38 protein-coding genes and 1 riboswitch are annotated in these 46,905 nt (G+C 51.8%); of the genes, 23 read left to right on the forward strand and 15 right to left on the reverse strand.

Going from position 1 to position 46,905, the window contains the following annotated elements; translation table 11 throughout:
- Window positions 1-58: 58 nt before the first annotated feature.
- Entirely contained in the window at window positions 59-1,444 is a 1,386-nt protein-coding gene (gene pgtP / locus C7B16_RS11995) for a phosphoglycerate transporter PgtP (RefSeq protein WP_000949936.1), read from the forward strand.
- Window positions 1,445-1,477: 33 nt separating this feature from the next.
- On the opposite strand, the gene C7B16_RS12000 is transcribed toward pgtP, so the two are convergent.
- Window positions 1,478-2,086: a YiiX family permuted papain-like enzyme gene (locus C7B16_RS12000; protein ID WP_016249369.1), complete on the reverse strand. Its 609-nt coding sequence runs from the start codon at window positions 2,084-2,086 to the stop codon at window positions 1,478-1,480.
- 209 nt (window positions 2,087-2,295) lie between these two features.
- Window positions 2,296-2,613 carry a met regulon transcriptional regulator MetJ gene (gene metJ / locus C7B16_RS12005; protein WP_000852812.1) on the reverse strand — a complete coding sequence of 106 codons (318 nt, stop codon included), beginning with the start codon at window positions 2,611-2,613 and terminating at the stop codon, window positions 2,296-2,298.
- 276 nt (window positions 2,614-2,889) lie between these two features.
- Here metJ and metB point away from each other — a divergent pair, with 276 nt between their 5' ends.
- From metB to yijE, 5 genes are all read left to right on the forward strand, one after another.
- The gene (gene metB, locus C7B16_RS12010) at window positions 2,890-4,050 is read left to right on the forward strand and encodes a cystathionine gamma-synthase (RefSeq protein WP_038354996.1); all 1,161 of its coding nucleotides are present in this window, start codon (window positions 2,890-2,892) and stop codon (window positions 4,048-4,050) included.
- A gap of 2 nt (window positions 4,051-4,052) precedes the next feature.
- The gene (gene metL, locus C7B16_RS12015; protein ID WP_107179745.1) at window positions 4,053-6,485 is read left to right on the forward strand and encodes a bifunctional aspartate kinase/homoserine dehydrogenase II; all 2,433 of its coding nucleotides are present in this window, start codon (window positions 4,053-4,055) and stop codon (window positions 6,483-6,485) included.
- A gap of 350 nt (window positions 6,486-6,835) precedes the next feature.
- Window positions 6,836-7,726 carry a methylenetetrahydrofolate reductase gene (gene metF, locus C7B16_RS12020; RefSeq protein WP_107179746.1) on the forward strand — a complete coding sequence of 297 codons (891 nt, stop codon included), beginning with the start codon at window positions 6,836-6,838 and terminating at the stop codon, window positions 7,724-7,726.
- Window positions 7,727-8,066: 340 nt separating this feature from the next.
- Window positions 8,067-10,247 (forward strand): catalase/peroxidase HPI, encoded by a 2,181-nt coding sequence (katG, locus tag C7B16_RS12025; protein WP_000107702.1) that lies wholly within the window; start codon window positions 8,067-8,069, stop codon window positions 10,245-10,247.
- A gap of 93 nt (window positions 10,248-10,340) precedes the next feature.
- Window positions 10,341-11,246 carry a cystine transporter YijE gene (gene yijE / locus C7B16_RS12030; protein ID WP_001271260.1) on the forward strand — a complete coding sequence of 302 codons (906 nt, stop codon included), beginning with the start codon at window positions 10,341-10,343 and terminating at the stop codon, window positions 11,244-11,246.
- 26 nt (window positions 11,247-11,272) lie between these two features.
- Here the strand turns inward: yijE and C7B16_RS12035 are convergent, their stop codons facing one another.
- The 4 genes from C7B16_RS12035 to ptsP all read right to left on the reverse strand — a co-directional run bounded on the left by C7B16_RS12035 (window position 11,273) and on the right by ptsP (window position 16,300).
- A complete protein-coding gene (locus C7B16_RS12035; RefSeq protein ID WP_107179747.1) occupies window positions 11,273-11,890 on the reverse strand; it encodes a DUF1287 domain-containing protein in 618 nt (205 codons plus the stop codon).
- Window positions 11,891-12,010: 120 nt separating this feature from the next.
- A complete protein-coding gene (gene gldA, locus C7B16_RS12040) occupies window positions 12,011-13,114 on the reverse strand; it encodes a bifunctional L-1,2-propanediol dehydrogenase/glycerol dehydrogenase (protein WP_000373979.1) in 1,104 nt (367 codons plus the stop codon).
- 10 nt (window positions 13,115-13,124) lie between these two features.
- Window positions 13,125-13,787: a fructose-6-phosphate aldolase gene (gene fsa, locus C7B16_RS12045; RefSeq protein ID WP_000424828.1), complete on the reverse strand. Its 663-nt coding sequence runs from the start codon at window positions 13,785-13,787 to the stop codon at window positions 13,125-13,127.
- Between the two features lie 11 nt (window positions 13,788-13,798).
- On the reverse strand, window positions 13,799-16,300 hold the full coding sequence (gene ptsP / locus C7B16_RS12050) for a phosphoenolpyruvate--protein phosphotransferase (protein WP_107179748.1): 2,502 nt from the start codon (window positions 16,298-16,300) through the stop codon (window positions 13,799-13,801).
- Between the two features lie 310 nt (window positions 16,301-16,610).
- Between ptsP and C7B16_RS12055 the strand changes: the two genes are divergently transcribed.
- From C7B16_RS12055 to C7B16_RS12075, 5 genes are read left to right on the forward strand one after another with little or no spacing between them, the layout of a single operon-like run.
- Entirely contained in the window at window positions 16,611-17,690 is a 1,080-nt protein-coding gene (locus tag C7B16_RS12055; protein WP_001004461.1) for a PTS fructose transporter subunit EIIC, read from the forward strand.
- Window positions 17,691-17,704: 14 nt separating this feature from the next.
- A complete protein-coding gene (locus tag C7B16_RS12060) occupies window positions 17,705-18,025 on the forward strand; it encodes a PTS fructose-like transporter subunit IIB (protein WP_016262751.1) in 321 nt (106 codons plus the stop codon).
- Between the two features lie 50 nt (window positions 18,026-18,075).
- Complete coding sequence (locus tag C7B16_RS12065) at window positions 18,076-20,373, forward strand: formate C-acetyltransferase (protein ID WP_000184814.1); 2,298 nt, start codon at window positions 18,076-18,078, stop codon at window positions 20,371-20,373.
- Complete coding sequence (locus C7B16_RS12070) at window positions 20,339-21,217, forward strand: [formate-C-acetyltransferase]-activating enzyme (protein WP_000175534.1); 879 nt, start codon at window positions 20,339-20,341, stop codon at window positions 21,215-21,217. Before C7B16_RS12065 ends, C7B16_RS12070 begins: the two co-directional genes overlap by 35 nt.
- 1 nt (window position 21,218) lies before the next feature.
- Complete coding sequence (locus C7B16_RS12075) at window positions 21,219-21,560, forward strand: PTS fructose-like transporter subunit IIB (RefSeq protein WP_000323857.1); 342 nt, start codon at window positions 21,219-21,221, stop codon at window positions 21,558-21,560.
- Here C7B16_RS12075 and C7B16_RS12080 read toward each other — a convergent pair.
- The 7 genes from C7B16_RS12080 to argE form a co-directional block, all read right to left on the reverse strand.
- The gene (locus tag C7B16_RS12080; RefSeq protein WP_000274587.1) at window positions 21,547-22,398 is read right to left on the reverse strand and encodes an AraC family transcriptional regulator; all 852 of its coding nucleotides are present in this window, start codon (window positions 22,396-22,398) and stop codon (window positions 21,547-21,549) included. The genes C7B16_RS12075 and C7B16_RS12080 overlap by 14 nt on opposite strands.
- Before the next feature lie 214 nt (window positions 22,399-22,612).
- Window positions 22,613-24,346 (reverse strand): phosphoethanolamine transferase CptA, encoded by a 1,734-nt coding sequence (locus tag C7B16_RS12085; protein ID WP_016249364.1) that lies wholly within the window; start codon window positions 24,344-24,346, stop codon window positions 22,613-22,615.
- 180 nt (window positions 24,347-24,526) lie between these two features.
- A complete protein-coding gene (ppc, locus tag C7B16_RS12090; protein WP_001005558.1) occupies window positions 24,527-27,178 on the reverse strand; it encodes a phosphoenolpyruvate carboxylase in 2,652 nt (883 codons plus the stop codon).
- A gap of 217 nt (window positions 27,179-27,395) precedes the next feature.
- The gene (locus tag C7B16_RS12095) at window positions 27,396-27,785 is read right to left on the reverse strand and encodes a hypothetical protein (protein ID WP_107179749.1); all 390 of its coding nucleotides are present in this window, start codon (window positions 27,783-27,785) and stop codon (window positions 27,396-27,398) included.
- A 15-nt stretch (window positions 27,786-27,800) separates the two neighbouring features.
- Window positions 27,801-28,031 (reverse strand): hypothetical protein, encoded by a 231-nt coding sequence (locus tag C7B16_RS24580; RefSeq protein ID WP_143192599.1) that lies wholly within the window; start codon window positions 28,029-28,031, stop codon window positions 27,801-27,803.
- 15 nt (window positions 28,032-28,046) lie between these two features.
- On the reverse strand, window positions 28,047-28,280 hold the full coding sequence (locus tag C7B16_RS12100) for a hypothetical protein (protein WP_107179750.1): 234 nt from the start codon (window positions 28,278-28,280) through the stop codon (window positions 28,047-28,049).
- On the reverse strand, window positions 28,268-29,419 hold the full coding sequence (gene argE / locus C7B16_RS12105; protein ID WP_001517526.1) for an acetylornithine deacetylase: 1,152 nt from the start codon (window positions 29,417-29,419) through the stop codon (window positions 28,268-28,270). The genes C7B16_RS12100 and argE overlap by 13 nt, the downstream gene beginning before the upstream one ends.
- A gap of 153 nt (window positions 29,420-29,572) precedes the next feature.
- On the opposite strand from argE, the gene argC reads away from it, so the two are divergent.
- The 6 genes from argC to oxyR all read left to right on the forward strand — a co-directional run bounded on the left by argC (window position 29,573) and on the right by oxyR (window position 37,045).
- Complete coding sequence (gene argC / locus C7B16_RS12110) at window positions 29,573-30,577, forward strand: N-acetyl-gamma-glutamyl-phosphate reductase (RefSeq protein ID WP_000935354.1); 1,005 nt, start codon at window positions 29,573-29,575, stop codon at window positions 30,575-30,577.
- Window positions 30,578-30,584: 7 nt separating this feature from the next.
- The gene (argB, locus tag C7B16_RS12115) at window positions 30,585-31,361 is read left to right on the forward strand and encodes an acetylglutamate kinase (protein WP_001362445.1); all 777 of its coding nucleotides are present in this window, start codon (window positions 30,585-30,587) and stop codon (window positions 31,359-31,361) included.
- Window positions 31,362-31,420: 59 nt separating this feature from the next.
- Window positions 31,421-32,794 carry an argininosuccinate lyase gene (gene argH / locus C7B16_RS12120; protein WP_001240113.1) on the forward strand — a complete coding sequence of 458 codons (1,374 nt, stop codon included), beginning with the start codon at window positions 31,421-31,423 and terminating at the stop codon, window positions 32,792-32,794.
- 502 nt (window positions 32,795-33,296) lie between these two features.
- Window positions 33,297-34,511 carry a D-mannonate dehydratase ManD gene (manD, locus tag C7B16_RS12125; protein ID WP_000690941.1) on the forward strand — a complete coding sequence of 405 codons (1,215 nt, stop codon included), beginning with the start codon at window positions 33,297-33,299 and terminating at the stop codon, window positions 34,509-34,511.
- An 83-nt stretch (window positions 34,512-34,594) separates the two neighbouring features.
- Window positions 34,595-35,878 (forward strand): MFS transporter, encoded by a 1,284-nt coding sequence (locus C7B16_RS12130; RefSeq protein WP_000382161.1) that lies wholly within the window; start codon window positions 34,595-34,597, stop codon window positions 35,876-35,878.
- A gap of 249 nt (window positions 35,879-36,127) precedes the next feature.
- Entirely contained in the window at window positions 36,128-37,045 is a 918-nt protein-coding gene (gene oxyR / locus C7B16_RS12135) for a DNA-binding transcriptional regulator OxyR (RefSeq protein WP_001025929.1), read from the forward strand.
- On the opposite strand, the gene sthA is transcribed toward oxyR, so the two are convergent.
- Window positions 37,028-38,428 carry a Si-specific NAD(P)(+) transhydrogenase gene (gene sthA, locus C7B16_RS12140; protein ID WP_000019889.1) on the reverse strand — a complete coding sequence of 467 codons (1,401 nt, stop codon included), beginning with the start codon at window positions 38,426-38,428 and terminating at the stop codon, window positions 37,028-37,030. The two genes, oxyR and sthA, sit on opposite strands and share 18 nt — an antisense overlap.
- A 329-nt stretch (window positions 38,429-38,757) precedes the next feature.
- Here sthA and C7B16_RS12145 point away from each other — a divergent pair, with 329 nt between their 5' ends.
- The 4 genes from C7B16_RS12145 (at window position 38,758) to C7B16_RS12160 (ending at window position 42,396) form a co-directional block, all read left to right on the forward strand.
- On the forward strand, window positions 38,758-39,924 hold the full coding sequence (locus tag C7B16_RS12145; protein ID WP_016249363.1) for a M20 aminoacylase family protein: 1,167 nt from the start codon (window positions 38,758-38,760) through the stop codon (window positions 39,922-39,924).
- A 42-nt stretch (window positions 39,925-39,966) separates the two neighbouring features.
- Window positions 39,967-41,283, forward strand: coding sequence for a citrate-proton symporter (locus C7B16_RS12150; protein WP_107179751.1), 1,317 nt, complete (start codon window positions 39,967-39,969; stop codon window positions 41,281-41,283).
- Between the two features lie 103 nt (window positions 41,284-41,386).
- The gene (gene fabR, locus C7B16_RS12155) at window positions 41,387-42,037 is read left to right on the forward strand and encodes an HTH-type transcriptional repressor FabR (protein WP_001309117.1); all 651 of its coding nucleotides are present in this window, start codon (window positions 41,387-41,389) and stop codon (window positions 42,035-42,037) included.
- Entirely contained in the window at window positions 42,037-42,396 is a 360-nt protein-coding gene (locus tag C7B16_RS12160) for a YijD family membrane protein (RefSeq protein WP_000806410.1), read from the forward strand. Before fabR ends, C7B16_RS12160 begins: the two co-directional genes overlap by 1 nt.
- A 39-nt stretch (window positions 42,397-42,435) precedes the next feature.
- Here the strand turns inward: C7B16_RS12160 and trmA are convergent, their stop codons facing one another.
- A complete protein-coding gene (trmA, locus tag C7B16_RS12165) occupies window positions 42,436-43,536 on the reverse strand; it encodes a tRNA (uridine(54)-C5)-methyltransferase TrmA (RefSeq protein WP_000187028.1) in 1,101 nt (366 codons plus the stop codon).
- A gap of 113 nt (window positions 43,537-43,649) precedes the next feature.
- Window positions 43,650-43,841: riboswitch (cobalamin riboswitch) on the forward strand.
- A 64-nt stretch (window positions 43,842-43,905) separates the two neighbouring features.
- Here trmA and btuB point away from each other — a divergent pair.
- Both btuB and murI read left to right on the forward strand, forming a co-directional pair.
- On the forward strand, window positions 43,906-45,750 hold the full coding sequence (btuB, locus tag C7B16_RS12170; protein ID WP_000591341.1) for a TonB-dependent vitamin B12 receptor BtuB: 1,845 nt from the start codon (window positions 43,906-43,908) through the stop codon (window positions 45,748-45,750).
- Entirely contained in the window at window positions 45,695-46,552 is an 858-nt protein-coding gene (gene murI / locus C7B16_RS12175) for a glutamate racemase (protein ID WP_000201835.1), read from the forward strand. The genes btuB and murI overlap by 56 nt, the downstream gene beginning before the upstream one ends.
- The last annotated feature ends 353 nt before the right edge of the window (window positions 46,553-46,905 follow it).

Here is a 46,905-nt window from a genome sequence, read left to right on the forward strand (position 1 = left end):
CAGAGAGTAGCAACTAGCATTGCTGTTTAAAATAACTCTATGAACTGGAAGGTGATGTATGCTTTCTCTATTGAAACCTCAAGTGGCAACACATAAGGTTCCTGAAAGTGAAATAAAGAATACCTATAATCGTTATCGTATGCAGGCGCTATTTAGCGTGTTTATCGGTTATCTTTCGTATTATATTGTCAGGAATAACTTTGTTCTCTCCACACCTTATTTAAAACAAGATCTTAATCTGTCTGCGACTCAAATAGGGCTACTTAGCAGTTGTATGCTAATCGCCTATGGTATTAGTAAAGGGGTAATGAGTAGCCTGGCAGACAAAGCTAATCCTAAAGTCTATATGGCTGTGGGTTTAGTTCTTTGCGCCCTCGTTAACGTGGCGCTTGGTTTTAGTTTTGCTTTTTGGATGTTTGCGGGACTTGTCATTCTGAATGGCCTCTTTCAAGGGATGGGCGTTGGCCCTTCGTTTATTACAATAGCCAACTGGTTCCCTCGTAAAGAACGGGGCATCGTCGGTGCGGTCTGGAATATTTCGCACAATGTGGGGGGCGGTATTGTTGCTCCGATTGTTGGTGGTGCATTTGCCGTATTGGGTACTGAACACTGGAAAATAGCAACGTATGTTGTTCCAGCGATTGTATCAGTTGTCATTGCTATAGTCGTGCTGATGACAGGTAAAGGTTCTCCCGTAAGTGAAGGTTTACCACCATTAAGCGAAATTGTTCCGGACGACGTCAGCATTAAAGCAAAAGATGATCGTGCGCCAGAAGATATGACTGCCTGGCAAATTTTTTGTACCTATGTGCTAAAAAACAAGAATGCATGGTTCGTCTCTTTCGTTGATGTTTTTGTCTATATGGTGCGTTTCGGAATTATCAGTTGGTTGCCCATTTACCTGTTAAGCGTGAAACATTTTACGAAGACTGAAATGAGCACGGCATTTTTAATTTTTGAATGGGCGGCTATTCCAACGACGTTATTTGCTGGCTGGTTGAGTGATAAATTATTTCATGGTCGCCGTATGCCACCCGCGATTATCAGTATGGTATTGATTTTCTTCTGCCTGCTGGGCTACTGGAAAAGCGACTCTCTGCTCTCTATTACCATTTTTGCTGCTTGCGTAGGCTGCCTTATCTATGTTCCGCAGTTCCTGGCTTCTGTGCAGACAATGGAAATTGTCCCCAGTTTTGCCGTGGGTTCCGCAGTCGGTTTGCGTGGTTTTATGAGTTATATTCTTGGCGCAACGCTTGGTACAAGTTTGTTTGGTGTTATGGTCGATCAGGTAGGTTGGGATGGCGGTTTTTATCTTCTGCTTGCTGGTGTTATCTGTTGCATTATTTTCTGTACGCTAACGCACTTTGGCGCGGTCGCTATGGAACGACAGCGTCAAAATGACGTGGCTGCGTTTTCGCAAGAGCTTCAGACCAATAAAAATTAGATTTTGGGGGCCAGTCACGAGGTGATTGGCCCATTACCAGGAAAACAGCGGCCATTCTTTAGCGACGGTAGTGAGTTGTGGCGCATCGAAAACGGCCTGTGGTGAAACCACCGTTTCTTCAAGCGGGATATTTTTGCCGTAGCGTTCTTTGAGCTTCGCCTGGACCAGCGGGTTGCTAAGATCGAACTCTTTCAGTTTTTGCTGCTCGCCCACGCTCATTCCCAGCGCGTTCTGATACACCTTCCACACCACTTCTGAACAATACTGGCGATCGTCGCTCCACGAGAAGCTGAAGTCATACGGTTTACCAAGATAACGTTTTGTCGCTTGCGCCAGTTTTTGCTGTTGTTCGGTATTCAGCCCGCCTTCAACACGGCGCACAATGTATTTGCCCTTTTCACCGTGGGCGATCCACTGCTTCAGCGGGGTGTATTTCACCGGGCCGACGGCTTCAAAGACGTAGGGCTTTTTATTGCGTATCACCAGCATACCGGTATGGCTGTAATCGGAATGGGTCGCCAGTTGGATCGCTTTACTTTGCGATGAGCGAGAGATCTGAAAGATGATGTCGCCGGTTTGTGGCTGCCAGGCAAAGGCTGGCGCAGAAACCAGCAGGCTGGGGATGAGTAGCCTGATTTTCATCGTTAAACGTCCATGTATAAAAAGGCGGTGGGTTAGATCTGAGCCGCTGACAACGTGCTCGTTGTTTATGCCGGATGCGGCGTGAACGCCTTATCCGGCCTACAAGTTCGTGCAAATTCAATAGATTGCAATATGACGTAGGCCTGATAAGCGTAGCGCATCAGGCGATTTTGCCTTTGGCAGCACTCCCCACGCCGCTCTTTTCCGCTTTAGTATTCCCACGTCTCCGGGTTAATCCCCATCTCACGCATGATCTCTTTTGCCGCTTCCGGGATTTCGTCGCTGCGCTCTTTACGCAGATCGGCATCATCCGGCAGCGGTTGCCCGGTAAAGGCATGCAGAAACGCTTCACACAGCAGTTCGCTGTTGGTAGCGTGACGCAGGTTATTCACCTGACGACGCGTGCGCTCATCGGTGAGGATTTTTAACACCTTAAGAGGAATGGAAACCGTAATCTTTTTGACTTGTTCACTCTTCTTGCCGTGCTCAGCGTATGGGCTGATATATTCGCCGCTCCATTCAGCCATGAGATACTTAATCCTCTTCGTCAATAAATTGAGACCAGACCGTACAATTAATAAGGTTACTGGTCATAAACCCGCATAGTTTACCGTACAGGCGCTACCGTGACATCGTGTAATGCGCCTGTCAGCGTGATAATGCATGTAATTTTAACGGCAATTTCTGATTTGCTCAATCTATACGCAAAGAAGTTTAGATGTCCAGATGTATTGACGTCCATTAACGCAATGTTTACTCTGGTGCCTGTCTTTTCACCGATTCAGCCCAGGGAACTTCATCACATGACGCGTAAACAGGCCACCATCGCAGTGCGTAGCGGGTTAAATGACGACGAACAGTATGGTTGCGTTGTCCCACCGATCCATCTTTCCAGCACCTATAATTTTACCGGATTTAATGAACCGCGTGCGCATGATTACTCGCGTCGCGGCAACCCGACGCGCGATGTCGTGCAGCGTGCGCTGGCAGAACTGGAAGGTGGCGCTGGCGCGGTGCTTACTAATACCGGCATGTCAGCCATCCATCTGGTGACTACCGTCTTTTTGAAGCCGGGCGATCTGTTGGTTGCGCCGCACGATTGTTACGGCGGCAGCTATCGTCTGTTCGACAGTCTGGCGAAGCGTGGTTGTTATCGCGTGCTGTTTGTTGATCAAGGTGATGAGCAGGCATTACAAGCGGCACTGGCAGAAAAGCCCAAACTGGTGTTGGTAGAAAGCCCCAGTAATCCATTGTTACGCGTCGTGGATATTGCGAAAATCTGCCATCTGGCAAGGGAAGTTGGGGCGGTGAGCGTGGTGGATAACACCTTCTTAAGCCCGGCATTACAAAATCCGCTGGCATTGGGTGCCGATCTGGTGTTGCATTCATGTACGAAATATCTGAATGGCCACTCTGACGTAGTGGCTGGCGTGGTGATTGCTAAAGATCCGGATGTGGTCACCGAACTGGCCTGGTGGGCAAACAATATTGGCGTGACGGGTGGTGCGTTTGACAGTTATTTGTTGCTGCGTGGTCTGCGAACTCTGGTTCCGCGTATGGACCTGGCTCAGCGCAACGCGCAGGCGATTGTGAAATATCTGCAAACCCAACCGCTGGTGAAAAAACTTTATCACCCGTCGCTGCCGGAAAATCAGGGGCATGAAATTGCCGTGCGTCAGCAAAAAGGCTTTGGCGCAATGTTGAGTTTTGAACTGGATGGTGATGAGCAAATGCTGCGTCGCTTCCTGGGCGGGCTGTCGTTATTTACGCTGGCGGAATCATTAGGGGGAGTGGAAAGTTTAATCTCTCACGCCGCAACCATGACACACGCAGGCATGGCACCAGAAGCGCGTGCTGCCGCCGGGATCTCCGAGACGCTGTTGCGTATCTCCACCGGTATTGAAGATGGCGAAGATTTAATTGCCGACCTGGAAAATGGCTTCCGGGCTGCAAACAAGGGGTAAAAATGAGTGTGATTGCGCAGGCAGGGGCGAAAGGTCGTCAACTGCATAAATTTGGTGGCAGTAGTCTGGCTGATGTGAAGTGTTATTTGCGTGTTGCGGGCATTATGGCGGAGTACTCTCAGCCCGACGATATGATGGTGGTTTCCGCCGCGGGTAGCACCACTAACCAGTTGATTAACTGGTTGAAACTAAGCCAGACCGATCGTCTCTCTGCGCATCAGGTTCAACAAACGCTACGTCGTTATCAGTGCGATCTGATTAGCGGCCTGTTACCCGCCGAAGAAGCCGATAGCCTCATCAGCGCCTTTGTCAGCGATCTGGAACGTCTGGCGGCGCAGCTCGACAGCGGTATCACCGACGCAGTATATGCGGAAGTGGTAGGCCACGGTGAAGTATGGTCGGCGCGTTTGATGTCCGCGGTGCTTAACCAACAAGGACTGCCTGCGGCCTGGCTCGATGCCCGTGAATTTTTACGCGCTGAACGCGCCGCACAACCGCAGGTTGATGAAGGCCTGTCTTATCCGTTGCTGCAACAATTGCTGGTGCAGCATCCGGGCAAACGTCTGGTTGTGACCGGGTTTATCAGCCGTAACGACGCCGGTGAAACGGTACTGCTGGGGCGTAACGGTTCCGACTATTCCGCCACCCAAATCGGTGCGCTGGCGGGTGTTTCCCGCGTAACTATCTGGAGCGATGTCGCCGGGGTATACAGCGCCGACCCGCGCAAAGTGAAAGATGCCTGTCTGCTGCCATTGCTGCGTCTTGATGAAGCCAGCGAACTGGCGCGTCTGGCAGCCCCTGTTCTCCACGCCCGTACCTTACAGCCCGTTTCTGGTAGCGAAATCGACCTGCAACTGCGCTGTAGCTATACGCCGGATCAAGGTTCTACGCGTATTGAACGTGTACTGGCTTCCGGCACTGGTGCGCGAATTGTCACCAGCCACGACGATGTCTGTTTGATTGAGTTTCAGGTGCCAACCCGCCAGGATTTCAAACTGGCACATAAAGAAATCGACCAGATTTTGAAACGTGCTCAGGTGCGTCCGCTGGCAGTTGGCGTGCATAACGATCGCCAGTTGCTGCAATTTTGCTACACCTCCGAAGTGGCTGATAGCGCCCTGAAAATTCTCGATGAAGCAGGATTGCCAGGCGAACTGCGTCTGCGTCAGGGGCTGGCGTTGGTAGCGATGGTAGGCGCAGGTGTCACCCGTAACCCACTGCATTGCCACCGTTTCTGGCAGCAACTGAAAGGTCAGCCGGTCGAATTTACCTGGCAGTCGGATGACGGTATCAGTCTGGTGGCAGTACTACGCACCGGCCCGACCGAAAGCCTTATTCAGGGACTGCATCAGTCCGTCTTCCGCGCGGAAAAACGCATCGGCCTGGTCCTGTTCGGTAAGGGCAATATCGGTTCGCGTTGGCTGGAACTGTTCTCTCGTGAGCAAAGTACGCTCTCGGCGCGTACCGGATTTGAGTTTGTGCTGGCAGGCGTGGTGGACAGCCGCCGCAGCCTGTTGAGCTATGATGGCCTGGACGCCAGCCGCGCGTTAGCCTTCTTCAATGATGAAGCCGTCGAGCAGGATGAAGAGTCGCTGTTCCTGTGGATGCGCGCCCATCCGTATGATGATTTAGTGGTGCTGGACGTTACCGCCAGTCAGCAGCTTGCTGACCAGTATCTCGATTTCGCCAGTCACGGTTTCCACGTTATCAGCGCCAACAAACTGGCGGGAGCCAGCGACAGCAACAAGTATCGCCAGATCCACGACGCTTTCGAAAAGACCGGACGTCACTGGTTGTATAACGCCACCGTCGGCGCGGGCTTGCCGATCAACCACACTGTGCGCGATCTGATCGACAGCGGCGACACTATTTTGTCGATCAGCGGGATCTTCTCCGGCACGCTCTCCTGGCTGTTCCTGCAATTCGACGGCAGCGTGCCGTTTACCGAACTGGTGGATCAGGCGTGGCAACAGGGCTTAACCGAGCCTGACCCGCGTGATGACCTTTCCGGTAAAGACGTGATGCGCAAACTGGTGATTCTGGCGCGTGAAGCGGGTTACAACATTGAACCGGACCAGGTGCGCGTGGAGTCGCTGGTGCCAGCACATTGTGAAGGCGGCAGCATCGACCACTTCTTTGAAAACGGCGATGAACTGAATGAGCAGATGGTGCAACGACTGGAAGCCGCCCGCGAAATGGGGCTGGTGCTGCGCTACGTGGCGCGTTTCGATGCCAATGGCAAAGCGCGTGTTGGTGTAGAAGCGGTGCGTGAAGACCATCCGCTGGCATCACTGCTGCCGTGCGATAACGTCTTTGCCATCGAAAGCCGCTGGTATCGCGATAACCCGCTGGTGATCCGTGGGCCAGGCGCTGGGCGCGACGTCACCGCCGGGGCGATTCAGTCGGATATTAACCGCCTGGCGCAGTTGTTGTAATTTCAGGAATCTAATAATGCCTGGTACACATGTTTTCGTGTCTATGGTTTCTAACTAAATATATTGATTTATCATTTGGTTATAGGCCGGATGAAGCGTTTGCGCTACATCCGGCAAGAAGCAATAAGTACGTTGTCAGCCTGCATCTGTAATCCGGTCTGCCTTGCATTCCGGATTTTCTTTTCCTTACCATCCTGAATTTTTCTCATCTTTCCTGATTTTTCCTCACCATCATTGGTCATTTTTCGGTTGACGCTCCTCCGCTTTTCCTTCATCTTTACATCTGGACGTCTAAACGGATAGATGTTCACAACACAACATATAACTACAAGCGATTGATGAGGTAAGGTATGAGCTTTTTTCACGCCAGCCAGCGGGATGCCCTGAATCAGAGTCTGGCAGAAGTCCATGGGCAGATTAACGTTTCGTTCGAGTTTTTCCCGCCGCGTACCAGTGAAATGGAGCAGACCCTGTGGAACTCCATCGATCGTCTTAGCAGCCTGAAACCAAAATTTGTTTCGGTGACCTATGGTGCGAACTCCGGCGAGCGCGACCGCACGCACAGTATTATTAAAGGTATTAAAGAGCGTACTGGTCTGGAAGCTGCACCGCATCTTACCTGCATTGATGCGACTCCCGACGAGCTGCGCACCATCGCCCGTGACTACTGGAATAACGGTATTCGTCATATCGTGGCGCTGCGTGGTGACCTGCCGTCGGGAAGCGGTAAGCCGGAAATGTATGCTTCTGACCTGGTGGAGCTGTTAAAAGAAGTCGCGGATTTCGATATTTCAGTAGCGGCGTATCCGGAAGTTCACCCGGAAGCGAAAAGCGCCCAGGCGGATTTACTCAACCTGAGACGCAAAGTGGATGCTGGAGCCAACCGCGCTATCACTCAATTCTTCTTTGATGTCGAAAGCTACCTGCGCTTTCGCGACCGTTGTGTCTCTGCGGGGATTGATGTGGAAATTATTCCGGGCATTTTGCCGGTCTCTAACTTTAAACAGGCGAAGAAATTTGCCGACATGACTAACGTGCGCATTCCGGCGTGGATGGCACAAATGTTTGACGGCCTGGATGACGACGCCGAAACCCGTAAACTGGTGGGTGCAAATATCGCAATGGATATGGTGAAAATTTTAAGCCGTGAAGGGGTAAAAGATTTCCACTTCTATACTCTGAACCGTGCTGAAATGAGTTACGCGATTTGCCATACGCTGGGTGTTAGACCGGGTTTATAAGTGTTTTTGTTTCGGTGAAAATCACACAGTGATCACAAAATTAAAACAAAGCACAAAATGCCTCCTCGAAGCGAGGGGGCAGACCAGCAAAACTATTGACTCGCTTTTTCTCCTTTATTCCTTAAAGGAACAGGGAGAAAACAGCGATAAAGCCTCTTTGTATAAAGTATTTATCCGTAATCGGACATAATCAAAAAGGCTTATTTAAGATCATTTTGATCTACATCTCTTTAACTAATGATATGTAAGATCCCAACTATCGCATCCGTGGATTAATTCAATTATAACTTCTCTCTAACGCTGTGTATCTTAAGGGTAACACTGTAGAGGGAGCATATTGATGAGCACGTCTGACGATATCCATAACACAACAGCTAGCGGAAAATGTCCGTTCCATCATGGCGGTCATGACCAGAGCGCCGGTGCGGGAACAACCACTCATGACTGGTGGCCAAAACAACTCCGTGTTGACCTGTTAAACCAACATTCTAACCGTTCTAACCCACTGGGTGAGGACTTCGACTACCGCAAAGAATTTAGCAAGCTAGATTACTACGGCCTGAAAAAAGATCTGAAAGAGCTGCTGACAGAGTCCCAACCGTGGTGGCCAGCAGACTGGGGCAGCTACGCGGGTCTGTTTATTCGTATGGCCTGGCACGGCGCGGGGACTTACCGTTCAATCGATGGTCGCGGTGGCGCGGGGCGTGGTCAGCAACGTTTTGCACCGCTCAACTCCTGGCCGGATAACGTCAGCCTGGATAAAGCGCGTCGTCTGTTGTGGCCAATCAAACAAAAATATGGTCAGAAAATCTCCTGGGCCGACCTGTTTATCCTTGCGGGTAACGTGGCGCTGGAAAATTCTGGCTTCCGTACTTTCGGTTTTGGTGCCGGTCGTGAAGACGTCTGGGAACCGGATCTCGACGTAAACTGGGGTGATGAAAAAACCTGGCTTGCCCACCGTAATCCGGAAGAGCTGGCAAAACGGCCATTAGCAGCAACCGAAATGGGGCTGATTTACGTTAACCCGGAAGGACCAAATGCCAGCGGTGAACCGCTTTCCGCGGCTGCAGCTATTCGCGCGACATTTGGCAATATGGGAATGAACGACGAAGAAACCGTTGCGCTGATCGCAGGTGGTCATACGTTAGGTAAAACTCACGGTGCAGGCCCGGCAACGCACGTAGGTCCTGATCCGGAAGCCGCACCGATCGAAAACCAGGGCTTAGGCTGGAAAAGTGATTTTGGTTCCGGTGTCGGTGCCGATGCCATTACTTCAGGCCTGGAAGTGGTCTGGACGCAAACGCCGACTCAGTGGAGCAACTATTTCTTCGAAAACCTGTTCAAATATGAGTGGGTACAGACTCGTAGTCCGGCAGGTGCCATCCAGTTTGAAGCAGTCGATGCTCCGGAAATTATCCCGGATCCGTTCGATCCGTCGAAGAAACGTAAGCCGACGATGTTGGTCACTGACCTGACTCTGCGTTTTGATCCAGAGTTTGAGAAGATTTCACGTCGCTTCCTCGATGATCCACAAGCGTTCAACGAAGCCTTTGCCCGTGCATGGTTCAAACTGACGCACAGGGATATGGGGCCGAAATCTCGCTACATCGGACCGGAAGTGCCGAAAGAAGATCTGATCTGGCAAGATCCGCTGCCACATGCGTTCTTCAACCCGAGCGAGGAAGATATCCTTAATCTTAAGGCGGCGATTGCTGAATCTGGCCTCTCCGTGAGCGAGCTGGTTTCTGTTGCCTGGGCTTCCGCCTCCACCTTCCGCGGTGGGGATAAACGTGGCGGCGCGAATGGTGCGCGTCTGGCATTGGCTCCACAGCGCGACTGGGAAGTTAATGCCGCAGCAGCACGTGCATTGCCGGTGCTGGAAGGGATCTACAAATCCTCCCATACAGCGTCGCTTGCCGACATTATTGTTCTTGCCGGTGTCGTTGGTGTTGAAAAAGCGGCGAGTGCGGCGGGTATCAGCGTTAATGTTCCGTTTACACCGGGCCGTGTAGACGCGCGCCAGGATCAGACTGACATTGAGATGTTTGAGCTGCTCAAACCTGTTGCCGACGGTTTCCGTAACTATCGTGCTGCGGCGGGTGAGGCTACAACTGAATCTCTGTTGATCGATAAAGCACAGCAATTGACCCTGACTGCACCGGAAATGACGGTGTTGGTCGGCGGGATGCGCGTACTGGGTGCCAACTTCGATGGCAGCAAAAACGGCGTCTTTACTGACCGCGTGGGCGTATTGAGCAATGACTTCTTTGTGAACTTGCTGGATATGCGTTACGAGTGGAAAGCGACCGACGAATCGAAAGAGCTGTTCGAAGGCCGTGACCGTGAAACGGGTGAAGTGAAATACACTGCCAGCCGTGCGGACCTGGTATTTGGTTCTAACTCCGTCCTGCGTGCGCTGGCAGAAGTTTACGCCAGCAGCGACGCCCACGAGAAGTTTGTTAAAGACTTCGTGGCGGCATGGGTGAAAGTGATGAACCTCGACCGTTTCGACCTGCTGTAATCTGAACTCCTTCAGCGACTGCCTTTCAGGCGGTCGCTGAAGTTTCTTTACCAGCGTATAGTGTCCACAGGAAAACTACACACTGGATCTCTCATGTCTGCCGCAGGAAAGAGCAACCCACTGGCAATCAGTGGCCTGGTTGTGCTCACACTTATCTGGAGTTATAGCTGGATTTTCATGAAGCAAGTCACCAGCTACATCGGTGCCTTCGACTTTACTGCTTTACGCTGCATTTTTGGCGCTCTCGTTTTATTCATCGTCCTTTTATTACGTGGTCGCGGTATGCGTCCGACGCCGTTTAAATACACTTTAGCTATTGCCCTGTTACAAACCTGCGGGATGGTGGGACTGGCGCAATGGGCGTTGGTGAGCGGCGGAGCAGGGAAGGTGGCAATCCTGAGCTATACCATGCCGTTCTGGGTGGTGATTCTCGCGGCGCTGTTTCTTGGTGAACGCCTGCGACGCGGGCAATATTTCGCTATTCTGATTGCCGCCGTTGGATTATTGCTGGTGTTACAGCCGTGGCAACTCGATTTCTCCTCGATGAAAAGCGCCATCCTGGCAATCCTCTCCGGCATCAGTTGGGGGGCGAGTGCGATTGTTGCTAAACGCCTTTATGCCCGCTATCCGCGCGTGGATTTATTGTCGTTAACATCCTGGCAGATGCTTTATGCGGCGCTGGTGATGAGTGTGGTCGCCTGGCTGGTGCCGCAACGTGAAATTGACTGGCAGCCCACGGTGTTCTGGGCGCTGGCCTACAGTGCGATTCTGGCGACGGCACTGGCCTGGAGTTTGTGGCTATTTGTACTGAAAAACTTACCTGCCAGTATTGCCAGCTTAAGCACGCTGGCGGTTCCTGTTTGCGGCGTACTCTTTTCCTGGTGGCTGCTTGGTGAAAACCCCGGCGCGGTTGAAGGCAGCGGTATTGTGCTGATTGTGCTGGCACTGGCGCTGGTAAGCCGTAAGAAAAAAGAAGCCGTCAGCGTAAAAAAAATCTGAAGAGCGTCTTCCCTGGGCGCTATCGCTTATTGAGCAAAATAGCGGTAGTGCCCGACAATCTGCCAGCTAAACAACACATCTTCTTCCTGCGCGCCTGCGCCAATGTTATGTATCACCAGTGGCGTACCGTTGCGGGCGAAGCCATCTGAAACCACCCCAATATGTGCCAGCCCGTTATCTAATCGCCAGGAGACAATATCGCCCGCTTGATAGTCACTGGGGTTCTTGCTGGTGGGGCGTGTTTTATCGTGGCGGATAAACCAGGTTTCCAGATTAGGCACCCGACGGTGATCGATGTTGCTGTCCGGGCGCTTTAACTTCCATTTTTGCGGGTACTCGGCAAAATTCTTCGCCATATCTTCATGAATCAGCTTCTGCAAATCTACCTGCTGGCTGCGTAATGCGCGGATCACTACATCAGAACATACGCCGCGTTCCTGCGGGACATCACCGCCAGGATAGGTAAGCTGCACATACGCCGGATCGTAAAATAGCGTGCTGCTAATTTGCTGTCTAGCACCGTCTGCGATGGCAAGGTTGGTGTTGGCCTGGATTTGTACCACGGTTGGTGGAACGGCGGGAGATTTTAAGGAGTGGCTGGTAAATGCCGTTAGAAGGCTGACCAACGCCAGTGAAGCTTTCATCTGTTTCGTCCGTGAAAATAAGAGTCACAGATTCGACCTTCCGGGCTAACGATTGTTCTGTGGAGAAAATGTCCAGAAGCGGATAAAAAACTCCCGAACAAGCCGGGAGTTTGGCGTAGGTTATTCCCACTCTTGCAGGAAACGCTGACCATACTGGTCGGCTACCAGCAATGCAGCGTAAACCTGATCTGGCGTGGCGCCGCCAGGCATGTTGTGAATAGTTTCACCTTCTGCACAAGATGCTTCTGCGACAATCCGCATTTTCGCCGGGATATCTTCTTTAATATCCAGTTGTGCCAGGGTAATTGGCAGGCCGACAGCATGGCACAGCGCAGCTACGGTTTCGATTTCCTCAACTGGTGCGTTTTCCAGAACCAGTTGCGTCAGCGTACCGAATGCCACTTTTTCACCGTGATAATAGTGATGCGCATCCGGAATGGCCGTCAGGCCATTGTGCACCGCGTGCGCCGCCGCCAGGCCGCCGCTTTCAAAGCCCACGCCGCTCAAATAGGTGTTAGCTTCAATCACACGTTCCAGCGCCGGAGTCACCACATGCTGTTCAGCGGCAAGCATCGCTTTTTCGCCTTCTTCCAGCAGGGTGTTGTAGCACAGTTCAGCCAGAGCCAGTGCTGCCTGAGTACATTTACCGCCCGCCATCGTGGTTGCGCCGCTGCGGGAACAGGCACGTGCTTCAAACCAGGTTGCCAACGCATCGCCAATACCCGCCGCTAACAGACGTGCAGGTGCGCCAGCAACAATTTTGGTATCCACAATGACACGTTCCGGGTTGTTCGGCAGCAGCAGATAGCGGTCAAACTCACCATCATCGGTGTAGATAACAGACAGCGCACTGCACGGTGCGTCGGTAGAGGCGATAGTCGGAGCGATTGCTACCGGAACACCCATGAAATGTGCCAGTGCTTTGGCGGTATCAAGGGTTTTACCGCCGCCAATACCGAGAATTGCACCACACTGTGCGGTTTCTGCGATGCCACGTAGACGATCGATTTCATTTTGCGAACATTCACCGCCAAAGGGTGCGATTTCAACAACCAGCCCGGCATCTTTAAAGCTTTGCTCGACGGTTGCCTGAGCAAAACCTAATACAAATTTATCGCCAACAACTAACCAACGTTCTGCCAGCGGTTTCAGGTATTCGCCCAGGCGATTAATTACATCAGCGCCCTGGATGTATTTACCTGGTGATTGAATAATGCGGTCCATAATTGCTCCTTTAGAGATGAGTATTGCCAAATGCGGCATTCCAGTCGTGCTCGAACTTCTCTATAGCTGACTCTACCGCAGGGGTGTTAAGCATTTGTTGCGCTACATCTAAGGGCAGTGTGATGGATTCACATCCTGCCAGCAAACAATCCAGCGCCTGACGCGGTGTTTTAAAGCTGGCTGCCAGCACCATGCTTTCTGGCGCGTGCATTTCCAGTAACGCTTGCAGCTCCTGTACGGTACGAATGCCGTCTCCGCCCTGAGCGTCCACGCGGTTTACATAGGGGGCCACGTATTTTGCGCCAGCCAGTGCGGCTAATAGCCCTTGTGCGGCGCTGTAGACTGCGGTTCCCAGCGTGGTAATGCCTTCTTTTTTCAGCAATTTAATTGCTGCCAGACCTTCGGATGTTACCGGAATTTTCACCACAATTCCCGGAATAACGTCGCGCAGACGTTTCGCTTCTTCTACCATGCCCTGTGCGTCGCGGCTCATAGTCTGAGCAAACAGAATGCCCTCATCACCAATCGCTTTTTGCAGACGCGGCAGTACATCCCAGATGGACTCCTTGCTGGCAGCAATAATGCTCGGGTTAGTCGTCACTCCGGCAATCGGGAATATGCGTGCCAGACGTTCGACTTCTGCGACGTTAGCGGTGTCCAGATACAGTTCCATGATGTTTCCTTTTACAGTTCCAGTTCATGTTGCAGCAGGCTGGCGATAGCGTCGGCGGAAGCGGCGTTAACCAGCGCGTTACGGAATTCTTCGTGCATGATGCGGCGAGCGAGGCGCGAGAAAATGCGCATATGCTGATCGCCCGCAGCGTGTTTGTTCAGGGTTAACATAATGATGAATTGTGCTTCATCATCGCCCCAGCGCACAGGTGCTTGCAGACGAGCCACACTGATGGTCGACTGCTCAATATGTTCTGATTTGCTGTGTGGAATGGCGAAACTAAAGCCCAGTCCGGTAGAGAAGACGGCCTCACGCGCCCACAGATCGGCTTCCAGTTTCCGCGGATAGCGACAGCGTCCTGCCAGCAGCAGGTTATCGGTCATGCCTTTGAGCACTTCTTCTTTGCTGCGCCAGTCGCTTTCCAGCGTGATGCACTCGGCGGTAACCAGCGGCGCATCCTGTTGCGTCATACGGAACTGCGCCAGCAGATGCTCCACTTCCAGTGAAGTACGGCAGGCCATCGCCTGGTTAAGCAACTGACGACATTCGCGGCTGTCGAGTTGCGCCATGCGTGCTTTTGCCGCCGGAATTGACGGTGCGCTCATGCTAAGTTCATCCAGCCCTAAACCGATCAGCAGCGGCAGTACGGAACCTTTTGCCCCCAGTTCTCCGCACAGGCCGATCCATTTACCCTGGCGATGCACTGCCTGAACGGCGTAATCAAGCGCCCGCAGGAATGCCGGATTCAGACTGTTGTAGTGACGGGTGACTTTAGCGTTATCACGATCCACCGCCAGCAGATACTGCGTCAGGTCGTTACTGCCGATACTAAAGAAATCAATCTCTTCGCAGCACTGGTCGATAATGAACATGACCGACGGTACTTCCAGCATGATGCCGAGTGGGATCTTTTCATCAAACGGAATGTGTTCGTTACGCAGTTGCTGTTTGGCTTCCGCCAGCTTTTCTTTCACCCATAAGATCTCTTCCATTGAGGAGATCATCGGGATCATGATTTTCAGGCTGCCGTGAGCAGAGGCGCGCAGGATCGACCGTAATTGCGTGGTAAACAGTGACGCGTATTCTTCATAAATACGCACCGCGCGATAACCAAGGAATGGGTTGGCTTCTGCGGGAATATTCAGATAATCAACGGGTTTATCGCCGCCAATATCCATAGTACGCACAATAATGCTGCGCCCGTTGGCGGATTCCAGCGCCTGACAAAAAATGTTGTACAACTCGCTTTCGCCCGGTGCACTGGTGCGATCCATATAGAGCATTTCAGTGCGGAACAGACCAACGCCTTCTGCGCCATTGCCAAACGCAGCCTGTGCTTCTACCGAGTGAGCGATGTTAGCAGCAACTTCGATACGAATACCATCAGCGGTGCGGGCTTGCTGGGTCAGCCAGACACGTTGTTGCTCACGCAGAGCGTCCTGTACGCGCGCTTCCTGTTGATAATAACGCGCCACCGCTTCTGTCGGTTCGACCACAATCGCCCCGGCGTTGCCGTCGATATAAATCGTTTGTTGCAGCCACGGGCTAAGGGTCTCGATATCCACGCCGACCAGCGTCGGAATATTAAATGAACGGGCAAGGATCACCGTGTGTGAGGTGGTGCCGCCGCTTTTCAGTAGCAGACCTTTGAGGTGATTTTTATCCAGTTCGAGGAACTGACTGGGGGTTAGTTCATCCGCCATACAAATGGCTGGCTGCGTCAATTTACCCGGTGCCGGGAAGCGTTGTTCGCCGTAAATTTGCTGGAGTAACTGGAAGCAGACGTCGCGCACATCCAGCGCACGCTCTTGCAGGTAGCTACTACTGGAACGGGCGAACTCTTCGCAAAAGTGATTCGCACTGGCAACAATCGCTTCGGCACAGCTTAATCCCTCGTTGACACCCGCCAGTAAGTGTTGACGTAAAGAGGTATCGCCCGCTAACGAACGGTGGGCTTCCAGTATTGCGCTGGTGGCACCGTCGCTATCCAGCAGACGAAACTCAATGTTTTTCAGTACCAGTGTCAGGCCGTTTTCCAGTGCAGATTGTTCGGCGTCAGCATCTTTAGCGGCAGGAAGATTACCCAGTGCATTGAGATCTAAAGAGGAAATCGGCGTCAGGATGCCGCCTGCGCTACCGTTACACACGGTGCGGGCGCGGATAATGCGCGGATTCAGATTAGTCAGTGAAACCGGCAGCGGCTCCAGTTCGTCAGATTTTACTTCTTCCAGCGGCGCGTCACAGTGGGGAAATTCATCGCGCAGCCATTGGCTTAAACGCTGGTGTGCTTCTTGTTCGTCGGCTCCAGAAATCAGTAACTGGCAGTTATCGCCCACCAGTGTATCGGTGCCAATCAGCGCCAGCGCGCTTTTGGCGTTGCCCTTGCGATCGGTACGCAGGTTATGCCACTCAATTTGCGATGAAAAAGTATTACACAGCGTTTCAACGTGGCTTGCCGGACGTGCATGTACGCCATTAGGTAGCTCACAAATAAATTCCACAATCAGGGCCATTGCCTCTCTCCCGGTAAGGTTTTCTGTTTACAGGATAAGAGTGCACGGTAACGGCCTGCCATGTGACAAATCTGTCAAAAGCTGGACAAATGTAATGTAACCGTCAATTTGCGACGCGTCTCACAAGACGCGCCACTCCGGCATGATTCCGAGATAACGCAAGTTATGAGGCGGATCGCATTTTTGTACTGACATTACAAAAGTCCAGTAAATGGCCTTTTTATCCACTGTTTGCTCCGCTTGCGATTGCCTATTGTTTCTCCCATCAAAAAAATATGGACATGGGCTTTTGCAAGCCCAGGAGCAGCTTATGAATGAGTTGGTGCAGATACTGAAAAACACTCGTCAGCATTTAATGACGGGCGTTTCACACATGATTCCCTTCGTAGTATCGGGCGGTATTTTGCTGGCGGTTTCCGTCATGCTGTACGGCAAAGGTGCGGTGCCAGATGCCGTAGCCGATCCGAATCTGAAAAAACTGTTTGATATCGGCGTCGCGGGCTTAACGCTGATGGTGCCTTTCCTTGCTGCTTACATCGGTTATTCCATTGCGGAACGTTCCGCGCTGGCTCCGTGCGCTATTGGTGCCTGGGTCGGTAACAGTTTTGGTGCAGGCTTCTTTGGCGCGCTGATCGCCGGGATTATCGGCGGCATCGTGGTGCATTACCTGAAGAAAATCCCGGTGCATAAAGTTCTGCGTTCTGTCATGCCAATCTTCATTATTCCGATCGTCGGCACCTTAATTACCGCTGGCGTCATGATGTGGGGGCTGGGCGAGCCTGTGGGCGCATTGACTAACAGTCTGACCCAGTGGCTTCAGGGAATGCAGCAGGGCAGCATTATCATGCTGGCGGTCATTATGGGGCTGATGCTGGCGTTCGATATGGGCGGTCCGGTTAACAAAGTGGCGTATGCATTCATGCTGATTTGTGTCGCCCAGGGTGTTTATACCGTGGTGGCGATCGCGGCAGTAGGGATCTGTGTTCCGCCGCTGGGGATGGGGCTGGCGACGCTGATTGGTCGCAAAAACTTCTCCGCAGAAGAACGTGAAACCGGTAAAGCGGCGTTGGTGATGGGCTGTGTTGGTGTCACTGAAGGGGCGATTCCTTTCGCCGCCGCCGATCCGTTGCGTGTGATCCCTTCCATCATGGTGGGCACTGTTTGTGGCACGGTCACCGCGGCATTGGTTGGTGCGCAGTGCTATGCAGGCTGGGGTGGTCTGATTGTGCTGCCGGTAGTTGAAGGCAAGTTGGGTTACATCGCGGCAGTGGCTGTTGGGGCTGTAGCAACGGCTATCTGCGTTAACGTGCTGAAAAGTCTGGCGCGTAAAAATGGGTCTTCAACTGATGAGAAGGAAGACGACCTGGATCTGGATTTTGAAATTAATTAATTGAGGAACGAGCCATGACGAAAATTATTGCAGTAACCGCATGTCCTTCAGGTGTTGCCCATACCTATATGGCGGCAGAGGCGCTGGAAAGTGCCGCGAAAGCAAAAGGCTGGGAAGTGAAAGTAGAAACCCAGGGGTCGATTGGTCTGGAAAACGAACTGACTGCGGAAGACGTGGTGAGCGCCGATATGGTGATTCTGACCAAAGATATCGGCATCAAGTTTGAAGAGCGTTTTGCTGGCAAGACCATCGTGCGTGTCAACATCAGCGACGCAGTAAAACGCGCTGACGCCATTATGAGCAAAATTGAAGCTCACCTGGCGCAAACCGCTTAAGTTCTTATCCCGCCCGCAAGGGCGGGTTCGCTTTCCCACAGGAGTTCCTCATGACGAATCGTATCTCTCGCCTTAAAACTGCACTGTTTGCCAATACCCGTGAAATCTCGTTGGAGCGGGCGCTGCTTTATACCGCCAGCCATCGGCAAACCGAAGGCGAACCGGTGATATTGCGCCGGGCGAAAGCGACAGCGTATATCCTTGAACATGTTGAAATTTCGATTCGTGATGAAGAACTGATTGCCGGTAACCGCACCGTAAAACCGCGCGCCGGGATTATGTCGCCGGAAATGGATCCTTACTGGTTGCTGAAAGAGCTGGATCAATTCCCGACACGCCCGCAGGATCGCTTCGCCATTAGTGAAGAAGATAAACGTATCTATCGCGAAGAGTTGTTCCCGTACTGGGAAAAACGCTCGATGAAAGATTTCATCAATGGGCAGATGACGGACGAAGTTAAAGCGGCGACCAGTACGCAGATTTTCAGCATCAACCAGACGGATAAAGGCCAGGGGCACATCATTATTGATTACCCACGCCTGCTGAATCACGGGCTGGGTGAGCTGGTGGCGCAGATGCAACAACATTGCCAGCAACAGCCGGATAATCACTTTTATCAGGCTGCGCTGTTATTGCTGGAAGCCTCGCAGAAACATATTTTGCGTTACGCCGAACTGGCAGAAACGATGGCAGCAAGCTGCGTTAATGCCCAACGTCGGGAAGAATTGCTGACTATTGCGGAGATCTCCCGTCATAACGCCGAACATAAGCCGCAGACGTTCTGGCAGGCGTGCCAGTTGTTCTGGTACATGAACATCATTCTGCAATATGAATCTAACGCCAGTTCGCTGTCGTTAGGGCGCTTCGATCAGTATATGTTGCCGTTCTATCAGGCCTCGCTGACCCAGGGTGAAGATCCGGCGTTTCTGAAAGAACTGCTCGAGTCCCTGTGGGTGAAATGTAATGACATTGTGCTGTTACGTTCCACCAGCAGCGCGCGCTATTTCGCAGGTTTCCCGACCGGCTATACCGCACTGCTCGGTGGTTTAACGGAAAACGGACGTAGCGCGGTGAATGTGCTTTCGTTTCTCTGTCTCGACGCCTATCAAAGCGTACAGTTGCCGCAGCCAAATCTCGGTGTGCGCACTAACGCCTTGATTGACACGCCGTTCCTGATGAAAACCGCAGAAACCATTCGTCTTGGTACTGGTATTCCGCAAATCTTCAACGATGAAGTGGTGGTGCCCGCGTTCCTCAACCGTGGTGTTTCGCTGGAAGATGCGCGCGACTATTCAGTGGTCGGTTGCGTGGAATTATCCATTCCGGGCAGAACCTACGGTCTGCACGATATCGCGATGTTTAACCTGCTGAAAGTGATGGAAATCTGCCTGCATGAGAATGAAGGTAATTCCGCATTGAGTTATGACGGTTTGCTGGAACAAATTCGCGCGAAGATCAGCCACTACATCACTCTGATGGTTGAAGGCAGCAATATTTGCGATATCGGCCATCGTGACTGGGCACCAGTGCCGCTGCTCTCTTCGTTTATCAGCGATTGTCTGGAAAAAGGCCGCGATATTACCGACGGCGGCGCGCGTTATAACTTTTCCGGCGTGCAGGGGATTGGTATCGCTAACCTGAGTGATTCACTCCATGCGTTGAAAGGGATGGTTTTTGATCAACAACGTTTAAGTTTTGACGAATTGTTGTCGGTATTAAAAGCAAACTTCGAAACGCCAGAAGGCGAAAAAATCCGTGCTCGTTTAATTAACCGCTTTGAGAAGTACGGCAACGATATCGACGAGGTGGATAACATTAGCGCCGAATTGCTGCGCCATTACTGCAAAGAAGTGGAAAAATACCAGAACCCGCGCGGCGGCTACTTCACGCCGGGGTCGTATACCGTTTCTGCTCACGTCCCGTTGGGGTCGGTGGTTGGCGCGACGCCAGACGGCCGCTTCGCCGGAGAACAACTGGCTGATGGTGGTTTGTCACCAATGTTGGGTCAGGACGGACAAGGGCCAACGGCGGTGCTGAAGTCAGTAAGTAAACTTGATAACACGTTGCTTTCTAACGGTACGTTGCTGAATGTGAAATTCACTCCGGCTACCCTGGAAGGTGAAGCGGGATTACGCAAACTGGCTGACTTCTTACGTGCATTTACTCAGCTTAAGTTGCAGCACGTTCAATTTAACGTAGTGAATGCCGACACGTTACGTGAAGCCCAATTGCGCCCGCAGGACTATGCGGGGCTGGTGGTACGCGTTGCCGGATACAGCGCCTTCTTTGTCGAACTCTCGAAGGAAATTCAGGATGACATTATCCGCCGTACAGCGCATCAGTTGTAACGTTGTGGAAACGCGCCGCGAGGATGTGGCGCGTATTTTTAACATTCAGCGTTATTCGCTGAATGACGGTGAGGGTATTCGTACGGTGGTCTTTTTTAAAGGCTGCCCACATCTGTGCCCGTGGTGTGCTAATCCGGAGTCGATCTCCGGCAAAATCCAGACGGTGCGTAGAGAGGCGAAATGTCTGCATTGCGCGAAATGTTTACGTGATGCAGATGAATGTCCTTCCGGCGCATTTGAGCGGATTGGTCGTGATATCAGCCTCGACGCTCTGGAACGGGAAGTGATGAAGGATGACATTTTCTTTCGCACGTCTGGCGGTGGTGTCACGCTTTCTGGCGGTGAAGTGTTGGTGCAAGCGGAGTTTGCTACCCGTTTTTTGCAACGACTGCGGCTGTGGGGCGTGTCATGTGCCATCGAAACTGCCGGAGACGCGCCAGCAAGCAGGTTGCTACCGCTGGCGAAATTGTGCGATGAAGTGTTGTTCGATTTAAAAATTATGGACCCGACAAGAGCGCGGGACGTGGTGAAAATGAATCTGCCGCGCGTGCTGGAGAATCTGCGTTTGCTGGTGAGTGAAGGTATCAATGTGATCCCTCGTTTGCCGCTGATCCCCGGCTATACGCTCAGCAGAGAGAATATGCAGCAGGCGCTGGATGTGTTGATTCCTTTGAATATCAGGCAGATCCACCTGTTGCCGTTTCATCAGTACGGTGAACCGAAATACCGTCTGTTGGGGCGCGAATGGTCGATGAAAGATATACCGGCACCGTCGTCAGCCGATGTGGCATTGATGCGTGAAATGGCTGAACAGGCTGGTTTTCAGGTTACGGTTGGGGGGTAGGATGGCATATCTGGTTGCAGTTACCGCCTGCGTTAGCGGTGTGGCACATACCTATATGGCGGCAGAACGGCTGGAAAAGTTGTGTCAGCAGGAAAAGTGGAGCGTCAGCATTGAAACTCAGGGGGCGCTGGGAACGGAGAACCGCTTATCGGACGAGAATATCCGTCGCGCGGATGTTGTGTTGTTGATTACAGATATCGAGCTTTCTGGTGCCGAGCGTTTTGAACATTGTCGCTATGTACAATGCGGTATCTACGCTTTTCTACGCGAACCTCATCGGGTGATGAGTGCTGTTCGTAAGGTGCTTTCTGCGCCGCAGCAAACGCACCTTATTCTGGAGTAGTTGGTTTTTCTGTCAGTTGGCTGTGGTACTGCCGACGATATTCCGACGGCGAGCGTTCGGTATTTTTACGAAACAGACGGCAGAAGTAGTTGCTGTCGACAAAACCGCAGGCGTGAGCCACTTCTTTTACCTTCAGATCATAGCCTTTCAGTAGCGTCTTAGCATGTTCCAGTCGCGTGTGATTCAGGTATTCGTTAAAGCCAATAGCCCCCGTTTTTTGAAACAGGTGCGATAGGTAGTTTGGTGAAATGTAGAACGCCTGCGCGACAGATTCGCGGGTCAGCGCGGTGGCATAACGTTCGTCGATGTAATCGCGAATGGCTTCGAAAAGTGCCTGGCTGCGAGAGGCTGTCTGAATTTGGCTGCCGAGCAAATCGCGGCAGTGGCTAAGCAAACTGGTGACAATAAGCCTGGCTGTTTGTTGCTCCTGCGGCTGCATTTGCATTTCATTGAGCGTTTGTAGCAGGAACGAGCCAATACGTGGGCCACGTCGGGCGACGTGTTGCTTCGCCAGATTTTGATATTGTTTGCCATCCCACTGTACGACGCTGAAGCCGAGTTGCTGTTTGCCAAACAGAACGCTAAATGTCGTGGCGGGTGTTTCCCATTGTGGGAAATTCCACCCGCCAGCGGGAACGTACAGTACATCGCCGGAAACTAACGTTGCACCTGTACCGGTATCAACAAACTCGCCTTCCAGCACAATTTCCAGCCGTGGAAAATCGACCTTATACGCGAGATCGGGGGCCGGGCCGTTGCTGCTCGCGAAGTAAACCTGGCGGAGTAACAGCGGGCCGTTGATTAGGCGGGAGAGCAGATAGTTGACGTCGTGATACATGTTATTCCCTCAGGTATGTAGACGGGAAAACAGTAACTGGCATTATGAAAAAAGGCCACCTGAAAAGTGTGGCCTGATGGGAGTGAGATGTAAACATTGCGGCAGTTGTATTGCCGGATGCGGCGTAAACGCCTTATCCGGCCTACCGCCGCGATCTGTAGGCCGGATAAGACGCGTCAAGCGTCGCATCCGGCAAATAGCACCTGGTAGATAATTACTGATTACCCACCTGATCGCCATACGGCAGAGTGTCGTAATCGATCAGCGCATTTTTCTTATACGGGTTACCAATCCAGCGGGTGGTTTCTTTGAATTGCGGGTTCACCACCGAACGGGTTGGATCGTAACCGTCGTAAGATAAGCCCGCCAAATCCGACCAGGTGTGGATCAGTTCAGCCAGGCTGTATTTACGATCGACATCCTGCGAGAAATCACGCGGATGAGTCGCCTGCCATTTTTCCGACGTCCACAGCAGGAACGGAATGGTGTACATGTGGCGCGTCGGGTTGTCTTCATTACGCCCCTGAGTTTTATGCGGTGGTGTGTCATAAACCTCTTCACCGTGGTCAGAGAAGTAAACCAGGAAACCATTCGGATCAGCAGCTTTAAAGTCTTTAATCAGGCTGGCAACTACGTGATCGTTGTACAAGTTGGCGTTGTCGTAATCGTTATACGATTCCAACTCTTCTGCGCTTAATCCCGGCGGCACGTGATCGGTATTGCCATCAAACTTGCCCTGATCTTCCGGGTAACGATATTTGTATTTGATGTGCGTACCCAGCAGATGAACGATGATCAGTTTCTTCGGCGCGGGGTCCTTCAGCACTTCCTGGAACGGCTTCAGCACGTTGGTGTCGTATTCACGCGCACTCTGTGTGCGTTGCTGGTTCATGTAGTACTGTTTATCGGTCTGGCGCGAAAATACCGTCAGCATGGTGTTGCGGGCGGTCATCGTTTGCTGGTTGGTGATCCAGAACGTTTTATAACCCGCCTGTTTCATCATGTTCATCAGCGACGGCTGCGTCAGGTACAGATCCGGATTCTTTTCGTTGGCGAAAGTCAGCGCCTGTTGCAGGATTTCAATGGTGTACGGACGCGATGTGACCACATTATTGAACACGGTCAGGTTTGGGTCGGTTTTATGCAGCGCATCCAGTTCAGGCGTGGTTTCACGCGGATAACCGTACAGGCTCATGCGTCCACGCTGGGTTGATTCGCCAATCACCAGTACTAAGGTGCGCGGTTCGTTGCCCGATTCGTCTTTGAAATTAGCCAGCGGCGGTAATGCGTTATTTTCATTCAGTAGTTTCGTCAGTGAGTTAAGTTGCTGGCGATACTGATAATAACCTGTCAGGAATTGCCACGGCGCGGCGGGTTCCATGCGCGATGCCAGATTATCCAACGTTTTCTCAAACGGTTTGTTTTTGATAAACGTGTTCATGGCGATCGGGTGCAGAATCAAACCATAAAGCAGGGCAAAAGAGACAACATAACGCCACGGCTTCGGAATATAGACCGGGCGCAGGCGTGTCCATAGCAGAACTGCCACTGCTGTATAGGCCAGCGCGATAAGCACAATCTTCAGGCTGAAATACTGGCTTAAATACTCGCTGGCTTCGTTGGTGTTGGTTTCAAACATCACAAACAGAACGCTCTGCGAGAACTCCTGACCGTATATGACGTAGTAACACAGCGCCGCCAGAGAGGCCGCCCACAGCATCACGCCGATTACCGCGGCGATAATTTTAATCCGCTTCGGAAAGAGGAATACCGGGATCAACCACAGCGAACTAAACAACAGTGAGTCGCGCATGCCGTTAGTACCGCTGTAGCCGCTGACGTAAATAATGACCTGTAGTAGGGTAGAGAAAAACCAAAAGTAGAGCAGTGCCCAACCCAGGGCTTTCCAGCTAAAAAGGGGTTTAGCCTGGACTTCTGTGGAATGCATAGTAAGAACCTGTCTCGAAAAAATAGCGCCGAATGTAAGGGTAAAACCTTAAGGATATCTGAAGAGATATCCAGGATTTGAATAAAATGCAGACAGAAATATATTGAAAACGAGGGAGTTAGAACAGAAGTATTTCAGAAAACCCTCGCACTATTGCACGAGGGTTGATAGAGGGAGGGATTAGCCGGTATTACGCATACCTGCCGCAATCCCGGCAATAGTGACCATTAACGCTTGTTCTACGCGGGGATCCGGTTCATGACCTTCTTTTTCCGCCTGGCGGGAGCGGTGCAGTAGCTCTGCCTGCAACACGTTCAGCGGGTCGGTGTATATATTCCGTAGCTGAATAGACTCGGCAATCCACGGCAGATCCGCCATCAGATGGGAATCGTTGGCAATCGCCAGCACCACTTTGATGTCTTCTTCTTGCAGATTGCGTAACTCTTTACCTAACGGCCACAGTTCTTTGTCGACCAGGCGTTGGTCATAGTATTCCGCCAGCCACAGATCCGCTTTTGCGAACACCATCTCCAGCATTCCCAGACGTGTTGAGAAGAACGGCCAGTCGCGGCACATGGTTTCCAGTTCGTTCTGTTTGCCATCTTCGACCACTTTTTGCAGCGCTGTACCCGCACCCAGCCAGGCGGGAAGCATCAGGCGGTTTTGCGTCCAGGCGAAGATCCACGGAATGGCGCGCAGTGATTCGACGCCGCCGGTTGGGCGACGTTTCGCCGGACGTGAACCCAACGGCAGTTTGCCCAGTTCCTGTTCTGGTGTAGCGGAACGGAAGTAAGGAACAAAATCTTTGTTTTCACGCACGTAGCCACGATAGACATCGCAAGAGATGACCGACAGTTCATCCATAATCCGACGCCAGCTCTCTTTCGGCTCTGGCGGTGGCAGCAGGTTGGCTTCCAGAATCGCCCCGGTGTACAGCGACAGGCTGCTAACGGTGATTTCCGGTAGACCGTATTTAAAGCGGATCATCTCGCCCTGTTCGGTCACACGCAGGCCGCCTTTCAGGCTTCCCGGCGGTTGCGAAAGCAGTGCTGCATGTGCTGGTGCGCCACCGCGGCCAATGGAACCGCCGCGACCGTGGAACAGCGTCAGTTCAATACCCGCCTTTTCGCAGGTTTTGATTAACGCATCCTGTGCCTGATACTGCGCCCAGGATGCCGCCATCACGCCCGCATCTTTTGCTGAGTCGGAATAGCCAATCATTACCATCTGTTTGCCCTGAATCAGACCGCGATACCAGTCGATATTCAGCAGTTGGGTCATAACATCGTTGGCGTTGTTCAGGTCATCGAGGGTTTCAAACAGCGGTGCGACCGGCATCGCGAATCCAATTCCCGCTTCTTTCAGTAGCAGGTGGACAGCCAGTACGTCAGACGGTGTTTTCGCCATCGAGATCACGTAGGCGGCAATGGAGCCTTGCGGCGCTTCGGCAATCACCTGACACGTATCGAGCACTTCGCGCGTTTCGGCGCTTGGTTGCCAGTTGCGAGGCAGCAACGGACGTTTAGAGTTCAGTTCGCGGATCAGGAACGCCTGTTTGTCGGCCTCTGACCAGCTTTCGTAGTCTCCGATGCCGAGGTAGCGGGTCAGTTCACCCAATGCTTCGGTATGACGAGTACTCTCCTGGCGGATATCAATACGCACCAGCGGTACGCCGAAACATTTCACGCGGCGCAGAGTATCGAGCAGATCGCCGTTGGCGATAATCCCCATGCCACATGCCTGAAGTGACTGGTAGCAAGCGTAGAGCGGCTCCCATAATTCTTCGTTCTGTGTCAGCAGGCCTTCCGGTTTTGGCAGTTCTTCACCTTTCAGGCGCGCTTCCAGCCACGCCTGGGTCGCCATCAGGCGAGAACGCAGGTTTTTCATCAGATAGCGATACGGCTCTGCAGCACCTTCTTCACCGACCAGCGCCAGCAGTTCAGGTGTTGCTTCAACCATCGACAACTCGGAGACCAGAACCTGAATATCTTTCAGGAACAGGTCAGTTGCTTTCCAGCGACTGAGCAGAAGTACGTGACGGGTGATGTCGGCGGTGACGTTTGGGTTGCCATCGCGGTCGCCGCCCATCCACGAGGTAAAACGAACCGGAACAAATTCTACCGGCAGTTTGTAGCCCAGGTTTTCTTCCAGTTGCTCATTCAGTTCGCGCAGGTAATTCGGCACGCCCTGCCACAGGCTGTTTTCTACTACTGCAAAACCCCATTTGGCTTCATCAATTGGGCTTGGGCGTAGTTTGCGGATTTCATCGGTATGCCACGACTGAGCGATCAACTGACGCAGACGGCGCATTAATTGGTGATGTTCGTAGTCAGCGAGATCTTTGTTGTCGAGCTGTTTTAAGCAGGCGTTCACTTCCACCATTTTGTGGATCAGTGTGCGGCGGGTGATTTCGGTTGGGTGTGCGGTAAGAACCAGTTCCAGCGACAACGATTCAACCGCTTTTTTGATAGTTTCTTCGCTAAGGTCTGGCTGGTTTTTTAGTTTACGCAGGGTACGGGCGATCACTTCCGGATTGCTGGCAGCCTCACCTTTTGGCGAAATGCTGTGGTATTGCTCGGCGGTGTTGGCCAGGTTCAGGAACTGGCTAAACGCACGCGCAACGGGTAGCAGCTCGTCGTTCGACAAATTTTGTAAGGTGGTGAGCAACTCCTGGCGGTTAGCATCATTGCCAGCGCGTGAAGATTTGGACAACTTACGGATAGTTTCTACGCGTTCAAGAATGTGTTCTCCCAACGCATCCTTGATGGTTTCTCCCAGCACTTTGCCGAGCATACTGACATTACTGCGCAACGCGGAATATTGTTCGTTCATATGACCCCAGACACCCCATCTTATCGTTTGATAGCCCTGTATCCTTCACGTCGCATTGGCGCGAATATGCTCGGGCTTTGCTTTTCGTCGTCTTTTATAAAGCCACGTAAACGCGGTGACGTCAAATGCTGCGAAATCGCTTCAGCAAACGAATAAATAGCAGGGATTTACGCCATTAAATTCACGACGTTTTAAATAAGCGTAACTTATGGGAATGTTAAAAATTCGCCTCGCGTAACACCAAATACGTAGGTCGGATAAGATGCGCAAGCATCGCATCCGACATTATTGCGGCGCTGGAGTTTGGCAACAGTGCCGGATGCGGCGCGAGCGCCTTATCCGGCCTACGGTTGGGCATCATTTGAGTCACTGTAGGTCGGATAAGATGCGCAAGCATCGCATCCGACATTATTGCGGCGCTGGAGTTTGGCAGCAGTGCCGGATGCGGCGCGAGCGCCTTATCCGGCCTACGGTTGGGCATCATTTGAGTCACTGTAGGTCGGATAAGATGCGCAAGCATCACATCCGACATTACTGCGGTGCTGGAGTTTGGCAGCAGTGCCGGATGCGGCGCGAGCGCTTTGTCCGGCCTACGGTTGGGCATCATTTGAGTCACTGTAGGTCAGATAAGATGCGCAAGCATCGCATCCGACATTATTGCGGCGCTGGAGTTTGGCAACAGTGCCGGATGCGGCGCGAGCGCCTTATCCGGCCTACGGTTGGGCATCATTTGAGTCACTGTAGGTCGGATAAGATGCGCAAGCATCGCATCCGACATTACTGCGGTGCTGGAGTTTGGTAGCAGTGCCGGATGCGGCGCGAATGCTTTGTCCGGCCTACGGTTGGGCATCATTTGAGTCACTGTAGGTCAGATAAGATGCGCAAGCATCGCATCCGACATTATTGCGGCGCTGGAGTTTGGCAGCAGTGCCGGATGCGGCGCGAGCGCCTTATCCGGCCTACGGTTGGGCATCATTTGAGTCACTGTAGGTCGGATAAGATGCGCAAGCATCGCATCCGACATTACTGCGGTGCTGGAGTTTGGCAACAGTGCCGGATGCGCTGCGAGCGCTTTGTCCGGCCTACGTTTTAATGCCAGCAAAAATGGTGAATCACCTGGGTGATCAACTCGCGGGTGGGTTTAATAAACCGTGTCTCCAGATATTCATCAGGCTGATGGGCTTGATTGATTGAACCTGGTCCTAACACCAGCGTCGGGCATAGCGTCTGAATAAACGGTGCTTCGGTACAGTAGTTCACCACTTCGGTCTGTGCGCCGAGCAATTTCTCAACCACTTCAACCAGTTGATGATTCGGCGGGCACTCATAACCAGGGATCGGCGGATGCAGCTCTTCGACCGTCAGACGACCCGGCCAGCGTTCGCTTACCGGTGCCAGCGCGTCGTTGAGCAAGCCGTTAAGTTCATTGAGCGTCATGCCAGGCAGCGGACGAATATCCATATGCAACTCACAGCAGGCGCAAATTCGGTTAGATGCGTCACCGCCGTGAATATGCCCGAGGTTGAGCGTGGGATACGGTACGGTAAACGCTTCATAGTGATAGCGTTCTTTAAGGTCGTCACGTAATTGTAAAATATGGCCGATGGCGTCATGCATCAGCTCGATGGCATTCACCCCGCGTGCCGGATCGCTGGAGTGCCCCGACTGACCCATAATGCGAATGGCGTTAGAAATATGGCCTTTATGTGCGCGTACCGGTTGCAGTGACGTCGGTTCGCCAATGATGGCGCAATCCGGGCGCAGGGCGGTGGTTTCGGCAAAATAACGCGCTCCGGCCATACTGGTTTCTTCATCGGCAGTCGCCAGAATGTAGAGCGGCTTTGCAAGCTTCGTAACGTCGACATCGCGTAGTGCATCAAGGATAAACGCAAAGAAGCCTTTCATGTCGGCGGTGCCCAGACCATAGAGCTTGCCGTCATGCTCAGTCAGCGTAAACGGATCGCGCGTCCAGCGCCCGTCATCAAACGGCACGGTATCGGTATGCCCCGCCAGCAACAAGCCGCCAGCGCCGTGTCCGCAACTTGCCAGCATATTAAATTTGTTGCGTGTTCCCGGCACGGGCTGCACTTCCACATTGAAGCCCAAATCTTTGAACCAACCCGCCAGCAGAGTGATTAAATCTGCATTGCTTTGATCGAGCGCTTCTTCCGTGGCGCTTATTGAAGGTGTGGCAATCAGAGCACGGTAGATCTCGATAAATGGCGGTAATTTGTTTTTCATTGTTGACACACCTCTGGTCATGATAGTATCAATATTCATGCATTAATTGTGAATAAAAATACACTAACGTTGAGCGTAATAAAACCCACCAGCCGTAAGGTGAATGTTTTACGTTTAGCCAGGCAAACAGACATAAGAAGGTGAATAGCCCCGATGTTGAATACGCTGATTGTGGGTGCCAGTGGTTACGCTGGCGCAGAGCTAGTGACCTATGTAAATCGCCATCCGCATATGAACATAACCGCTTTGACTGTTTCAGCGCAAAGCAATGATGCGGGAAAGTTAATCTCCGATTTGCATCCGCAGCTCAAAGGCATCGTTGATCTGCCGCTGCAGCCGATGTCGGATATCAGCGAGTTTAGCCCAGGGGTGGATGTGGTGTTTCTCGCCACTGCCCATGAAGTTAGCCACGATTTAGCACCGCAGTTTCTTGATGCAGGCTGTGTGGTATTCGACCTTTCCGGCGCATTCCGCGTTAACGACGCCGCCTTCTATGAAAAATATTACGGCTTTACCCATCAATACCCGGAACTGCTGGAGCAAGCCGCTTATGGTCTGGCGGAGTGGTGCGGCAATAAATTAAAAGAAGCGAATTTGATTGCGGTGCCGGGGTGTTACCCGACGGCAGCGCAGTTGGCGCTTAAACCGTTGATTGATGCCGATCTTCTAGATCTCAATCAGTGGCCGGTCATCAACGCCACCAGCGGTGTAAGCGGTGCAGGACGTAAGGCAGCGATTTCTAACAGCTTTTGTGAAGTCAGCCTGCAACCATACGGTGTCTTTACCCATCGCCATCAACCGGAGATCGCTACACACCTTGGTGCTGACGTGATCTTCACCCCGCATCTGGGCAATTTCCCGCGCGGCATTCTGGAAACGATTACCTGCCGTCTGAAACCGGGCGTGACCCAGGCGCAAGTAGCACAAGTGTTGCAACAGGCATATGCGCATAAACCGCTGGTACGGTTGTATGACAAAGGCGTTCCGGCGCTGAAAAACGTTGTCGGGCTACCGTTCTGCGATATCGGTTTTGCCGTTCAGGGCGAGCATCTGATTGTGGTGGCGACCGAAGACAACTTATTGAAAGGTGCGGCGGCACAGGCAATCCAGTGTGCCAATATTCGTTTCGGCTATGCGGAAACGCAGTCTCTTATTTAAGGGTGCAATGATGAATCCATTAATTATCAAACTGGGCGGCGTATTGCTGGATAGTGAAGAGGCGCTGGAACGGCTGTTTAGCGCACTGGTGAATTATCGCGAGTCTCATCAGCGTCCGTTGGTGATTGTTCACGGCGGCGGCTGCGTGGTGGATGAGTTGATGAAAGGGTTGAATCTGCCGGTGAAAAAGAAAAACGGCCTGCGCGTGACGCCTGCGGATCAGATAGACATTATCACTGGCGCACTGGCGGGAACGGCAAATAAAACCCTGCTGGCGTGGGCGAAGAAACATCAGATTGCTGCTGTGGGGCTGTTTCTCGGTGATGGCGACAGCGTCAAAGTGACCCAGCTCGATGAAGAGTTGGGCCATGTTGGACTGGCGCAGCCAGGTTCGCCTAAGCTTATCAACACGTTGCTGGAAAACGGTTATTTGCCGGTGGTCAGCTCTATTGGTGTGACGGACGAAGGGCAACTGATGAACGTCAATGCTGACCAGGCCGCGACGGCACTGGCGGCAACGCTGGGTGCGGATCTGATTTTGCTTTCTGATGTCAGTGGCATCCTCGACGGTAAAGGGCAACGAATTGCTGAGATGACCGCGGCGAAAGCAGAACAACTGATTGAGCAGGGCATTATTACTGACGGCATGATTGTGAAAGTGAATGCGGCGCTGGACGCTGCACGCACGCTGGGCCGCCCGGTGGACATCGCCTCCTGGCGTCATGCGGAACAGCTTCCGGCACTGTTTAACGGTATGCCGATGGGGACGCGGATTTTAGCTTAATTTTTGTTGGCCGGAGGCACAGCTTCCGGCATTGAATTTCAAAATAAGGAAACAGAGTTATGGCACTTTGGGGCGGGCGTTTTACTCAGGCAGCAGATCAACGGTTCAAACAATTTAATGACTCATTGCGCTTTGATTACCGTCTGGCGGAGCAGGATATTGTCGGCTCTGTAGCCTGGTCCAAAGCCCTGGTAACGGTAGGTGTGTTGACCGCAGAAGAGCAGGTGCAACTAGAAGAGGCGCTGAACGTGCTGCTGGAAGACGTTCGCGCCAGGCCACAACAAATCCTCGAAAGCGACGCCGAAGATATCCATAGCTGGGTGGAAGGTAAACTGATCGACAAAGTGGGTCAGTTAGGCAAAAAACTGCATACCGGGCGTAGCCGTAATGACCAGGTAGCGACTGACCTGAAATTGTGGTGCAAAGAGATGGTCAGCGAGTTGCTGGCGGCTAACCGCCAGTTGCAATCGGCGTTGGTGGAAACGGCGCAAAATAATCAGGACGCAGTGATGCCGGGTTATACCCACCTGCAACGCGCTCAACCGGTGACGTTCGCTCACTGGTGCCTGGCCTATGTTGAGATGCTGGCGCGTGATGAAAGCCGTTTGCAGGACGCGCTTAAGCGTCTGGATGTCAGCCCGTTAGGTTGTGGTGCGCTGGCGGGAACGGCCTATGACATTGACCGTGAACAACTGGCTGGCTGGCTGGGTTTTGCCTCGGCAACGCGTAACAGCCTGGACAGCGTTTCTGACCGTGATCACGTACTGGAACTGCTTTCTGCCGCCGCCATCGGCATGGTGCATCTGTCGCGTTTTGCCGAAGATCTCATTTTCTTTAACACCGGCGAAGCGGGTTTTGTCGAACTGTCTGATCGCGTGACTTCCGGTTCATCCTTAATGCCGCAGAAGAAAAACCCGGATGCGCTGGAGCTGATTCGTGGGAAATGTGGTCGTGTCCAGGGCGCATTAACCGGCATGATGATGACTCTGAAAGGGTTACCGCTGGCCTATAACAAAGACATGCAGGAAGACAAAGAGGGCTTGTTCGACGCACTCGACACCTGGCTGGATTGCCTGCATATGGCGGCGCTGGTGCTGGATGGGATTCAGGTGAAACGCCCGCGTTGTCAGGAAGCGGCGCAACAGGGCTACGCTAACGCCACTGAACTGGCGGATTATCTGGTGGCAAAAGGCGTACCGTTCCGCGAGGCGCACCATATTGTGGGTGAAGCGGTGGTGGAAGCCATTCGTCAGGGCAAACCACTGGAAGAACTGCCGCTGGCTGAGTTGCAGAAATTCAGCAAGGTGATTGGAGAAGATGTGTATCCGATTTTGTCGTTGCAATCGTGCCTCGACAAACGTGCGGCAAAAGGCGGCGTCTCACCGCAGCAGGTGGCGCAGGCGATTGCTTTTGCAAAGGCGCGGTTGGTGTAACTTGTTTATATCGCTCCCCTGAAAACGGGGAGTTTGCCTTATCATGCCTACGTAGTGTTGCGCTTTGTAAGCCAGATAAGGCGTTTACGCCGCATCTGGCAGGAATTTATCATCATCCTGATGCCCCTGAGTTTTACGTCCAGCCACAGCCATTCTTCGTCACATTCCTTTTAATTCTTGCGTCTTCTTTACGTTTACTTTTCCTATAAAAATCATTTTCAAATACATCAAACAATACATATTTTAATTAATTGAATATAATTAATTTCTATTGCTGTGTTCATTTTTAATGATTAATGGAATTTGTTATGTGATTATTTAACGTGTTGTTTTAACGATGATGGTTAATATTGTAGACAATATTTGAGGATATTTCTGTTCCTCGGCGGAAAATTTTATTTTTAATGTGATCACGGTTGAATAATCACTTTTTCTTCCTTGTATGGTAGTAGGCATAAAATTAAGTTTAAAACGTCTATTTAAAACACAGGAGAGTGCAATAATGAAAATTATTGCTGCGGACGTTTTTGTCACTTGCCCCGGGCGTAATTTCGTTACGCTTAAAATAACCACTGAAAGCGGACTTTGTGGGCTGGGAGATGCCACATTAAATGGTCGTGAATTGTCGGTCGCTTCCTATCTGAAAGATCATCTTTGTCCACAATTAATAGGTCGCGATGCCAGCCGTATCGAAGATATCTGGCAATTCTTTTATAAAGGTGCTTACTGGCGGCGTGGCCCCGTCACGATGTCGGCAATCTCTGCCATTGATATGGCGTTATGGGATATCAAAGCTAAAGCAGCCAATATGCCGCTGTATCAACTGCTGGGTGGCGCTTCTCGCGAGGGCGTGATGGTCTATTGCCACACCACCGGGCGTACAATTGATGAAGTCCTTGAAGACTATGCAAAACACCAGCAAATGGGCTTTAAGGCGATTCGGGTGCAGTGCGGCGTGCCGGGTATGCAAACTACCTATGGCCTGGCGAAGGGAAAAGGGCTGGCTTACGAACCGGCAACCAAAGGCCAGTGGCCGGAAGAACAATTGTGGTCTTCAGAAAAGTATCTCGATTTTACGCCGAAGCTCTTTGAGGCCGTGCGCAACAAGTTCGGTTTTAATGAACATCTGTTGCATGACATGCACCATCGCCTTACCCCTATTGAAGCGGCGCGCTTTGGTAAGAGCATTGAAGATTACCGCCTGTTCTGGATGGAAGACCCGACACCTGCCGAGAATCAGGAATGTTTCCGTTTGATTCGCCAGCATACCGTGACACCAATTGCGGTCGGAGAAGTCTTTAATAGTATCTGGGATTGTAAGCAGTTAATCGAAGAGCAGTTAATTGACTATATCCGCACGACGATTACCCATGCTGGTGGAATTACCGGGATGCGACGGATTGCCGATTTTGCATCGCTTTATCAGGTGCGTACCGGTTCGCATGGCCCTTCTGATTTATCGCCCATTTGCCATGCGGCAGCGCTGCATTTTGATCTCTGGGTGCCTAACTTCGGTGTTCAGGAGTACATGGGTTATTCCGAACAAATGCTTGAGGTCTTCCCGCATAGCTGGCGCTTCGACGCGGGTTATATGCACCCAGGCGATGAACCAGGGCTGGGTATCTCCTTTGATGAGAAGCTGGCGGCGAAATATCCGTATGATCCGGCGTATCTCCCCGTTGCGCGTCTGGAAGACGGTACATTGTGGAATTGGTAGTGATTTAAGCGAAACCGTATATCTGTCGCTTAATTTATTTATTGAGTAATCAAATCTATTCAATTTTCTCAAGGAGTATAAAAATGGATGTTGATTTGCCAGGTAGTGTTGCGGGTAATAAACCGCAACGGATTCGCCGTATTCAGACGGTGGCGCTGGTTTTATTATTTATGGCGGGAATCGTTAATTTTCTCGATCGCTCATCATTGAGCGTGGCAGGCGAGGCGATTCGTGGCGAGTTAGGATTATCAGCCACAGAGTTTGGCGTTTTACTTTCTGCATTTTCTCTGTCTTATGGTTTTTCACAACTGCCTTCCGGTATTTTGTTAGATCGTTTTGGTCCACGAATTGTGTTAGGCGCAGGATTAATATTCTGGTCATTAATGCAGGCATTAACAGGAATGGTTAATTCCTTTAGCCACTTTATTATTATGCGTATTGGACTGGGTATTGGTGAAGCGCCGTTTATGCCTGCGGGGGTGAAATCTATCACCGACTGGTATGCGCAAAAAGAACGCGGCACGGCGCTGGGGATCCTTAACTCATCTACCGTTATCGGTCAGGCCATCGCGCCCCCTGTTCTTGTATTGATGCAACTGGCGTGGGGCTGGAGGACGATGTTTGTCATCATCGGCCTGGCGGGGATTCTGGTTGGGATTTGCTGGTACGCATGGTATCGCAACCGGGCGCAGTTTGTCCTGACCGATGAAGAACGAGCGTATCTCTCTGCACCGGTTAAGCCGCGTCCACAATTGCAATTTAGCGAGTGGCTGGCGCTGTTTAAACATCGGACAACCTGGGGGATGATTTTAGGTTTCGCTGGTGTCAACTATACCGGTTGGCTCTACATTGCGTGGTTACCCGGTTATTTGCAGGCTGCGCAAGGTTTCAGTCTGGCAAAAACCGGCTGGGTGGCGGCGATTCCTTTCCTTGCGGCGGCAGTCGGGATGTGGATCAACGGTATTGTTGTCGATAGACTGGCGAAAAAAGGCTACGACCTGGCGAAGACGCGTAAAACGGCCATTGTTTGCGGTTTGATGATGTCGGCATTAGGGACGTTGCTGGTGGTGCAATCTTCCTCGCCTGCGCAGGCGGTGGCGTTTATCTCAATGGCGCTGTTCTGCGTGCATTTCGCGGGAACATCGGCATGGGGACTGGTGCAGGTGATGGTGTCAGAAACAAAAGTGGCTTCCATCGCTGGTATTCAAAACTTTGGCAGTTTTGTTTTTGCTTCCTTTGCCCCGATCGTGACCGGCTGGGTAGTGGATACTACGCACTCGTTTAATCTGGCGCTGGTTATTGCGGCCTGCGTGACCTTCATCGGCGCGCTGTGTTACTTCTTTATCGTCAAAGATCGCATTGAATAAATATTGGGTCTGGCTCTCTTGTGGGAGCCGGGCGAAATAAAAAAAAGCGGATCCTGGAGATCCGCAAAAGTTCACGTTGGCTTTAGTTATTCGAGTTGAGAAACTCTCGAAACGGGCAGTGACTTCAAGGGTTAAAGAGGTGCCGCTCCGTTTCTGTGAGCAATTATCAGTCAGAATGCTTGATAGGGATAATCGTTCGTTGCTATGCTACCTATCGCCATGAACTATCGTGGCGATGGAGGATGGATAATGAATATTCGTGATCTTGAGTACCTGGTGGCATTGGCCGAACACCGCCATTTTCGCCGTGCGGCAGATTCCTGCCACGTCAGCCAGCCAACCCTGAGTGGGCAAATTCGTAAGCTGGAAGATGAGCTGGGCGTGATGTTGCTGGAGCGGACCAGCCGTAAAGTGTTATTCACCCAGGCGGGAATGCTGCTGGTGGATCAGGCGCGTACCGTGCTGCGTGAGGTGAAAGTCCTTAAAGAGATGGCAAGCCAGCAGGGCGAGACCATGTCCGGGCCGCTGCACATTGGTTTGATTCCAACGGTCGGGCCTTACCTGCTACCGCATATTATCCCGATGCTGCACCAGGCTTTTCCGAAGCTGGAAATGTATCTGCATGAAGCCCAGACCCATCAATTACTGGCGCAACTGGACAGCGGCAAACTCGACTGTGTGATCCTCGCACTGGTGAAGGAGAGCGAAGCATTCATTGAAGTGCCGTTGTTTGATGAGCCAATGCTGTTGGCAATCTATGAAGATCACCCGTGGGCTGATCGTGAATGTGTACCGATGGCCGATCTGGCAGGGGAAAAACTGCTGATGCTGGAAGATGGTCACTGTCTGCGCGATCAGGCAATGGGCTTCTGCTTTGAAGCGGGGGCGGATGAAGATACACACTTCCGCGCGACCAGTCTGGAGACGCTGCGTAACATGGTGGCGGCTGGTAGCGGTATCACTTTACTGCCTGCGCTGGCCGTGCCGCCGGAGCGTAAACGTGATGGCGTTGTTTATCTGCCGTGCATTAAGCCAGAACCACGCCGCACTGTTGGCCTGGTTTACCGTCCGGGTTCGCCGCTGCGCAGTCGCTATGAGCAACTGGCAGAGGCCATCCGTGCAAGAATGGATGGCCATTTCGGTAAAACGTTAAAACAGGCGATTTAAGCCGTTTAGCGCCGCGACCCGATAGGCTTCCGCCATAGTCGGGTAGTTAAAGGTGGTGTTGACGAAGTACTCAATCGTGTTGCCGCCACCTTTCTGTTCCATAATCGCCTGACCGATATGAATAATTTCGGCAGCGCGCTCACCAAAGCAGTGAATTCCCAGAATCTCTTTTGTTTCCCGATGGAACAAAATTTTCAACGTGCCCACGTTCATCCCGACAATTTGCGCACGAGCCAGATGTTTAAACTGGGCGCGGCCCACTTCATACGGCACTTTCATCGCGGTCAGTTGCTGTTCCGTTTTACCGACCGAGCTGATTTCCGGAATGGTGTAGATGCCGGTAGGGATATCTTCAATCAGATGCGCGGTGGCTTCGCCTTTCACCAGCGCCTGTGCGGCAATGCGTCCCTGGTCGTAGGCCGCCGACGCCAGGCTTGGATAACCAATCACGTCGCCCACCGCGTAAACGTGCGGCTGCGCGGTCTGGTACATGCTATTGACCTTTAGCTGACCGCGGCTGTCAGTTTCCAGTCCAATGTTCTGTAACGCCAGTGAATCGGTATTACCGGTGCGACCGTTGGCATAGAGCAGGCAGTCTGCTTTCAGCTTTTTGCCTGACTTCAGGTGCATGATCACGCCGTCGTCACAGCCTTCGATCTTCTCGTACTCTTCGTTGTGACGGATCACCACGCCACTGTTCCAGAAGTGATAGGAGAGAGAATCTGACATCTCCTGATCCAGAAATGCCAGCAGGCGATCACGGGTGTTGATCAGATCGACTTTCACATCCATTCCACGGAAGATCGACGCATATTCGCAGCCGATCACCCCGGCACCGTAGATAAGTACATGGCGCGGTTCGTGATGCATGCTAAGAATCGAGTCGCTGTCGTAAATGCGCGGATGGGTAAAATCGACGTCTGCCGGATGATAAGGGCGAGAACCGCAGGCAATGACATATTTTTCTGCGGTCAGCGTTTCTACCGTGCCGTCAGGGCAATCCAGCGCCAACGTGTGCTCGTCAACAAAGCGAGCGTTCCCCTGCAATATTTCGCAGTGATTACGTTCGTAAAATCCCTGACGCATGCGCGTTTGTTGATTAATCACATTATCGGCATGGTTGAGGATATCGGCAAAAGAAGAGCGGAGCAGCCGTGAATGATCGCTATAAAGAGGGTTTTGATTAAATTCTATAATGCGGCTGACAGCGTGACGGAGGGCTTTCGACGGAATGGTGCCCCAGTGGGTGCAACCGCCGCCAACATTTTGATAACGCTCGATAACTGCGACGCGCGCACCTTGCTTAACCAGACCCATTGCAGCGCCTTCGCCGCCGGGGCCGGAACCTATTACTATGGCATCGTAATCGTAGGAATGTGACATGGTAGGGCTTACCTGTTCTTATACATAAAAGCAACAGAATGGTAACATTTTATCGCGGGTAAGCCAATTGATCCCCGTCATTTATCTGGTTATATCGTGAGCGGCCTTTGCTTTGTCTGCTCCTTCCCTGTCTCATTAATTCGCAATTAAACGCTTTTTCTTATGGCAGATAGTTTTATCTTGCTGAAAAGTGCCTTTTTGTTATTGTCTCCGTGAAATCATTTTATAAAACAAATAGATAAACATTTTATATTGATTGGTTATTTGTATTTATACCATCAATGCAATCCGTTAATTAGCCTGTTTATCAGTGAATAAAGGAATAGCCGATGATCGAACACTCTATTCGTGGGTTTGAGGAAGAACTGCGCGAGATCCGCCATCAGATCCATGAAAATCCGGAGCTGGGGTTAAAGGAGTTTAAAACCAGTGCGCTGGTGGCGGAAAAGTTACGCCTGTGGGGTTATGAAGTTGAACAAGGGCTGGCGACGACGGGCGTGGTCGCTACCTTAAAAGTCGGTGACGGAGAGAAAAGTATTGGCTTGCGTGCCGATATGGATGCGCTGCCAATTTATGAAAATAGCGGCAAGTCCTGGGCCAGTAAACATCCCGGTTTAATGCATGCCTGCGGGCATGACGGACATACCACAATATTGCTGGGTGCCGCGCGCTATCTTGCTGAAACCCGCCGCTTTAACGGCACGTTGCGCCTTATCTTCCAGCCAGCGGAAGAAATGATTAACGGCGGCGAGATCATGGTTAAAGAAGGACTTTTTGACCGTTTCCCCTGCGATGTCATTTTCGGCATGCATAACATGCCCGGTCTGCCAGTGGGTAAGTTTTATTTCCAGCCCGGAGCGCTGATGGCGTCAATGGATCAATTCCATATTACGGTTCGTGGTTGTGGCGGACACGGTGCGATCCCTCACAAAGCGATTGATCCGGTGCTGGTTGCCGCACATATCACCACCGCATTACAAAGCATTGTGTCGCGCAATGTCGATCCGCTGGAAGCCGCAGTCATTACCGTCGGCAGTATTGTTGCGGGTGAGGCCGCTAACGTCATTCCTGATAGTGCTGAGATGAAAATTAGCGTCCGCTCTCTTAGCCGTGAAACCCGGCAACTTCTGTTGGCCCGTATTCCCGCTCTGGCACAAGCCCAGGCTATCAGCTTTGGTGCTACGGCTGATGTGACGCATGTTAACGGTACTCCGGTGTTGGTCAACGATGAAGAGATGGCGCGCTTTGCCTGGCAGGTGGCGTGTAAAACGTTTGGTGAAGATCGGGCCGGGTTTGGCATCAAGCCTCTGATGGGCAGTGAAGATTTCTCTTTCATGCTGGAAGCCCAGCCGAAAGGTGCTTTTTTGCTGTTCGGTAATGGCGATGTCGGGGAAGGGGCATGCATGGTGCATAACCCAGGTTACGACTTCAACGATGCAAGTCTGGTTCCGGCAAGCAGCTACTGGGGCGCACTGGTGGAAGCCTGGCTGCAATAAATAAAACAACACACAACATCACTATCTGGCAAGGAACATGGAATGACGGCGATCGTAAATGAAACAGTGGACGTAAAGAAAAAGCCCAGCGGCAAACGGGTGATTTTTGCCTCGGCGTTTGGCAATGCGCTCGAATTTTTTGATTTTGGCGTTTACAACTTTTTTGTGGTCTATATCAGCACGCTTTTCTTTCCACCCAGTGCCGATCACAATGTCGCGCTGTTACTGGCATTTGCAACGTTTGGCGTGAGCTTTTTTATGCGCCCGCTTGGCGGGATTATCGTTGGTGCCTGGGCCGATCGTTTCGGGCGTAAACCGGCGATGGTGTTTACCATTGCCCTGATGAGTCTCGGTACGCTGATGATCGGCATTGCGCCAACATATGCGACGGCGGGATATTGGGGAACAGCGACGCTGGTGCTGGCGCGCCTGATTCAGGGCGTTGCGGCAGGCGGTGAAGTCGGTGCCTCAATGTCTTTGCTGGTTGAGTCAGCTCCGGCAAATCGTCGCGGCTTTTACAGTAGCTGGTCGCTGGCGACCCAGGGGCTGGCAACGACCTTTGGTGGTGTCGTCGCTTTGGGTTTGAGCGCATGGCTGCCGTTCGCCACAGGTTCAGAAACCGTAATGGCGGAGTGGGGCTGGCGTGTACCGTTTTTTATTGGTGTGCTGTTAGCGCCCATCGGTTGCTGGCTGCGCCTGAGTCTGGAAAACGATGTGCCTGAACCTGTGCACCATAAAAAAGCCGCAACCAGCGAAAGCGCGTTTTCTCTGCTCTTGCAACATAAAGCAACCATCGTTAATGGTGTTTTACTCGCTATTGGTAGTACGGTTGCAACCTATATCTCCCTCTTTTACTACGGCACCTGGGCTGCGAAGTATCTGGCGATGCCTCAACACTATTCTCATGCAGCGATGTTACTGGCGGGCGTTATTACGTTTGTGGGGGCGTTGTTGGTGGGGATGCTGTGTGATTCGGTCGGGCGTAAAAAGCTGATTTTAATCTCCCGGGTGATGGTGTTGATCTGTAGCTGGCCATCGTTCTGGCTGTTGGTGAATTATCCCAGTCCCGGCATGTTGCTGACGGTGGTTTTCGTGATGGTCAGCTTCACCACGCTTGGCGGTGTACCGGTAATGTTGCTGATTTCCGAACTGTTACCGAAACGGATTCGGGCATTGGGCTTCGCACTGGTTTATAGCATTGGCGTAGCAATCTTCGGCGGGTTTGCGCAATACTTTGCCACGCAATCCATTGTGTTACTGGATAGCCTGACGGCGCCAGCGTGGTATCTGGGCGGAGGTACGTTGTTGTCGATGCTGGCGTTGTTGTTTGTGAAAGAACCGGCTAAAGAGTTGCAGTAAATGTGTTTTATTGCGTTACCGTTCATTCACAACACTGGAGCAATCCAGTATGTTCATTCTCTGGTATAGTGCCAACAGTACTTTTGGCAAGGATTTAGACATCGTGATGGGCGTAAGAGCGCAACAAAAAGAAAAAACCCGCCGTTCTCTGGTGGAAGCCGCATTTAGCCAATTAAGTGCTGAACGTAGCTTCGCCAGCCTGAGTTTGCGTGAAGTGGCGCGTGAAGCGGGCATTGCTCCCACCTCTTTTTATCGGCATTTCCGCGACGTAGACGAACTTGGTCTGACCATGGTTGATGAGAGCGGTTTAATGCTGCGCCAACTCATGCGCCAGGCGCGTCAGCGTATTGCTAAAGGCGGGAGTGTGATCCGCACCTCGGTCTCCACATTTATGGAGTTCATCGGTAATAATCCGAACGCCTTCCGGTTATTATTGCGGGAACGCTCCGGCACCTCCGCTGCGTTCCGTGCCGCTGTTGCGCGTGAAATTCAGCACTTCATTGCGGAACTTGCGGACTATCTGGAACTCGAAAACCATATGCCTCGTGCGTTTACTGAAGCGCAAGCCGAAGCAATGGTGACGATTGTCTTCAGTGCGGGTGCCGAGGCGTTGGATGTCGGCGTCGAACAACGTCGGCAATTAGAAGAGCGACTGGTACTGCAACTGCGAATGATTTCGAAAGGGGCTTATTACTGGTATCGCCGTGAACAAGAAAAAACCGCAATTATTCCGGGAAATGTGAAGGACGAGTAATGAAACAAGCAAATCAAGATAGAGGTACGCTGCTGCTGGCGCTGGTTGCAGGCTTATCGATCAATGGTACTTTTGCGGCGCTGTTTAGCTCCATTGTGCCATTTTCTGTATTCCCGATTATTTCCCTGGTGCTGACGGTCTACTGCCTGCATCAACGTTATCTTAATCGCACTATGCCGGTAGGTTTGCCGGGTCTGGCTGCTGCCTGTTTTATTCTCGGTGTTCTGCTGTACAGCACGGTGGTTCGTGCGGAATATCCGGATATCGGTTCTAACTTCTTCCCGGCCGTGCTGTCCGTCATTATGGTGTTCTGGATTGGCGCGAAGATGCGTAACCGTAAGCAGGAAATTGCTGAGTAATCAGTATTATGCTGGATGCTGGCGCATCCAGCATGGGTTTTACTTAGCGGTTAGTAATACGCCGCACTCCATATGGTGCGTGTAGGGGAACTGATCAAACAGAGCCAGACGTTCAACCTTGTGCGTCTGGCTTAATGTTTCCAGATTCTTACATAACGTTTCCGGGTTGCAGGAGATATACAAAATACGCGGATACGCCTGCACCATTTTCTCGGTTTCACTGTCCAGACCGCTGCGCGGTGGGTCGACAAAAATGGTTTCGCACTGATAACTCTTCAGGTCGATACCTTGCAGACGGTTAAACTCACGCACGCCATTCATCGCTTGAGTAAACTCTTCCGCCGCCATACGAATAATTTGTACGTTATCTATATGGTTAGCAGCAATATTGTATTGCGCGGCAGCGACCGACGGCTTGGCGATTTCGGTGGCTAATACTCGATCAAAATTGCGCGCCAGAGCTAATGAAAAATTACCGTTGCCGCAGTACAACTCCAGTAAATCGCCTTTTGAGCCTTTGGTAACATCCAGCGCCCATTCCAGCATCTGAATATTCATCGCCGCGTTTGGCTGGGTGAAGCTGTTTTCTACCTGACGGTAGATCATCTCTTTCCCTGCGACCGGCAGACGCTCATCAATGTAATCCTGATCCAGCTCGATTTTTGTTTTCGTTGCCCGACCAATCAAATGCACATTCAGATTCTGCGCTCGCAGTGCATCGCGCAGGGCTTCTGCCTGCTGACGCCACTCGTCATCCAGCTTTTTATGGTACAGCAGAGAAACGACGGCCTGATTGCTCAATGTGGTGAGGTAATCAATCTGGAACAGCTTGTGGCGCAGAACGGGATTATTACGCACACCCGCAATCATCGCCGTCATCAACTGGTTGATCAGTTCACTGGCGGCGGGGAAGCTATCTACGCGGATGCGGCTTTTGGTCTGTTGATCGAAAATGATGTGGTACAGGTCATCGCCATCGTGCCAGATGCGGAATTCTGCTCGCATCCGATAATGACTGACCGGCGAGCGAAACACTTCCGGAACCAGGTCAGAAAACGGCGCCATCATACTTTGTAAACGTACCACTTTTTCGGCTAACTGCGCTTCATACTGTTCTGTTGGAAGGTGTTCGGGGGTCATGATGTATCCTGAAAATGAAATGTACGCGGCGATTGTAGGGATTGCTCATCAGATGTCCAGATCTTGATGAATTCCTATTTATGCGCGACGTCTGGACAGCAACTTGTTACAACCTGTAGCATCCACTCGCCGGTCCTGTGAGTTAATAGGGAATCCAGTGCGAATCTGGAGCTGACGCGCAGCGGTAAGGAAAGGTGCGATGATTGCGTAATGCGGACACTGCCATCCGGTGGGAAGTCATCATCTCTTTGTATCCTCAGATACCCCTCCAAGCCCGAAGACCTGCCGGCCAACGTCGCATCTGGTTCTCATCATCGCGTAATATTGATGAAACCTGCGGCATCCTTCTTCTATTGTGGATGCTTTACAATGATTAAAAAAGCTTCGCTGCTGACGGCGTGTTCCGTCACAGCCTTTTCCGCTTGGGCACAGGACACCAGCCCGGATACTCTCGTTGTTACTGCTAACCGTTTTGAACAGCCTCGCAGCACTGTGCTTGCTCCAACTACCGTTGTGACACGTCAGGATATTGACCGCTGGCAGTCGGCCTCGGTGAACGATGTTCTACGTCGTCTGCCGGGCGTGGATATCACCCAGAATGGCGGTTCAGGTCAGCTCTCTTCTATTTTTATTCGTGGTACAAACGCCAGCCATGTATTGGTGTTAATTGATGGCGTACGCCTGAATTTGGCGGGGGTCAGTGGTTCTGCCGACCTTAGCCAATTCCCTATTGCGCTTGTCCAGCGAGTTGAATATATCCGTGGACCGCGATCTGCCGTTTATGGTTCTGATGCAATAGGCGGAGTGGTGAATATCATCACCACGCGGGATGAATCCGGCACGGAAATTTCAGCGGGATGGGGAAGTAATAGTTATCAGAACTACGATGTTTCTACGCAGCAACAACTGGGGGATAAAACACGGGTAACTCTGTTGGCCGATTATGCCCATACCCATGGATTTGATGTTGTCGCCTATGGCAATACCGGAACGCAAGCACAACCAGATAACGATGGTTTTTTAAGTAAAACGCTTTATGGTGCGCTGGAGCATAATTTTACTGACACCTGGAGCGGCTTTGTGCGCGGCTATGGCTATGATAATCGTACCAATTATGACGCGTATTATTCTCCCGGCTCACCGTTACTCGATACCCGTAAACTCTATAGCCAAAGTTGGGACACCGGGCTGCGCTATAACGGCGAGTTGATTAAATCACAACTGATTACCAGTTACAGCCACAGCAAAGATTACAACTACGATCCGCATTATGGTCGTTATGATTCGTCCGCGACGCTCGATGAGATGAAGCAGTACACCGTCCAGTGGGCAAACAACGTCACCGTTGGTCACGGTAATATCGGCGCGGGTGTTGACTGGCAGAAGCAAACTACGACGCCAGGCACTGGATATGTTGCAGATGGGTATGATCAACGTAATACGGGGATCTATCTGACCGGGGTACAACAAGTTGGCGATTTTACGTTTGAAGGTGCTGCACGCAGCGATGATAACTCACAGTTTGGTCGTCATGGCACCTGGCAAACCAGTGCTGGTTGGGAGTTCATTGAAGGCTATCGCTTTATCGCTTCTTATGGCACGTCGTACAAGGCACCTAATCTTGGGCAACTGTACGGTTTCTACGGTAATCCGGATCTGAACCCCGAGAAAAGCAAACAGTGGGAAGGTGCGTTTGAGGGGTTAACCGCCGGGGTGAACTGGCGTATCTCCGGGTATCGTAACGATATCAGTGACCTGATCGATTATGACGATCACATCCTGAAATACTACAACGAAGGGAAAGCGCGGATTAAAGGCGTCGAGGCGACCGCCAATTTTGATACCGGACCGCTAACACATACGGTGAGTTACGATTATGTCGACGCACGTAATGCGATTACCGACACGCCGTTATTACGTCGTGCTAAACAGCAGGTGAAATATCAGCTCGACTGGCAACTGTATGATTTTGATTGGGGTATTACTTACCAGTATTTAGGTACTCGCTATGATAAGGATTACTCATCTTATCCCTATCAAACTGTGAAAATGGGCGGTGTGAGCTTGTGGGATATTGCGGTTGCATATCCGGTCACCTCTCATCTGACTGTTCGTGGTAAAATAGCCAACCTGTTCGACAAAGATTACGAGACAGTCTATGGCTACCAAACTGCAGGACGGGAATACACCTTGTCTGGCAGCTACACCTTCTGAACCACGTCCCACCGTGCTGGTGTTTGACTCCGGCGTCGGTGGGCTGTCGGTCTATGACGAGATCCGGCGTCTCTTACCGGATCTCCATTACATTTATGCTTTTGATAACGTCGCTTTCCCGTATGGCGAAAAAAGCGAAGAGTTTATTGTTGAGCGCGTGGTGGAAATTGTCACTGCAGTGCAAGAACGTTATCCCCTTGCATTGGCGGTGGTGGCTTGCAACACCGCCAGTACCGTTTCACTTCCTGCATTACGCGAAAAGTTTGACTTCCCGGTTGTCGGCGTCGTTCCGGCGATTAAACCCGCAGCGCGTCTGACCGCTAATGGCATTGTTGGACTGCTGGCAACTCGCGGAACAGTTAAACGTTCTTATACCCATGAGTTGATCGCGCGTTTCGCCAATGAATGCCAGATAGAAATGCTCGGTTCGGCAGAGATGGTCGAGCTGGCTGAAGCGAAGCTGCATGGCAATGAAGTTTCTCTGGATGCACTAAAGCGTATCTTGCGCCCGTGGTTAAGAATGAAAGAGCCGCCAGATACTGTTGTTCTGGGATGTACCCACTTCCCTCTATTACAAGATGAACTGTTGCAGGTGCTGCCAGAGGGAACCCGGTTGGTGGATTCAGGCGCAGCGATTGCCCGCCGAACGGCCTGGTTACTGGAGCATGAAGCCCCTGATGCAAAATCAGTCGATGCGAATATTGCCTTTTGTATGGCAATGACGCCAGAAGCTGAACAGTTATTGTCCGTTTTACAGCGTTACGGCTTTAAAACGCTCGAAAAACTGACAGTTTCAGGCTGATTTGATTGAAACTTGCGCATTCGGAAAATTATTTTAAATTTCCTCTTGTCAGGCCGGAATAACTCCCTATAATGCGCCACCACTGACACGGAACAACGGCAAATAAGCCGCCGGGTCAGCGGGGTTCTCCTGAGAACTTCGACAGAGAAAAGCGAAAAAATGCTTGACTCTGTAGCGGGAAAGCGTATTATGCACACCCCGCGCCGCTGAGAAAAAGCGAAGCGGCACTGCTCTTTAACAATTTATCAGACAATCTGTGTGGGCACTCGAAGATACGGATTCTTAACGTCGCAAGACGCTAAATGAATACCAAGTCTCAAGAGTGAACACGTAATTCATTACGAAGTTTAATT

The sequence above is a fragment of the Escherichia sp. 20412-1 genome (assembly GCF_003027595.1).
GTDB lineage: Bacteria > Pseudomonadota > Gammaproteobacteria > Enterobacterales > Enterobacteriaceae > Escherichia > Escherichia marmotae.

What these genes read in the sequence shown, in the direction of transcription:
- trmA (WP_000187028.1), bottom strand. Translation starts at nt 43,536, where the DNA reads ATGACCCCCGAACACCTTCCAACAGAACAGTATGAAGCGCAGTTAGCC.
- C7B16_RS12080 (WP_000274587.1), bottom strand. Translation starts at nt 22,398, where the DNA reads ATGTATCACGACGTCAACTATCTGCTCTCCCGCCTAATCAACGGCCCG.
- C7B16_RS24580 (WP_143192599.1), bottom strand. Translation starts at nt 28,031, where the DNA reads ATGATGCCCAACCGTAGGCCGGACAAAGCATTCGCGCCGCATCCGGCA.
- C7B16_RS12145 (WP_016249363.1), top strand. Translation starts at nt 38,758, where the DNA reads ATGATCGAACACTCTATTCGTGGGTTTGAGGAAGAACTGCGCGAGATC.
- argE (WP_001517526.1), bottom strand. Translation starts at nt 29,419, where the DNA reads ATGAAAAACAAATTACCGCCATTTATCGAGATCTACCGTGCTCTGATT.
- C7B16_RS12055 (WP_001004461.1), top strand. Translation starts at nt 16,611, where the DNA reads ATGAATGAGTTGGTGCAGATACTGAAAAACACTCGTCAGCATTTAATG.
- C7B16_RS12130 (WP_000382161.1), top strand. Translation starts at nt 34,595, where the DNA reads ATGGATGTTGATTTGCCAGGTAGTGTTGCGGGTAATAAACCGCAACGG.
- argH (WP_001240113.1), top strand. Translation starts at nt 31,421, where the DNA reads ATGGCACTTTGGGGCGGGCGTTTTACTCAGGCAGCAGATCAACGGTTC.
- C7B16_RS12150 (WP_107179751.1), top strand. Translation starts at nt 39,967, where the DNA reads ATGACGGCGATCGTAAATGAAACAGTGGACGTAAAGAAAAAGCCCAGC.
- metB (WP_038354996.1), top strand. Translation starts at nt 2,890, where the DNA reads ATGACGCGTAAACAGGCCACCATCGCAGTGCGTAGCGGGTTAAATGAC.
- manD (WP_000690941.1), top strand. Translation starts at nt 33,297, where the DNA reads ATGAAAATTATTGCTGCGGACGTTTTTGTCACTTGCCCCGGGCGTAAT.
- C7B16_RS12160 (WP_000806410.1), top strand. Translation starts at nt 42,037, where the DNA reads ATGAAACAAGCAAATCAAGATAGAGGTACGCTGCTGCTGGCGCTGGTT.
- C7B16_RS12085 (WP_016249364.1), bottom strand. Translation starts at nt 24,346, where the DNA reads ATGCATTCCACAGAAGTCCAGGCTAAACCCCTTTTTAGCTGGAAAGCC.
- murI (WP_000201835.1), top strand. Translation starts at nt 45,695, where the DNA reads ATGGCTACCAAACTGCAGGACGGGAATACACCTTGTCTGGCAGCTACA.
- btuB (WP_000591341.1), top strand. Translation starts at nt 43,906, where the DNA reads ATGATTAAAAAAGCTTCGCTGCTGACGGCGTGTTCCGTCACAGCCTTT.
- fsa (WP_000424828.1), bottom strand. Translation starts at nt 13,787, where the DNA reads ATGGAACTGTATCTGGACACCGCTAACGTCGCAGAAGTCGAACGTCTG.
- gldA (WP_000373979.1), bottom strand. Translation starts at nt 13,114, where the DNA reads ATGGACCGCATTATTCAATCACCAGGTAAATACATCCAGGGCGCTGAT.
- oxyR (WP_001025929.1), top strand. Translation starts at nt 36,128, where the DNA reads ATGAATATTCGTGATCTTGAGTACCTGGTGGCATTGGCCGAACACCGC.
- C7B16_RS12070 (WP_000175534.1), top strand. Translation starts at nt 20,339, where the DNA reads ATGACATTATCCGCCGTACAGCGCATCAGTTGTAACGTTGTGGAAACG.
- metJ (WP_000852812.1), bottom strand. Translation starts at nt 2,613, where the DNA reads ATGGCTGAATGGAGCGGCGAATATATCAGCCCATACGCTGAGCACGGC.
- metF (WP_107179746.1), top strand. Translation starts at nt 6,836, where the DNA reads ATGAGCTTTTTTCACGCCAGCCAGCGGGATGCCCTGAATCAGAGTCTG.
- C7B16_RS12075 (WP_000323857.1), top strand. Translation starts at nt 21,219, where the DNA reads ATGGCATATCTGGTTGCAGTTACCGCCTGCGTTAGCGGTGTGGCACAT.
- argB (WP_001362445.1), top strand. Translation starts at nt 30,585, where the DNA reads ATGATGAATCCATTAATTATCAAACTGGGCGGCGTATTGCTGGATAGT.
- C7B16_RS12095 (WP_107179749.1), bottom strand. Translation starts at nt 27,785, where the DNA reads ATGATGCCCAACCGTAGGCCGGACAAAGCGCTCGCGCCGCATCCGGCA.
- pgtP (WP_000949936.1), top strand. Translation starts at nt 59, where the DNA reads ATGCTTTCTCTATTGAAACCTCAAGTGGCAACACATAAGGTTCCTGAA.
- argC (WP_000935354.1), top strand. Translation starts at nt 29,573, where the DNA reads ATGTTGAATACGCTGATTGTGGGTGCCAGTGGTTACGCTGGCGCAGAG.
- katG (WP_000107702.1), top strand. Translation starts at nt 8,067, where the DNA reads ATGAGCACGTCTGACGATATCCATAACACAACAGCTAGCGGAAAATGT.
- sthA (WP_000019889.1), bottom strand. Translation starts at nt 38,428, where the DNA reads ATGTCACATTCCTACGATTACGATGCCATAGTAATAGGTTCCGGCCCC.
- metL (WP_107179745.1), top strand. Translation starts at nt 4,053, where the DNA reads ATGAGTGTGATTGCGCAGGCAGGGGCGAAAGGTCGTCAACTGCATAAA.
- C7B16_RS12060 (WP_016262751.1), top strand. Translation starts at nt 17,705, where the DNA reads ATGACGAAAATTATTGCAGTAACCGCATGTCCTTCAGGTGTTGCCCAT.
- ppc (WP_001005558.1), bottom strand. Translation starts at nt 27,178, where the DNA reads ATGAACGAACAATATTCCGCGTTGCGCAGTAATGTCAGTATGCTCGGC.
- C7B16_RS12000 (WP_016249369.1), bottom strand. Translation starts at nt 2,086, where the DNA reads ATGAAAATCAGGCTACTCATCCCCAGCCTGCTGGTTTCTGCGCCAGCC.
- C7B16_RS12035 (WP_107179747.1), bottom strand. Translation starts at nt 11,890, where the DNA reads ATGAAAGCTTCACTGGCGTTGGTCAGCCTTCTAACGGCATTTACCAGC.
- ptsP (WP_107179748.1), bottom strand. Translation starts at nt 16,300, where the DNA reads ATGGCCCTGATTGTGGAATTTATTTGTGAGCTACCTAATGGCGTACAT.
- C7B16_RS12065 (WP_000184814.1), top strand. Translation starts at nt 18,076, where the DNA reads ATGACGAATCGTATCTCTCGCCTTAAAACTGCACTGTTTGCCAATACC.
- yijE (WP_001271260.1), top strand. Translation starts at nt 10,341, where the DNA reads ATGTCTGCCGCAGGAAAGAGCAACCCACTGGCAATCAGTGGCCTGGTT.